Source organism: Streptosporangium sp. NPDC053982 (assembly GCF_055585205.1).
Genome location: NZ_JBVJKQ010000016.1, coordinates 112,902 through 170,572, shown reverse-complemented (window position 1 = coordinate 170,572; position 57,671 = coordinate 112,902). Strand labels below are relative to the sequence as shown.

The window sequence follows — 57,671 nt, the reverse complement described above, 5'->3', positions numbered from 1 at the left end:
GTCCAGGTCCGCGCGGCGAACTCGGAGCCGCCGCTCCACCGGCAGCGCACAGGGCCGTCGGGGGCGGGCCGCCACTCCTCGCCGGCCGCGCCGAGCACCTCACGCAGCGGCGCGGGGAAGCGCCCGGTACGGATCTGCGCCCGCGGGTCCACGACCCCGGAGAACGGCCCGACCACCAGCACTCCCCCGCCCCGCGCGTACGCGGTCAGCGCGGCGGCGTCCTCGTCGGCGACCAGGAACAGGTTCGGCACCACGACCAGCGCGTACGCCGACAGGTCCGCGCCCGGCGGCACCACGTCCACGGCGACCCCGCGCTCCCAGAACGGCACGTAGTAGCTCAGCAACTGGTCCACGGCGTCGATCCGGTCGCTGGGCAGGCCGCGCTCCTCCAGCGCCCACCAGCTTTCCCAGCCGAAGACCATCGCCACCCGCGCGGGCACCGGCGTGCCCGCCACGGAGGCGAGCCGGCGCAGTTCCCGCCCGTGGGCGCGCACCTCGGCGTGCAACCGGGTGTCCGCCCCCGCGTGCGGCACCATCGCCGAGTGGAAGCGCTCCGCGCCGAAGCGGGAGGCCCGCCACTGGAAGTAGCACAGGCCGTCCGCGCCGCGCGCCAGCGCCTGCAGCGACTCCAGGCGCAGCCGTCCGGGCGGCTTGGGCAGGTTGTGCGGCCGCCAGTTGACGGCTCCGGTGGCCTGCTCCATCAGCAGCCACGGCCGGCCTCCCGCCAGGCCGCGCATGAGGTCGTGCGTCAGCGCCGCCCGCGCGGGGGAGAGCGGGTCGTCCGGGTCGGGGTACCAGTCGTTGGAGACGACGTCCTCCTCCCGCGCCCAGGCCCAGGAGTCGACCGGCTTGAACAGGCCCATGAAGTTCGTCGTCACCGGCGTGCCCGGGGTGCGCTCGCGCAGCACGTCGCGCTCGGCGCGGAAGTGGTCGAGCAGCGCGTCGGAGCAGAAGCGCCGCCAGTCCAGCAGCTGGGCGGGGTTGTGGAGGTAGGGGGCGCGGCGCGGGGTGACGATCTCGGCCCAGTCGGAGTAGCGCTGGCTCCAGAACGTGGTGCCCCACGCCTCGTTCAGAGTGGCCAGGTCTCCGTAGCGGGCCTGGAGCCAGGTCCTGAACGCGGCCGCGGACTCGTCGCAGTGGCAGATCTGGCCGTACTCGTTGCCGACGTGCCACAGGGCCAGCGCCGGATGGCTCGCGTAGCGGTCGGCGAGGTCGGTGACCAGGGCCAGGGCGCGCTCGCGGTAGATCGGCGAGGACGGGCAGAACTGGTTGCGGGAGCCGTACCAGAGGCGGTGGCCCGACTCGTCGACCGGCAGCGTCTGCGGCCAGCGGTGGCCCAGCCACGGCGGGGGCGAGGCGGTCGGGGTGGCCAGGTCCACCCCGATGCCGTTCGCGGCCATGAGGTCGAGGACCTTGTCGAGCCAGGCGAAATCGCGCGCGTCCGGCTCAGGCTCGATCCGCGCCCAGCTGAACACGCCGACCGTGACCAGGTTGACCCCGGCCGCCCGCATCAGCTCGGCGTCCTCGGCCCACACGTGCTCCGGCCACTGCTCGGGGTTGTAGTCCCCGCCGAACAGCAGGCCGCGGCCCTCGGTGAGCGTGTGCATGCCCGGTTCCATGTCAGACCTCCGCACGCGGCGGCGCGGAGCTGTCCCCGGCCACCAGCCGGCAGGGCACCAGCCGCTGCCGCGGCGGGCCGTCACCCCGCAACCGGTCGATGAGCATCTGCGCCCCGAGCCGTCCCAGCTCGGCGCTGGGCGGCTCCAGCACCGTCAGCCTGGGATGGAACATCTCCGCCACGCGCTCCGAGGAGAGCACCAGCATCAGCGTCAGGTCATCGGGGATCCGCCATCCGCGCCGGGCCACAGCGGCGATCACGCCGACGGCCGCGTGGTCGTCCATCACGGCCAGGGCCGTCACGTCGGGATGCGCGGCGAGGAGGCGCTCGAACGCCTCGCCGCCCTCCTCGGCGGAGCCGGCGCGGTGGTCGTCCACGTAGGCGATGCCGGCCTCCCGGGCGGCCGCCGCGAACTCCTCGCCGGCCCGGATGGTGGGGCCGTACTGGGCGGCGTACGCGCCGGTCGAATGGTTGAAGAAGGCCAGCTTGCGATGGCCGAGCCCGGCCACGTGCGCCACGGCCTCGCGCGCGGTGGCGGCGAAGTCGATGTCGGCGTAGTCGATCGTGCCCGGGTCGCGGGTGCGCCCCACCATGCTGAACGGCACCCCGGCCTCGGACAGGAAGTCCGGCCGCTCGTCGTCCAGCCGCACCTCCATCAGCAGCACGCCCTCCACCAGCCCCAGACCGGTGATGTGCCGCAGCTCCTCGACCGGGTCGGCGCTCTCGGGCGACAGCAGCAGGTGGTAGCCCAGCTCGCTGGCCGCCTCGGCGGCACCGGTGGCGAACTGCATCTCGGTCACGCCGAGGCCGCCACGCGGAGCGGGGTAGAACAGCGCCAGGATCTTGGTTCGCTTGCTCTGCAGGCCGCGGGCCAGCAGGTTGGGCCGATAGCCGAGATCGACGGCCGCCTGCTCGATGCGCCGCTTGGTCGCCGCCGCGACCGGGCGGGTGCCGTTCAGCGCGGCGGACACGGTGCTGATGGCGACCTGTGCGCGCTCGGCGACATCACGTAGCGAGGTCATAGAACTCCGGCCCTGGACACGATCGGCCCGAACCGGGCCGATACGGTTGTCGAAACGTTTCGCAAAACCTAGGGGGCATTTTGCGTAGATGTCAATGGTGTTAATTCGGATGTCCTAAATGCCCGTCGGCCGAGGTGGCAGGGCCTCAGGACCCGACGCTCCTCAAGGAAGATCGGACAGCGACCGGCCCGGGGCGTCGGGGGGACCGTTCGGGCGCGCGAGCCTGACCATCGACCCCGCCCGCGACCGCCGGCCCCAGGCAGGCCCCGACACGACGAAACCCCCGAACCCGTAGGTTCGGGGGTTTCCCATGTCCTGAGACACCGCGCTGCGGGGCGCGCCACCCAGACCAGGCCACCCGCCGTACGGCCTGGGCTTTCGCGGGTGATCAGCCCCGTCGCCGTACGCGGCCTCCGCGGACGGCGCCCGGGGCTTTCAGCCGGTGGCTCCCCGGACGAGGGCGGCGCGCAGGGGTTCGACCTCCGCCAGCAGCGATCGGCCGCCGTCGGCCTCCTCCCACAGCTCCCAGAGCTCGGAGTCCTCGCCGAGGGCGCGGTCCAGCGCGCGCAGCGCGAGCGGCACGAGGTCGCCGGAGAGCCCGATCCCGCCGCCCTCCCGCAGGAAGTCCGGCGCGTACGCCGAGGTGACCGGCGGACCGCCGCAGCACTCCGCCGCGACGACGGCCGCCGCCGCCACCGCCGCGGATCCCTCGTCCACCTCCAGGTAGTCCGCGGACTCCGCGGCGCCGAGCAACGCCCGCCGGACCACTTCCGCCCGGTCCTCCGGCGCGGCGTCGCCCAGTTCACCGCACCAGTCGGCGGCCGAGTCGTTGTCGAAAGGACCGCTGTCCCAAGCACCCACGCCGTTCCACTCCCATCCGAAGGATCACGTGCTGACGAGGGCATCAACGTACAGACCGGGACCGACATATCCGGCCGGGGCGTCCCGCCGCCCGTCCGGCCCCTGACCGGTCCCATGACCGGTCTCCCCGACGGCGGGCGCGCGATCCCGGGGCCGCCGGCCGGTCCCGTCGACGGCGGGTACGTGATCCCGGGGCCGCGTCACGGATCGGGACGCCGCCCTGTCTATCTTCGAGACGACCGTACGTCGCGGAACGACAGGAGCGAGACCTTGCCCTCAGAAGGCACCACGATCCGGATCCGGGTCCGGATGAACGCCCGTGCCGTGGACGAGCCGCACCGCGTTTCGAGCCCGCTGGAACTGCTGTTCGACCTGACCTTCGTGGTCGCGGTCGCGGCCGCCACCGCGCAGTTCGCGCACGGCATCGCCGGCGGTCACGGCCTGGCCGGGCTGGTGCCGTTCCTCCAGGTGTTCTTCGCGATCTGGTGGGCGTGGATGAACTTCACGTGGTTCGCCTCGTCCTACGACACCGACGACGTCGCCTACCGGCTGCTGACCATGGTGCAGATGGCCGGTGTGCTGGTCCTCGCCGCCGGCGTGCCCGCGGCGGCGGACCACTCCGACTACGGGATCATCACACTGGGCTACTTCGTCATGAGGATCGGGCTCGTCGTCCAGTGGCTGCGGGCCGGCCTGGAGGACCCGGAGGGGCGGCGCACCGCGTTCCGTTACGCCGGCGGCATCGCCTTCCTTCAGGTGGGCTGGCTGGCCAGGCTCGCCCTCATCGAGACGGGGGTCCTGTCCTCCCCCTTCGGCCTGCCGTCCTTCGTCCTCCTGGTCGCCTTCGAGCTCGCGGTGCCGTGGTGGGCGGAGCGGATCAGGGCCACCAGCTGGCACCCGCACCACATCGCCGAGCGCTACGGCCTGTTCACGATCATCCTGCTCGGGGAGAGCGTCCTGGCCGCGAGCCGGGGGGTCGGAGGAGCGCTTGAGACGGGCGGGGCCGGCGGTCGCCTCGTCGTGATCGCCGGCGCCGGCCTCGTCCTGCTGTTCGCTCTCTGGTGGCTGTACTTCCTCGCACCGGCGGGGGACGGTCTCAGTGACCGCCGCAGGCGTTCCTACCTGTGGGGATACGGCCACTACGGCATCTTCGCGGCCCTTGCGGCCCTCGGCGCCGGGCTGGAGGTCGCGGTGGAGCGGAGCGGGCACGACGTCGCGGTGTCGCCGCTGGCGCTCGGCTACGCGGTCGCCGTCCCGGTGGGTGTGTACCTCGCCCTGCTGTGGGCGGTGCACGTGCTCGTCAGCGCGGAGCCCCTCCTCCTCACCGGCGCGACCGCGGGATGCGTCGTCGCCGTCCTGGCGCTGCCGCTCGCGGCGCCCTGGATCGGCGTGGCCGCCGTGGTCGGCGCGATCGCGGCCGTCTGCGTTCTGCTGGTCGCCGTCACGATGTGGACGGCCGCCGCCGGGGCCCGCGCCGGAGCGCGGTGAGGCGACCGTCCTCCGCCGCGGGTCATCCGACGGAGATTCTCTGAGCGAGGTCATCCGGCGTGGGTTCTCCGCCGTACCAGGGCGAACAGGCGGCAAAGGTTCGGCTCGCCGCCGCTGACGTGCCGGTGATCCGGGAAGAATTCCGCGGCGGCCGTCACAAACCCGGAGGCTGCCCGGTCCTGGCTGGCGACCGGGTGGCGACGACGCGGCCCGGCGGACGGAGAGGGAACGCGATGAAGATCGTGGTAATCGGCGGAACCGGCCTGATCGGGTCGAAGCTGGTGAGGAAGCTGAGCGAGCACGGCCACGAGGCGGTTGCGGCGGCGCCGAGCACCGGCGTCGACACGCTGACCGGTGAGGGGCTGGCCGAGGTGATGGCGGGCGCGCAGGTGGTGGTCGACGTGTCGAACTCGCCGTCGTTCGAGAGGGAGGCGGTGATGAGGTTCTTCGAGACCTCCACCGGCAACCTCCTCGCGGCGGAGGCGGCGGCGGGCGTGGGTCACCACGTCGCGGTGTCGATCGTGGGCACGGAGCGCATGCCCGACAACGGCTACTTCGCGGCGAAGATCGCCCAGGAGCGGCTGATCGAGAAGTCGGGGATCCCGTTCTCGCTCGTGCACTCGACCCAGTTCTTCGAGTTCGCCCGCGGCATCGCCGACGAGGCCACGGTGGACGGTCAGGTGCACATCGCGCCCGTGCTCTTCCAGCCCATCGCGGGCGACGACGTCGCCCAGGCTGTCGGCCGGACCGCGGTGGGGTCGCCGCTGAACGGCAGGACCGAGATCGCCGGGCCCGAATCGTTCCGGATGGACGAGTTCTTCCGTCAGGCGCTGGCCGCCTGGGGCGACCCGCGTGAGGTGGTCACCGACCCGCACGCGCGTTACTTCGGCAGCGAGCTGAGCGAGCGGTCACTGGTCCCGGAGGGCGGCGCCACCCTCGGCACGATCGGCTACCGCGACTGGCTCGGCAGCGCCGCCTCCGGCAGATAGGCAGACAGGAGGAACGATGAGCGCTCCGAGCGACCGGAATGACTTTCTGCACGAACTCGAGGCCGAGGTGGAGATCGAGGTGAACCGGGTCGAGTCCAGCCATCCGGAGGCCGCCTTCGGGCTGCCGGTCACCGAGTGGCTGTTCGACCCGATGGACGCCGAACGCGAGGAGACGGGCCTGCGAGGTCTGCTCGGCGCGATCGAGGCCCTGGAGGGCGCGCCCCGGCCCGGCGCCGACGGCCGTACGGCCTAGCGGACGGCACCGGAGGTGGGGATCGGACCCGGTTCCCACCTCCCCCGTCTCCGGCTCCGGCGCTTCTCAGCGCGCGGCGGCGGACGGGGACGCGGGTCCCCGCACCGCCTGTCCGGTGGTCACGGCCGCGGCGCGCGGCGGTCCCGCCGCGCTTCCAGTTCCTCCGGCTCGACCAGGGTCAGCATCGGCTGTCCGGGCGCGCAGAACATCGTCACCACGAACACCGTCTCCTCGTCGGTGAGATGGTTGCCGTCCTGGTAGTGGATCACGTCCCCGCCGGGCTCCCAGAACGTCTCACCGGCCCGGACGACCCGCGCGGGCTCGCCTTCGACCTCGAAGTCGACGGCTCCCTTGATCACGAAGCCGAACGCGGGGCCGGAGTGCCGGTGAGGTGGCAGTCCCGGGCTGTTCGGCGGCGAGGTGACCAGGATCGTCATCACCTCGGCCCCCTCCGGCACGGGCGGCGCCCCCGGCACGGTGCCGACCACGTCGATCTTCGGTGGCGGCCCGCTCCCGTCGGGGTTCTCAAGGTGGTGGGCGCGCTCCTGATCGGTGCTCATCGGGTCTCCTTCGCGCTGGCGGCGGCCGACCGGCCCGGCCGTGTGCGGGCTCGGACAGGACGGCGCCCCGACACGTGACGGTGCCCCGGAAGGAGCACCCGCCGGAAGCCTCGTCGACGCGGTCCGGGTCGCATGTCGCCCCGGGCCACCCTGCCCTCTCATTACCGGCGGCGTCTTCGAAAATATCGCCGTCGCAAACTCATTGACACCAGGAAAGCGCCGTGGTTGCGCCATGAAACTTTCATTGACCGGCAAATCCGCGACAGAACCGTTATTTGTATCGTTCCATCGAATCTCCGCACGTCAGGCTCTTCCTCGCCAGTCTTCGGCGGGACATCCCGGCGACCTCTTCCACGGTTCCGCGCGCCGCCCGGATCGAGCGGAACGGATTTCCGGCACCCACCCTTGCCATTCCGGCGGGTACCGCTCTATTCTCGCCGGAAAGCGCTTTCCCCAATAAGAGCCACTCTGGCGGAAACGGCGCCTGCGCGCCCGAGCCCGGATCGACCGGCGGCCTGCCCGGCGACGGGCCGCCGACGTCCACGGCCCGCCGGAACACCCCGATATGCGGCGGCAGCATCCAGCGTTCAGCAACGGAAGGGACATCCATCATGAAACGACCAGTCGCGCTGCGACTCTGTGCGGCACTGGCCACGACGGCCGTCGCGGCCGCGACCGGCACGGTCCTGTCCTCGCCCGGCGCCTCGGCGGCGGCCGGCGGCGCCACCGGCTACGCGACCCAGAACGGCGGGACCACCGGCGGCGCGGGCGGACGGACGGTACGGGCGACCACGGGGACCGCGATCCACCAGGCCCTGTGCAGCCGGGCCGCCAGCAGCACCCCGATCGTCATCGAGGTCGAGGGGACCATCGACCACGGCAACACCGCCAAGGTGTCGGGCGACAGCTGCAACACCGCGGCCGGCGTGATCGAGCTCAAGCAGATCAGCAACGTCACGATCATCGGGGTCGGCGGCGGGGCCGTCTTCGACCAGCTGGGCATCCACATCCGCGACTCCAGCAACATCATCATCCAGAACGTGACGGTCAAGAACGTCAAGAAGTCGGGCTCCCCCACGTCCAACGGCGGCGACGCCATCGGCATGGAGAGCACCGTCCGCAACGTCTGGGTCGACCACGTCACCCTGGAGGCGTCGGGCGGGGAGTCGGAGGGCTTCGACGGCCTCTTCGACATGAAGGACAACACCCAGTACGTGACCCTGTCCTACAGCGTCCTGCGCAACTCCGGCCGCGGCGGCCTCGTCGGGTCCAGCGAGAGCGACCGCTCGAACGGCTTCATCACCTACCACCACAACCTGTACGAGAACATCGACTCCCGGACACCCCTGCTGCGCGGCGGCGTCGCCCACATCTACAACAACCACTACGTGCGTCTCAACGAGTCCGGCATCAACTCCCGGGCCGGGGCCCGCGCCAAGGTGGACAACAACTACTTCAAGGACTCCCGCGACGTCCTGGGCACCTTCTACACCAGCGAGGCCGGCTACTGGCAGGCCGCCGGGAACATCCTGGACAACGTGACGTGGTCGGCCCCCGGCAGCGAGACGAACCCCGCCGGCCCCGGCATGCGGTCCACCACCACCGTCAGCGTCCCCTACTCCTACAGCCTCGACGCGGCGAGCTGCGTGCCCGGCGTCGTGAGCCAGACGGCGGGCGCGAACAAGGGGCTGAAGGTGTCGGACGGCAGCTGCTCGCCGCAGACCCCCGCCCCGACCGCCACGCCCACCTCAGGGCCGACCTCCACCCCCAGCGCCACGCCCACCACCGGGCCGACCCAGCCCGGCGGCACCAACCTCAGCCTCGGAGCCGGCTCCGACGGATCCAGCAAGGCGAGCGGGACGAGCTACGGCGACGTGCGGGACGGCGACATGGGCACCTACTGGTCACCGGCCGGCTCCACCGGCTCCATCTCGATCAAGTGGGGCTCCGCCACCGCGGTTTCCAGGATCAACATCAGGGAGGCCGCGGGTTCCACGGGCGCCATCAGGACCTGGAGGGTCCTCAACGGCGACACCGGAGCCGTGCTGACCTCCGGCAGCGGGGCGGGCGTCATCACCTTCCCCCGGACCTCGCTGCGCAAGCTCACCTTCGAGATCACCGGCTCGACCGGAACGCCGAAGGTCGCCGAGTACGAGACCTACGCCTGACGACGGCGCGGGTCCCGCCGTACGCCCGGGTCCGGAGCCACCGGTCCCGGGCGTACGGCGGGCACGGCCCCGATCCGGCATGACGAACGGCTCCGAGCGACCCCGGAGATCACCGGGAGGCTCATCCGCCGGGGTGCGGCAGGGCACGGAGAAAACCCGGTGAGGTGGCAGAACGTCACTCATCGGCATGAGCGGAATCCGGCCCAGAGGCTACGCTGAATTCACGACCAGGCGACGCGACCAGAGGAGTGAAGCCACGGTGAGCGTGGATCTCGAACATGAGCCCATTCATGACCTCGCCCGCCGGGTCATCCGACTGGCCGAGGAGACCCAGCAGGCCGCTCAGGTGCTCGAACGACGTCTGGAAGCGCTGGAACGCCGCGGCGGGGCCGCAGACAGAGCCGAACGCATCCTGAGCATCGCCGCCGACATGCGGGTTCACCTCGGTCAGAACAACCTGTCCACCGATGACCTCTACGACCCGGGCACCGGTCTACCCGCATGATCATTGATTCCAGCGCCGTCATCAACGGCGTCCGTCCTGCGGCATGCGGGGAGCCCGAGCGGGTAGGGAGAATCCGCGGCCGGTCGTGAGCCGCCCGGCGCGGCCCGTCCGCGTCCGGGAGTGGTACGGCGGGCCGCTCGCGATGTCCGGTGGCGGCTGGACCCTAGGGGGACGGGTGGGACACGGATTTCGGGTGTGGGCGCCGGCGCGTGAGCGGGTCGACCTGGTGCTCGGCGAGCGCAGGCTGCCGATGCGGCGCTCCGGGGGCGGCTGGTGGGAGCGCGCCGTCGAGGAGGCCGGGCCGGGCACCGACTACGCCTACTCACTGGACGGCGGACCGCCCCGGCCCGACCCGCGCTCGCCGTACCAGCCGTACGGCCCGCACGGCCCCTCCCGGCTGGTCGACCACGCCGCCTTCCGCTGGACCGACGACCGCTGGCGCGGGACGCCGCTGCCGGGGGCGGTGCTGTACGAGCTGCACGTGGGCACCTTCTCCCCCGCCGGAACCTTCGACGGGGTGATCGAGCGTCTCCCGCACCTGGTGGAGCTGGGCGTCGACGCGATCGAGCTGATGCCGGTGGCGGAGTTCTCCGGCGGCCGGGGCTGGGGGTACGACGGGGTGTCGCTGTTCGCCCCGCACCACGCCTACGGCGGGCCGGACGGCCTCAAACGGCTGGTGGACGCCTGCCACGCCCACGGGCTCGGCGTGGTGATGGACGTCGTCTACAACCACCTGGGGCCCTCGGGCAACTACCTGCCGGAGTTCGGCCCCTACTTCGCCGGCCGCCACACCACAAACTGGGGCGACGCGGTCAACTTCGACGGCCCCGGCAGCGACGAGACGCGCGCGTTCGTCATCGGCAACGCGCTGATGTGGCTGCGCGACTACCACGTGGACGGGCTGCGCCTGGACGCCGTCCACGCCATCGCCGACGACTCGGCCGTGCACGTCCTGGAACGGCTGGCCGAGGAGGTGGAGGCGCTGGCCGCGCACGTGCGCCGGCCGCTGTTCCTCATCGCCGAGAGCGACCTGAACGACCCCCGGTTCGTGCGGGCGCGCGAGGCCGGCGGGTACGGCCTCGACGCGGCGTGGGCCGACGAGTGGCACCACGCCCTGCACTCGGTGCTGACCGGGGAGCGCGGCGGCTACTACTCCGACTTCGGCCCGCTGTCCCTGCTCGCCAAGGGGCTGCGGCAGGCGTGGGTCTACGACGGCACGTGGTCGCCGCACCGCGGCCGGGTGCACGGCAGATCCCCGGCGGGGCTGTCCGGGCACCGGTTCGTGGTGTGCGCGCAGAACCACGACCAGGTGGGCAACAGGGCGCAGGGCGAGCGGAACCCGGCGCTGATGAGCGAGGGCCGGCTGCGGATCGCCGCCGCGCTGCTGCTCACCGCGCCCTTCGTCCCGATGCTCTTCCAGGGTGAGGAGTGGGGCGCGACGACCCCGTTCCAGTACTTCACCGACCACGAGGACCCCGAGCTCGGCCGGGCGGTCAGCGAGGGCCGCCGCCGGGAGTTCGCCGCGTTCGGCTGGGAGCCCGACCAGGTGCCCGACCCGCAGGATCCGGCCACCTTCGAACGGTCCCGGCTGGACTGGAGCGAGCGGGACAAGGAGGCCCAGGGACGGCTGCTCGACTGGCACCGGGAGCTGATCGCGCTGCGGCGGCGCGTACCGGCCCTCACCGACGGCCGGCCGGACCGGGTCCTGGCCGACTGCGACGAGGACGCCGGACTGCTGGTCGTCGAGCGGGGGCCGGTGCTGGTGGCGGTGAACCTCGGGGCGGAGACGCTGACCGTGCCGGCCCGGGGCCGCGGCGGCGTCCTGGCCTCCTCCGACCCGGGTGTCGCGCTGTCAGGGGCGGACCTGACGCTGCCGCCGGACACCGTGGCGATCCTGGAGGGCTGAGACGCCGTCCGCCGCGGTCACCGTCGTGTTCTCACACAGCGGGCCGGCGCCACCGTGACGAGGCCAGGGCCAGGGCCAGGGCGGCGTGACCGCAGAGCACGCCCAGCCCCGCCCACCACGGCAGGGGGAAGTAGCCCTCCGACGGCACGTAGTGGGCGACCACCTGCGGGTAGCGGACGGCGGTCTGCTGTACGGCGAACCCGGCCGCCGGGGTGAGGCGCAGCGACCACCGGGCCGCCTCGTCGGGCAGCAGCGGCAACGCTCCCAGGACGTACGGGAGGATGATCGCCGACATCGCGCCGAGGACCGCCGCCCACGTGCGCCGCAGCAGCGCGCCGAGGGCGAGCGCGAGGACCGCGGTGACCGCGAACAGGACGGCGACGCCGAGGACGACCCGCGACAGGGTGAGCCAGGACACCGGGAGGACGGCGTTGCCGTTGGCGCGCAGGATCTCCGCGCCGACCGGCATCGTGACCCCGGCCGCGACCAGTCCGGCCGAGAAGGCCGCCGCGCCGGCGACGACCGCCCTGGCGGCCAGATCCCGGCCGCCGGATGGCGGGACGCCGCCGCGCGCCGTACGGACCGCGGCGGTGGTGGAGCGTGTCATGCGGGGCTCGGTGGTGACGGAACGCGCCGTGCGGGGAGCCGCGACGGCGAAGCGCGCCGCCACCGCGATGACCACCGCCAGACCGGCGGCCAGCCCGACCAGGGTGTCTTCCATGTCGTGGCCGCCCTCCGCGCCGGCCGGGCCGATGTCCCCGGACCCGGTGACGGTGAACGTGCCGTCCGCCTCGACGAGCCCGGGGGCCCGGTGGTTCCGCTCCCAGTCGGTATGGCCCATCTCGCCGACGGCACCGTGCCGCCATCCGCCGGCCGGCGCGCCGTCGAGGCTGACGTCGTCGAAGACGGCGGTGGCCTGGGTGAAGCGCGTCTCCGTGGTACCGCCGCCCAGGCCGGTGCGCCGTACCGTCAGATCTCCGGGGGAGGTGACGAAGAGCCCGGCCTCCACCGTGCGGGGCGCTCCGGCCAGGCGGGCCGTGCCGACCCTCGTCCACCGGCGGCCGTCGGCGGATTCGTACCCGGTGACGGTGTCACCGGAGCGGACCAGGCGCAGCCAGCGCGGGGAGCGGGGGGAGACGCCTTCCGGGCGGCCGGCCGTGTCGTGGACGTAGTCGTGCTGCATTCGCACGCCGTGGCCCCCGGTGACCATGAGCGCCGCGTAGGTGGAACCCTGCCCGGTGCCGTCCTTGACGATGATCCCGGCCTTCGCCCAGGGCACCAGGCCCGGGACGATCTCGTCGTGGTCCGGGGGCGGATAGGTGATGACGCCCGTCATCGAGGTCACGCGTGCGGTGATGACGCCGTTCTCGCCCAGGGGCCGGTGCACGAAGAAGAACTGGTCGCTCACCGCCCGGCCGTCCGGCCCGGCCGGATCCGTGGGACAGGCGATCTCCACGCCCCCCGCGCCGCAGGAGGCGCGGTCGCCGTACGCGGTGAGCAGGCCGGGCACGATGACGGCCAGCGCCGCCGCGATCATGGCGATCACCCGGCCCCGGCTGCGGAATACGGCCCACTCCCGGCGCACGGCGGACGTGACAGGTGACATGGCGGTGGTTTCGTCGGTTGACGTCATGCGGCCGGTTCTACGGCTCCGCGCCCGACACCGCGCGAACCGCCGCCGTCATGCCGTTGTTATGCGCGACGGGGCATCCTGGTGGTCCGCACGTCACCGGGGAGAGGACCGATGGGCAAGCCGCGAGGTCTCACGCTGAGGGGCCGGACCGTACGGCAGCGCTTCACCGTCATGTACGCCGCGCTGTTCCTGGCCTCCGGGACCGCCCTGCTGACCATGACGAATCTGCTCGCCGTGGGGTGGCGGGCGTCCCGGGCCGCCCCCGGGACGCCCGATCCTCAGTCTGATCTCACGGCCCTCCGGGGGCACGTCGAGCGGCTCCAGGCACAGCTGGCGGACGTCCACGTGACGCAGTCGCGGCAGCTCCTGGCGGGCTCCCTGATCGCGCTGGCGGTGATGGGGGCGGTCTCCGTCCTGCTCGGCGGGATCGTCGCCGGCCGGGTGCTGCGTCCACTGCGTACGATCGCCTCGGCCACCCGGCGGATCTCCGCCGACAACCTGCACGAGCGGCTGGCGGTACCGGGCCCCGCCGACGAGGTCAAGGACCTCGCGGACACCGTCGACGGGCTGCTGGAGCGCCTGGAGGCGTCCTTCGCCGCCCAGCGCCGGTTCGTGGCCGACGCCTCCCACGAGCTGCGCACGCCGCTGGCGACCATGCGGGCGTCGCTGGACGTGGCCGCGGCCAAGCCGTCGGCGACGTCCCAGACGGTCGCGCTGACCGATCGCCTCCGCACCGAGCTCGACCGGATCGACCACCTCCTGGAGGGTTTCCTCCTGCTCGCCCGCGCGCAGCACGGCGCGCTTCCCGGCCGGGCGCCGGTCTCGCTCGCCCGGCTGCTGTCCGAGGCGCTGACCGGCCGCTCCGCGGCCATCGCGGCGAAGGACCTGACCGTCCACGCCGACACGGGGGACGGCGCGTGGACCCGGGGCAGCCCGGTTCTGCTGTCCCGGGTGGCGGAGAACCTGATCGACAACGCGGTGATCCACAACCGGCGCGGCGGCTGGATCCGGGTGGCGACCACGACGGCGGGTTCCTCGGCGCGGCTCGTCGTGGAGACGGGCGGGGCCGTCCTCGACCAGGAACACGTCGCCCGGCTCACCGAGCCCTTCCGGCGGCTCGCCGCGGACCGGACCGGATCGGAGGCCGGTTCCGGCCTCGGCCTGTCGATCGTCGCGGCCGTCGTCGGCGCGTACGGCGGACGTCTGGAGCTGCTCGCCCGGCCGGAAGGCGGCCTGCGGGTCGCCGTCTCGGTGCCGTCCGCGCCCGCGCCGGCGGGTGCCGCCGTATGAGGATCCTGGTCGTCGAGGACGCCCGCGCGCTGGCCGACGTCCTGGCGGAGGGTCTGCGCGACCGGGGCATGGCCGTGGACACGGCCCACGACGGTCTGGCCGCCGCCGCCAAACTCGATCTCAACGCCTACGACGTGGTCGTCCTCGACCGCGACCTGCCCGGCATCCACGGCGACACGCTCTGCCACATGATCACCGAACGCGCCGACCGCCCCATGGTCCTGATGCTCACCGCGGCCGGCTCACCGGGGGACAGGGTCAGCGGCCTGACCCTGGGAGCCGACGACTACCTCGCCAAGCCGTTCCACTTCCCCGAACTCGTCCTGCGGATCCAGGCCCTGGCCCGGCGACGCCCTTCCGCCCGCCCGCGGACGCTGCGCGCGGCCGGCATCGAACTCGACGCCGCACGCCACGTCGCCATCCGCGACGGCCGTCCCCTCGATCTCTCGCCCAAGGAGTTCGCCCTCCTCGAAGCCCTCCTGAGCGTCGCCCCCGCTTTCCTCAGCGCCGAGGCCCTCCTGGAGCGGGTCTGGGATGAGAACGCCGACCCCTTCACCAACACCGTGACCGTCGGCCGTCTGCGCCGCAAGCTGGGTGACCCGTCACCCATCACCACGAGACCCGGCGTGGGCTACCGCATCACCGATCCGGCGGGTTAGCGCGGGCCGGCGCCGCCCGGACCCGGGAGGGGAACGGGGCCGGACGGCACGGCGCGGAATCGGGCGGCGGACCACGGGACCGGGCGCCGGCCGTGCCGTGGGCGGAAGGGTCACCCATCGGTTCCGCCTGTCCGTGCCCTTGCCAAGAATCGGCAGACCGGTCTATTTTCATCCCGTGGGTCAGAAAGGTGAGGAGACGCGCGGACGCCTGCTGGACGCCACCCGGGACCTGATCGAGACCGGGGGCTACTTCGGGACCGGGCTGAACCAGGTGATCGCGGCCAGCGGCACGCCCCGGGGCTCCCTGTACTTCCACTTCCCCGGCGGCAAGGACCAGCTGGTCGGCGAGTCCGTACGGCGGGCGGGCGAGGAGATCGGCCTGGCGCTGCGCGCGCTGGCGGAGTCGTCGTCCGGCACCCGCGGCATGGTCGCCGGGATGCTGGCGTTCCTGGGCGACCGGCTGGAGGAGTCGGGGTGGCGCAAGGGCTGCCCGGTGGCGACGGTGGCGCTGGAGACGGCGGCCACGAGCGACCCGCTCCAGCGGGTCTGCGCCGAGGTCTACGACTCCTGGGAGGAGGGGCTGCGCCGGCGCCTGGCCGCCGAGGGGCATCCCGAGCCCGCCGACACCGCCGTCACCGTCCTCGCCCTGATCGAGGGCGCGCTGCTGCTGGCCAGGGCCCACCGGAGCCGCGACCCGCTGGAGCGCGTCGCCCGCCGGATCGAGGCGCTGCTGTAGCCCGGACACCGTCCCGCGAGGGCCCGCTTCCCGGCGGGCCTTCTTTTCGGTCAAAAAATATGTAGACCGATCTATTTACAAGGAGTGTCATGACCTCTCATCCGCCCGACTCGGTCGTCTTCGGCGCCGCCGGCTTCATCGGACGGTCCCTCGTCGCCGAGCTGCTGCGCCAGGGACGCCGGGTGGCCGCCGCGGTGCGCGGGCCGGGAGACCGGCTGACCTCACGGCTGGCCGGGCAGGGGGTGGACACCGCGGGACTGACCGTCGTCACCTGCGACATCACCGCGCCGGGGCTGGGGATCACCGGCCTTTCCGGGGTCCGCGACGTCTACAACACCGCCGCCCGCTTCGCCTTCGGCATGGACGTGGCGGAGGCGCGGCTCGCCAACGTCACCGGCGCGGTCAACGTGACCGAGTGGGCCGCGGCCCGGACCGGCCTGCGCCGCCTGGTCCACGTCAGCGGCTACCGCGTCAGCGGGGTGGAGCCGGACTACCGGAGGCTGGGCGCGTACGAGGCGTCCAAGGCCGAGGGGGACGCGGCGGTCCGCCGCCGGGCCCGCGAGCTGGACGTCCCCCTGACGATCGTCAACCCCGCCACGGTGATCGGTCCCGGCCAGTTCATCGGCCTGGCCTCGCTGGTCCACGACCTGTGGCGGGGGCGGCTGCCGCTCCTGCCCGGCGGCCCCGGCGTCTTCGTCCCGGTCGTGGACGCCGGCCACCTCGCCCGTTTCATGGCCGCGGTTCCCGAGCACGAGGAGACAGCGGGCAGGGCGTACTGGGTGCTCGACGACGACACGCCCGAGCTGCCGGAGCTGGTCGCGCTGCTCGCCTCCCACCTGGGGGTTCGCGCCCCGCGCCGGTCGATCCCGGTCTGGCTGCTGCGGCGGCTGCCCCGGGCGCTGACCGGGGCCGACCCGGAGACGCTGTCGTTCCTGTCGGGCGACCGCTACGACACGGCCCCGGCGCGGGCCTTCGCCGAGCGGGCGGGGCTGCGCATGCCGCCGGTGGAACAGGCGCTGCGGCGCTGGGCCGACGATCTGGTGGCCGCCCGCTTCGGCGCCGGTACGGCCGGCGCTACCGGCGCGCGGCGCGCGGGGGGCGTTCGAGCAGGAGGACGGTGACGCCGCGCAGCGGCCAGGTCCGGGTCACGGTGAACCGCTCCCTGAGCAGCGCGTCGATCTTGGGGATCATCGCCGGGGCCACGCCGTTCCTGGACGGCAGCGCGGTCCCGGGGCGGACCGCCCGTCCGAAGTCGCTCCGGACGAGCCAGACCCGCTCCCCCGCCGCGTCGCCGGAACGCCTCTCGGGCGGCATGGCCCCGTAACGGGTCAGGCCCTGGCGTGCCCAGGGCACCACGTAGACGGTCCGGTCGCCGACCTCGCGCTGCGCGGCGACGATCCCGGCGGCGACGCGGTAGCTCACCTGGTGCCCCGGCTCGGTGCGCAGCAGGACCTGCTGCCGGGCCCCCAGCGCCACGGCCGCGCAGAGCCCGGCCACCAGTACGGCACGCGGCAGGCGGGCCGCCCCCAGCCCGGCGAGCAGCGCGAAGGCGGGCGCGGCGAACAGGACGTACCGGGAGCTGTACACCGGGGTGACCAGGTGGGACACCGCGACCAGGACCGGCATCGGCAGCACGCCCCACACCACCGCCCCCGCGGCGAAGGCCCGGAGCGCGGGATCACCCGCGGGCGGCCCGGCGGCCTCCCGGTCGCCGTTCCCCCGCCTTCCCCGCAGGAGCAGGACCGCCGCCGAGACCAGCCCGGCCAGGGCGACGGCCCAGCCGAGGAGCACGGCCGGCAGGTCCCCCGGCTCGGGCTGCGGCTGCCAGCCGGTGATCGCGCTGCGGACCAGGACGACGTTCTCCCATCCCGGCGCCTCCAGCCAGTTGACCTGCCCCACCTGCCCGGCCGAGATCGCCGCGACGGCGAGCGTGACCGGCGAGCCCAGCGCCAGCCACCGCAGGCAGCGCCGGGAGACGACCAGGTGGGCCGGGAGGGACAGCACCGCGAAGAGATGCGTGCAGGGCAGCAGCGCGACGGACAGGACATAGCGGCCCCAGCGCCCGGTCTCCAGCGCCCGGTGCAGGCACCAGAAGGAGAAGACCGCGGCGGCGACGGCCAGCGTGTACGGCCTGGCCTCCTGCCCGAAGCGGGAGATCGCCGGCAGCGCGAGCAGGACGGCTCCCGCGACCACTCCGGCGCGGACGCCTCCGAGCCGGCGGCCCAGATCGGCGAGCAGCCCGGTGGCGGCGGCCACCGCCAGCGCGGAGGGCAGCCGCAGCCACCAGTCGGCCGTGCCCGCCCGGGACCAGACGTACATCAGCAGGTAGTACGGCAGGAACACCGCGTCCCGTTCGCGGAGCGTCTCCCACAGCGTGTCCCAGGAGGTCACGGTCTGCGCGGTCGCCAGCTCGTCGGCCCACATCGAGGGGGCCCAGGAACCCGCGACCGTCAGCGCCAGCGCCACCGCCGCGAGGAGCAGCGGCAGCCACACCGGGGAGGCGGCCCGCCCGGCGCGGCCCCGGCGACCCACGCGATCCGCACTGTGCCCGCCGTCCGGACGGACCCGGTCTCCGGGGCGGGCGGGGTGACCCGTTCGGGGCTCGCCGTCCGGGCGAGGCTCCCGGCCGGCTATCCGAGCCACTGCCGGGTGGGCCAGGTCTCAAGCCGCCACGCGCTGTCCCAGAACATCCACTCGTACTCCGTCGCGCGGCGGAACGCCTCGTCCATGGCCTGGCGCGTCTCGGGGCCGGCGGCCCCGGCGAGCCGGTCGGTGATCGCCCTGATCTGCTCGACCGAGGCGGCGAAGGACTCGTCGGAGTAGGTGTCGATCCACGCCCGGTACGGGTGGCCGGCCACGCCCGCCGTACGGGCGAGGAGCGCGGTGCCGACGTCCTGGTACACCCAGAAGCACGGCAGCACCGCGGCGGCGAGCACGGGCAGGGGCTCCGCGAGGGCGGTCGCCTGGAGGAACGACGCGTAGGCCAGGCACGTCGGCGAGGTGGGGACCGCCGCCTCCTCCTCGGCGCTCACCCCGAACTCCTCCAGGTAGGAGGCGTGCAGGCCGCGCTCGACGGCCAGCGCCGTGTGCGCGCTCCGCGCGAAGAACATCGCGTCGCCGGGGTCGGCGGACCGCACCGAGGCCGCCGCCAGCGCCTTGGAGAACGCCGCCAGGTAACGGGCGTCCTGGACCATGTAGAACGCGAAACGCTCCCGGTCGAGGGTGCCGTCGCCGAGGGCGGCGTTGAACGGGTGGTCGTGGATCGCCTTGAGCAGCGTGGCGGTACGCGCCCAGATCTCCTCGCAGAACATCGTGTCCCCTCACTCACCGGGTCTCGGGGAGGGCGGGAGCCCGCGGGAGACCCGCGGGCGCCGCGCGCCGCGGCCGGCCGCGCCCGGGGACACGACCGGCGGTGACGTCCCTCCGCTAGTACTAGCTAGGTCAGGTTCAACGGGTGTGATCTCAGCCCGGCGCACCGGGCACCCCGCGTCGCGGTAAACCGTAACAGAGCCTCAGGAGGCGGGCGGGACGGGAGGGAACGGCATCTCGGCCAGGACGGGGAGCAACGACTCCTCCTCATGGTCGAGGTGCGCGCTCAGCTCCTCCGACAGCCGGTCCAGCTCGGCACGGAAACGGTCCGGGTCGTCGGCGGCGATGCCGTCCAGCAGGACGACCAGCTCGGCCTGGATGCGGGCGACCGTACGGTGCTCCTCGCGGAGCCGGTCGACGACGTCGCGCAGACGGGGGTGCCGGGCGGCGAGCATGGGGAGCATGTGCGCGTCCTCGTGGCCGTGGTGGGCCTCCAGGGACTGGCAGAACGCCAGGCAGTGCTGCCGCAGTTGCAGCCCCAGCCCCGGCGCGGGCGGCTCGCCCGGCCCCCGGTGGGCCGCCCGCGCGGCGAAGTGGGCGTCGGCCTCGGCGCGCACGTGCCGCAGCTGCGAGCGCAGCCAGGCGTGGATCCGCAGGAGCACGGCGGCGAGGTCGGTGACGTCGTGCGGGTCCTCGTCGGGCCCGGAGCGCCGCAGCATGACGACCGGCAGGGACCGCTCGACGCGGGCCTGGTAGTCGGCGTAGCCGGGGGCCGCGCGCACGGCGTGCTCGAACAACCGGTCCCGCTCCTCGCCCTCGGCGGGGACGGCGATCGCCCACTGCGTCTCGGTGCCGATCTCCACCCGCACCATGGGGTGGGCGAGCAGGTTGTGGTACCAGGCGGGGTGGCGGGGCGCGCCGCCGGCGGACGCGACGACCAGCAGCAGGTCGTCGTGGCGGACGTAGGCCAAGGGGACGGTGTGCTCGGCGCCGGACCGCGCGCCGGTGGTGGTCAGCAGGAGGAGGTCGCCACCCTCGAAGGGGCCGCCGACCTTCCCGCCGTTGGCCCGGAACTCCTCGATGATCGACTGGTTGAAGGACATGGGCATGCGGCGTGGGGGCCTTTCTCTCATGAGAACGCGAAGGTCGGGAACGCTGGGGTACTGCTGGGGTGCTGAGGACGCGCGGGTACGCGTGAGGAGACATGCGGAACCGCCCCGGACGACGTACGGGACCACCCCGGACGACATGCGGGACCTCGGCGGTCGCGGCGACGGCGTGCGGTGGAGGCCGGGGACGGCCGGAGTCACAGAGGCCGGAGGCGACCGGCGCACGGCAGGTGGCGCGCGGGGACGTCCGGTACGGCGCGGCGACGCCCGGTACGGCGCGCGGCGACGGTTACGTCAGATGCGGGACGCGGAGTGTGACCTCATGGCGGGATCCCTTCTGGAAGGTGCTCACCCGGCAGCCGACCGGCCCATCGCTCTTGGCCGGCGCCACGTGGCACGCCGACCATTACAACCATTCGGCGGTCGCCTGTCAACGGGACGATCACCTGAGCGGACTCCGGGTTCCCCGTGTCCGGGCGGCGGTCGTACGGCATCGGGCTCCCGGTCCGGCGACCGTGTCCGGGCGCGGCCGCACGGCATCGGGCTCCCGGTCCGGCGGCGGGACGGCCCGGTAGCCTCACCGCGTGACGACGACCAGGAACTCGCACTGCTCCTTCTGCGGCGCGGCCTACGCCCCCGGCCAGCCGTGGCCGCGGACCTGCCCGGCCTGCGGGAACACGAGCTACCTCAACCCGCTGCCGGTGGCGGTGATGCTGCTGCCGGTGGACGACGGACTCCTCGTGGTCCGCCGCGGCGTCGAGCCGCGCCTCGGGAGCCTCGCGCTGCCCGGCGGTTTCATCGACCTGGGCGAGTCGTGGCAGCAGGCGGCCGTCCGGGAGCTGCGGGAGGAGACGGGAGTCGTCGTCGACGCGGCCGATGTCCGGCTGTTCGACGTGCACAGCGCCCCGGACGGCACCGTGCTGGTCTTCGCCCTGGGGCCGCGGATCGGCGCGGCCGGGCTTCCGCCGGTCACACCCACCGCCGAGACCACGGAGTGGCTGGTCGCCGACGGCCCCCGGGAGCTGGCGTTCCCCCTGCACACGCGGGTCATGGCCGAGTACTTCGCCACCGGGTGACGCGCCGCCGGGCGATCCTGGCGGGCGCCGGGTGTGGTCCGGGCAGCCACGGGCGTGAGGCACCATGAAGGGGTGACGTGGAAGGTGGACGAGGGCCCCGGTGTCCCGACCGACGCCCTGCCCGGCACTCCGGGCGAGGCACCGGACGGCGACCGTAACCGCGGGCCGGCCGGTGCCCCGGACGGCGCGGCGAACCCCCGGTTCCGCATGCTCGCCGACCTCGTCGCCGACGGCGACGTGGTGGTGCTGAGCGGGGCCGGCCTGTCGACGGAGTCCGGCATCCCCGACTACCGCGGGGAGACCGGCCGCAGACGCCGGGCCGAGCCGATGACGTACCAGACGTTCGTCGGCAGCGCCGCGGCCCGGAGGCGATACTGGGCGCGCAGCCACCTGGGCTGGCGGCACATCGCCGACGCCCGCCCCAACGCCGGTCACCGGGCGGTCGCCGGTCTGCAGGAGCGCGGGCTGGTCGGCGGGATCATCACCCAGAACGTCGACGGCCTGCACCGCTCCGCCGGAGCGCGGGACGTGATCGAGCTGCACGGCGGCCTCGACCGCGTGCGCTGCCTGTCCTGCGGCCGGCGGACGTCCCGCCACGAGCTCGAACGACGCCTGGAAGAGGCCAACCCCGGCTGGTACGCGCACACCCGGACCGCCGTGATCAACCCCGACGGCGACGCCGTGCTCGACGACGACCTGATCGACGCCTTCCGGATCGTCGACTGCCGTGACTGCGGCGGCGTCCTCAAGCCCGACGTGGTGTTCTTCGGGGAGAACGTCCCCGCTCCCCGCGTCCAGGAGTGCTACGAACTGGTCGAGCGTGCGGGTCTCCTGCTGGTCCTCGGGTCCTCGCTGACCGTGATGTCGGGCTACCGGTTCGTACGGCGCGCCGCCGGGCACGGCATCCCCGTCGCGATCGTCAACCAGGGTCCGACCCGGGGCGACGGCGACGCCCTCCTGACGCTCGACGCGCCGCTCGGCCCCACCCTCACCGCTCTGGCCGCCGGGCTGGGCCCGGCACGGTGACACCCGGCCCGGCGTGTCCAAGCCCGGGCCGCCGTGTCCAAGCCCGGGTCGCCGTGTCCAAGCCCGGGTCGCCGTGTCTAGGCCCGGGTCGCCGCGCGGCGGCCGGCCGTACTCTCCCGGACCACGAGCCGGTGGGCCGCCACGATCCTGCGCGCCGGCCGCGGCTCCTCGGGCGCCGCGCCGCGCGCCGGTCGCCGCAGCCGGTCGGCCAGGCAGGACAGGGCCTGTCTGGCGATCTCCGGCTTGTCGGGGGCGATGGTGGTGAGGGACGGGGTGGCGTACCGGCCGTCCTCGATGTCGTCGAACCCGCAGACCGCGAGATCCCCCGGTACGGCCAGGCCGTGCTCCAGCGCCTCCCGCAGCGCGCCCAGCGCGAGCTGGTCGCTGAAGCAGAACACCGCGTCCGGGGCGTGCCCCTCCTCCAGCAGCCACCGCATCGCCCGCGCGCCGTCGGCGCGGTGCAGGGCGGTCACCGGCACCTCCAGCGCGGGGTCGCGGGGGATCCCGGCGGCGTCCAGCGCCTGCCGGTAGCCGGTCACCCGCTGCTCCGCCGTGCCGTTGGCCAGGTGCGGCTGCACGCCGACGGCCGCGATCCGGCGGCGGCCCAGTTCGATCAGGTGCCGGGTGGCGTCGGCGGCGGCCGCGACGGAGTCCACGCTCACGTGGTCGATCAGCCCTGCGGCGTCCTGCTCGCCGAGCAGGACCAGCGGCACGGCGTCGGCGCGCCGCCGCAGGTCGGCCGGGGACAGGCTCCAGGGGCTCATGATCAGTCCGTCGACGATCTGCCCCTGCATGTCGTCGAGCAGCCGCCGCTCGCGGTCGGGGTCGCCGTCGGTCTGGTCCACGAGCAGCGTCCAGGAGTGCTCCTGGGCCTCCTGGACCAGCAGGGACGCCAGCTCGCCGAAGTACGGCGAGTCGATCTCGGGGATGACCAGTCCGATCAGTCCCGACCGGCCGGCGCGCAGCTGACGCGCCGCCGCGTTGGGGCGGTACTGCAGCTCCTCCAGCGCCTGCCGCACCCGGCGGCGGGTCTCCGGGGCGACCAGCGGGAAGTCGTTGACCACGTTCGACACCGTGCGCACGGACACCCCGGCCCGCGCCGCCACGTCCTTCAGGCTCGCACCCACGGCTCCGCCTCCCCTCCCGCTCACCGGCCGCGCCCGCGCCGCCGTGTCCGGCCCGGTCCGGAACGGGCCGGTCCCGCTCCCGCGCGGCGCCGTCCCGGCGGTCCACCGCCGCGCCGCTCCCGTCGCCGCACGGCGCCGCTCCACCGCCGCGCACTTCCGGTACGGCGGGCCGCGACCGGACGACCTTGATCCAGCTAATCACTCTTGCAACGTTGCAAACAACGGGAGAGGATGATCCGGAACCGGCCGAGGAGGAGGACCATGGCGGAGACGACGAACCCCGTGCCCGCGCGGGATCGGGAATCGGCGGCGGACCGGCGGCCGGAGGCCGTCCCGGAGGGATGGCGGAACGCCGGGGTGAGCGAGGCCGACGTCGCGACCGCGCTCGGCGACCTCCACCGCGACGGGATCACCGCCCGCGCGGGCGCATTCACCGCCGAGTGGGCCGACCGGATGCGGGAGGACATCGACACGGCGTTCCGCGAGGCGCTCGCCCGTCCGGGCGGCGCGGTGGGACGCGGCCCCAACCGCTACTACGTCGAGATCCACCCCGAGCAGATGCGCGGCTTCGTCGACCTGGTCACCCACCCGTGGGTCACCGCGGTCTGCGAGGCGGTGCTCGGCCCCCGGTACGAGATCGTCGAGCTGGGCTTCGACGTGCCCCTGCCCGGGGCGGTCGGCCAGCCCTGGCACCGCGACTTCCCGATGCCCGAGGAGACCAGGGCGCACCGGCGGCTCACCTCGCTGGCGTTCAACCTGACCGCCGTGGACACCGAACCGGACATGGGGCCGTTCGAGATCGCCCCGGGTACGCAGTGGGACCACGGCGAATCGTTCGAGCACGGCATGTTCCCGCCCCGTGACGCCTATCCCCGCTACAAGGAACGCGCGGTGCGGAAACATCCGCGGCGCGGCGACGTCTCGGCCCGCTCGGCGCTGACCGTCCACCGGGGCACGGCCAACCACTCGGCCAGGGACCGCCCGGTGCTCGTCCTGGGCGTCGACGCCCCCGGCGCGGGCAACGCCGAGCGCCACGACATGGCGGTCACCCGCGGCTACCGGGACGCCCTGCCCGCCCTGGTGCGCGACCATCTGCCCTGCCCCGTGGTGGACGAGCTGCGGCCGATCGTCCAGAAGCACACGATCGAGGGCCTGGTGATGGGCGAGGCCTGAACGCGGCCCCGGCCGGATCCGGCCCCGCCCGCGGAGCCGTACGGCGGCGGCGACCGCGTAGGCCCCACGGCCGCCGGATCCGGCGCCCCCGCCGGCCGTGTCCCGGGAGCCGCATTCCGGTGGCCTCGTCCTGGGGGCGCGTTCCGGGGGCCGCATTCCGGGGGCCGCATTCCGGGGGCCGCGTTCCAGGGGCCGCATTCCAGGAGCCGCATTCCAGGAGCAGCGTCCCGGTGGCCGGTCACGACCCCGGGCGTCTCCGGAGGAACCGGAGCAGGCCCGCCCCGGCGAGATACGCCAGGAGCATCGGGACGGGCAGGCGGGCCGGGAGCGTCACGGCGGCGCCGAGCAGTCCCCCGGCCGCCAGCGCCGCGCCGGCGACCGCCGCGACGGCGCGCGGGACCCCGCTCGCGGGCCCGTCCGCGCCGGGGACCGGCCCGGCGCGCCGTTCGACCCGGCCGAACACCGCGACGAGGACCGCCAGGACCACGAGCAGGCACGCGATCCAGGGCAGGCGGAGCAGCAGCCACGACGCCGAACCGGCGGGCGGCTGCGGCATCAGGCCCGCCGGGTAGAGCGCGACGGCCGCGACCACGACGGCGGTCAGGTGCCAGAGGAAGACGGTCATGATCACGGAGTTGACCCCCACCACGACCGCCCACGGGCGGGCGCGCCGGAGCCGGCGGTCGGCGGGACCGTGCAGGAGCAGGGCGAGCCCGGTCTGCGCGGTCGCCAGGGCCAGCAGGGCGAGGGTCGGCGGAGAGGTGTTCTGCAGCCGCTCGCCGGGGACCGCCACCATGCTGACCGGGTACGGCCCCACCGTGGTGAGCAGCACCAGGACCGCGAGCCCCCCGGCCGCCATCGGCAGGGCCACCGTACGGCGGGCCGGCAGCGCCCCCTCCCGCCAGGCGATGCCGAGCTGGTGGATCGCCAGCCAGGCGAAGACGAAGCCGGCCTGGCCGAGCAGCGGCGGGCCGGACCGGAGGCGGACGGCGTCGCCCAGCCCGACCAGCGCGGCGAGCACGACCGGCACGGCGAGCCCCGCCCGGCGGTGCAGCGCGAGCATCACCGGCGTCAGGAGGACCACCGCGAGGTAGGCGACGAGGAACCACAGCGGCATGACGGCGAGCCACACGCCCGTGGCGACCGTCCCCTCTCCGGCCCCGAGGAGGACGGCGAGGAGCGCCACGGCGCTCAGCGTGAGGAGGAACACCGTGGTGGGGCGGATCAGCCGGTCGGTGCGGCCGAGGAACCAGCCCGTGGCGGTGCCGCCCCGCCGCCGGTAGGAGTCGAGAGAGGCGGCGTTCACGAAGCCGCCCACCAGGAAGAACACCGGCATGACCTGGAACGCCCAGGTCAGCGGACGGGTCCAGGGGACGGCCGCCAGGACGGTGTCGCCGCCGAACCCGCCGTGGTAGGTCACCACGACGGCCAGCCAGTGGCCGAGCACCACCGCGAGGATCGCGACGGCGCGCAGCAGGTCGAGGTGGCGGTCGCGGTGCGGCGGCGTCCGCTCCGCGGCCAGTCGGATCGCCCGGACGACGGCCCGGGGGCCGCGCAGCAGCGCAACGCACACGGCCGGTCCTCCCGTCAGGTCGCCATCGGATCGCCGTCAGGTCACCCGGGAGCCTGGAGTGTGTAGCAGTAGTTGGACTTGTTCTTGAACCGGTGGAACGCGTCCGGTTTCCGGTATCGCCATCGGCAGCCCTCGTCGAGCCGGTCGCCGGTCAGGTACATGGTCCCGCCCTTCCTTTTGACGCAGTAGGCGCCCGGGCGGGGGGTCTCCCGGTACTCCACCCATTCCCAGCCCAGCTTGACGCAGTACTGCGTGAAGTGGCCGGGGCCGAGTTCGGCGTAACGGCGCTCGGGCGGCCGGGACAGCGACGGCTTCGGCGACTTCGGCGATTCCGATTCCGGCGGGGAGGGCGGGACGGTGGTCTCGGGCGGCCTCGGCTGGTCCCGGCCGCCCGGTGTGCGGGTGGCCGTGGGGTGATCACTCACCCGGGGCCGGGGGGCACGCGTCGGCGGGGGCGGTGAGGTCCGTGGGGACCTCTCCGGGGCGGTCGCGGAAGTCGCCGTGCTGTGGAACTCCTCGGCGGGAGAACCCGTACCGAGGTCGGCGGGCGCCTCCGGCGTGACCTCCGCGGCCGCGGCCCGTGAGGTCCGGACCGCGCCGGAACCCGCTCCGGCGGAGTCTCCGCGGGGCAGCAGTACGACGCCCGCGGCCCCGGCCGCCGCCGCCGCGGCCACCGCCGCGACGGCGACGGCCACGCGTGGCGCGCGCCGTCCTCCCCGCGTGGCCGGGGGCCGTGTGCCCGCCGTCCCCGCCGTCCCCGCCGTGCCCGCCGTCCCGCCGGACGCGGGCCCGCCGTACGGCGGGCCCGCCGGAACCGGCCCGCCCGGGACCGGGAGACCGCCGGAGGCCGTCCCGTACCCTCCAGGCCCCCGGCGCCCTCCCTGCCCTCCCGGTTCTCCGTGTCCTGCGTGCGCTTCGTGTCCTCCGCGTCCTCCGCGTCCTCCGCGCACGAGGCGGGCGAGGATCTGCTGGGCCGTCGGCCGCCGCGCCGGATCCTTGGCGAGGCATTCGCGGAGGAGATCGAGCAGGGGCTGCTCGATCCCGTCCAGGACGGGCTCCTCGTTCAGGATCCGGTTGATGATCACGGGGATGGAGTCGTTGCCGAACGGCGGGCGGCCGATGGCGGCGAAGGCCATGGTGGAGGCCCAGGCGAACACGTCCAGGGGCAGACCCGGCTCGCTCGCGTCGAGTTGCTCGGGCGCCATGTAAGCGGGCGTTCCCACGATCCCGCTGGTCATCGTGCCGGTCGCGGCGAGGGAACGGGCGATGCCGAAGTCGATGACCCGCGGGCCGTCCGGGCCGAGGAGAACGTTCTGCGGTTTGAAGTCCCGGTGGACGACGCCCGCGTCGTGCAGGGCGACCAGCGCGGTGGCCGTGCCGACGGCGAGGCGTTCGAGGGCGCTGCCCGAGCGCGGTCCCTCGGTGACGACCACGTGCTGCAGCGACGGGCCCGGGACGTACTCGCTGACGAGGTAGGGGCGCATGCCGTACAGGCCGAAGTCCAGGACCTGCGCCGTGCAGAACCGGGCGACCCGCTTGGCGAGCTCCGCCTCGCGTACGAGGTCGTCGTGCACGGAGGGTTCCCCGCCCACCCGGGCGTGGTAGAGCTTGACCGCCACGCGGAGGCCGGAGCCCGTCCCCGGGGGATCCGCGGGCTCCGCGAGCTCCGCGAGGTAGACGGCGCCCTGCCCGCCTTCGCCGATCCTGCCTATGACGCGGTAGGGGCCGAGCACCGTGGGATCGCCCGGCTCCGGGGGATGGACATCCGACATCTGCCTCCGGCACCTTTCCGTCGACCGGCGAACGTACGAATCGTAAAACCCCCGGCGGGAAGGAACAGCTCTCCCGCCGGGGCGGGCTTCACCCGCTGCGGCCGTGTTCGCCGGTCATGGCGGGTTTTACGGATATGACGGCGACGCGATGTCCGGCGTGGCTTCGAGGGCCCGGCCCGGTGGACGCGGCCCCGGCGAACCGGCCCGGTCCCCCTTCCGGCCTTCCGGCCTTCCGGCCTTCCGACGCGACGCGGACAGCGCAACGCGGACGACACGACACGGACGGCACCGCATGGACGGCGCGCCACGGCGCGGGCGACCCGCCGGGCGACATATACCTTATTGGGCCCATTTACCCTGAACACCTTAAGTGCTATATAAGAAATATGCCGGAAAAGCAATTGAGAACGCCCCCGAACATCAGATCAACCGCCGTTCCGCAATACTCCCCCGAGTTTCTCTTCTCTGGCCGCACGGCCAGAATTCCCCCTCTGCGCGGATGAAGAAATGACATCCGGATCACACAAGAATGTCAGAGCAATCATTTGGGGCAGGGGGTGCCCAGAAAAGAAGGAGAAACCGATGGAACTGAACGGCAACCAGCTCCTCAACCGCAAGATCGACGTCTGCTTCGGGCACGGCGACCAGAACGGCGACGGCATCCTGGAGCCGGCCGACGCCCTGGCCCTGGCGGCGCGCATCATCGCCTACCTGGGCGAGCCCTTCAATTCCCCCAAGGCGCAGGCGCTGCTGGACGCCTTCGAGAACTTCTGGAAGCACGTCTCCGCCCGCATGGACACCAACCAGGACGGCAAGGTCACTCCCCTGGAGTGGCGCACCGGGATGATCGGCGCGTTCGCCGGTGACTCCAAGGCGTTCGACGAGGGGTTCCGCCCCCTGGCCGAGGCCCTGTGGAGCATCTGCGACCGGGACGACGACGGGACGGTCGGCCCCAACGAGTTCGCTGCCTTCCAGCGAGCCTTCGGCACGTCGCCGGCCAACAGCAGGATCGCCTTCGACAAGCTCGACACGAACAAGAGCGGCACGCTCTCGGTGGAGGAGCTGCTGGCCGCCTGGCAGGAGTACTACACCAGCCCCGACCCACAGGCCGCCGGCAACTGGCTCTTCGGTGACATCTGGGGCGACGAGGCCTAGAACGGCCCGCGCGTGAAGCTCTGACCGGACCGGGACGGGTCCCCGGCGCGGCGCGCCCGCGCCGGGGACCGCTCCCGCGTTTCCGTCGGATCTCCGCCCATGAGCGAACGCGAGCTTGGAGAACCCAGTGACTCCTCCGCTTCCTGAAGAAAGCGGCTTCTCGCTTCCCTCTGACGAGGTAGGCGACGGACAAGCCCTGCCCGTTTCGAACACAGAAATCATATCAAGGAAGCAAATTCCCCGCCGGGTGAACCCAGCAGCCCCCTCACCAGGTCCGACGGAAAGCCGATGTGAGCCGATCGCGGTAATTGGGATGGGGTGTCGTTTCCCGTCCGGCATAGACTCCCCCGACTCGCTGTGGCGATTTCTCATCGAACGCGGTGACGCGTCGGGAACGGTTCCAGACGGCCGATGGTCCCCTTATTTCAACATAAGTCCGGAAAATTCCGCTGTGCTGCGGACGACCACCGCCCGCGGCTCCTTCATTCCCGACATCGCGGGGTTCGACGCGGAGTTCTTCGGGATATCCCCGCGCGAGGCCCGGCTGATGGACCCGCAGCAGCGGATGACACTGGAGGTCGCCTGGGAGGCCCTGGAGCACGCCGGCATCCCGCCGCACTCCCTCGCCGGCTCCGACACGGGCGTCTTCACCGGCGTCAGCGCCGACGACTACGGCCGGCGGCTGCTTTCCGACCTGCCCCGGATCGAGGCGTGGACCGGCATCGGCGCCTCCCCCTGCGGGGTGGCCAACCGCGTCTCCCACGCCCTCGACCTGCGCGGTCCCAGTGTGGCCGTGGACACCGCCTGCTCGGCCTCGCTGGTGGCGATCCACCAGGCGTGCCAGAGCCTGCGGCTCGGCGAGATCCCGCTGGCGCTGGCCGGCGGCGTGATGCTGATGGCCGGCCCCGAGCTGAGCGTGGTGCTCGACGCCGCCGGCGCCATCTCCCCGGACGGGCGGTCGAGGGCCTTCGACGCCGCGGCCACGGGTTACGGGCGCGGCGAGGGCTGCGGCGTCGTCGTCCTCAAACTCCTGCGCGACGCCGTCGCCGACCGCGACCGGGTGCTCGCGCTGATCATCGGGAGCGCGGTGCTGCAGGAGGGCAGGACCCCGGGCATCATGGCCCCCAGCCGCGAGGCCCAGGAGCACCTGCTGCGCCGGACGTACCGGACGGCGGGCGTCGACCCGGCCGGCGTCGGCTACGTCGAGGCCCACGGCACCGGGACCCGCGTGGGCGACCCGGTGGAGGCCGGCGCCCTGGCGTCGGTGCTGGGCGCCGGGCGTCCCGCCGGCCGCCCCTGCCTCATCGGCTCGCTCAAGCCCAACATCGGCCACCTGGAGGCGGCGGCGGGCGTGGCGGGGCTGATCAAGGCCGTGCTGTGCCTGGGACACGGGCTCATCCCGCCGACGCCGACCACCGCCGGGCCCACCCCGGCGATCCCCTGGGAGAGCTCCGGTCTGCGGCTGGTCACCGAGGCGACCCGGTGGCCGGAAGCCGGGCGTCCCCGGCGGGCCGGGGTCTCCGGCTTCGGGTACGGCGGCACGATCGCCCACCTCGTCCTCCAGGAGGCCCCGCCCGTCCCGGGTTCCGCACCCGGCCGATCCGGCCCTGCCGCCACGTCGGTCCCCGCCCCGGGTCTCCCGGCCGCGCCACCACCCCTCAGAGATCTCCCGGCCTCCACGTCGATCCCCGCCCCGGATCTCCCGGCCGCGCCACCACGTCCCATGGACCTCCTCCCGGCCTCCGCCGGTTCCCCGGACGACACGGACGACGCGGACGACGGGGTGGTCCGGCCGTACCCGCTGTCCGGCGCCACCGGAGAGGCCCTGCGGGCCAACGCCGCCCGGCTGGCCGCCTGGCTGTCGGAACACGAGGACCCGCCGCTCGCCGCGGTGGCCTCCACCCTCGCCCGCCGCCGCACCCACCTGGCCCGTCGCGCCGTCGTCGTCGCGGCCGGGCGGGCCGAGCTGGTCGAGCGGCTGCGTTCCCTGGCGTCGGGTGACCCGGCCGCCCCGGCCGACCGCACCCCGCCCGAAACCGTACGGCCCAGCCCGAAACCCGCACGACCCGGCCCCGTGGCCGGCCGCACCCCGCCCGAACCCGTACGGCCCGCCCCGGAACCCGCACGACCCGGCCCGCGCGCGGACGTCCGGCAGGTGCGGCGCGACCCGGTGTGGGTGTTCTCCGGGCACGGGGCGCAGTGGGCGGGGATGGGCGCGGACCTGCTCGCCGACGAACCGGCCTTCGCCGCCACGCTGGACCGCCTGGAGCCGGTGTACCGCGAGGAGCTCGGTTTCTCCCCCGCCGACGCGCTGCGCGCCGCCGACCTGGGCGGGACGGACCGGATCCAGGCGCTGACCTACGCACTGCAGACCGGACTGGCCGCCGTCTGGCGTTCGTACGGCGTACGGCCCGGCGCCGTCATCGGGCACTCCGTCGGCGAGATCGCGGCCGCGGTGGCCGCCGGGGTCCTGACCGAGTCCGACGGCGCGCGCCTGGCCTGCCGCCGTTCCCGGCTGCTGCGCCGGGTCGCGGGGGCCGGGGCGATGGTGATGGTCGGCCTGTCCCGCGAGGAGACGGCCGCCCTGCTCACCGGCGACGGGAGCCGGGGCGGGAACGGGGACGGGGAGCTGTGTCCGGCGGTGTGGGCCTCGCCGTACTCCACCGTCGTCGCCGGTGACCGGGAGGCGGTGGAGCGGGCGGCCCGCCGCTGGCGCGCCCGGGGGATCGCCGTCCGCGAGGTCGCCTCCGACGTGGCCTTCCACAGCCGCCACATGGACCCCCTGGTCGCCGACCTCGCCGCCGCGGTCAAGGACCTTCCGGCGGGCCCCGCCCCGGTCCCCCTCTACACGACCGCCCTGGCCGACCCGAGGGACCCGGCCGAGCGCGACGCGGCGTACTGGGCGCGAAACCTCCGCGACCCCGTCCGTTTCGCCGCGGCGGTGGGCGCCGCCGTGGAGGACGGCCACCGGACCTTCCTGGAGGTCTCGGCGCACCCGGTCGTGAGTCACTCGATCGGTGAGGTCCTCGCCGCGGCCGGGGCGACGGACGCCCTCGTCACGCACAGCCTGCGGCGTGGCCGGCCCGGACGGCGCGTCCTCCTCGGCGGCCTGGCCGACCTGCACTGCGACGGCGTGCCCGTCGACTGGCCGGTGCTCTGCCCGGGTGACGACCTGGTGGATCTGCCGCGATACGCCTGGCGGCACCGGACGCACTGGGCGGCCCCTCCGCCCGCGACGGCCGGCGGACCGGGCCACGACCCGGACCGCCACACGCTGCTGGGCGGACGGGAGACGGTGCACGGCGCCTCCCCGGCGCAGGTGTGGCGCACCCGGCTCCGGTACGGCAACCGTCCCTACCCCGGGGAGCACCCCGTGCGGGGGACCGAGGTGGTGCCGGCGGCCGTGCTGCTCAACACGCTGTTCGCGGCGGCCGGGGAGGTGTTCGGGGGGACGCCGGACCTGGCCGGGGTGTCGTTGCGGGTGCCCCTGTCCCCCGCCGTTCCCCGGGAGGTCCAGGTGGTCTGCCAGGACGGGACGTTGAGGTTGTCCTCCCGGCTGCTCCGTGACGCCCCCGCCGGACCGCCGCCGTCCACCGGCGCGGACGGGACCGGCCGGGGCGCGGACGGGTCCCGTCAAGGAGCGGACGGGCCGGGCGGACGCGGGGAGACGGCCGACGAGTGGCTCACCCACACGACGGCGGCCGTCGTCCCGCCGGGCGGCGAGGCCCTCGGGCCGTCGTCCCCGCCCGTCCGCCGGAAGGCATGCGGTGGGAAGACGCCCGGCGGGAAAGTGCTCGGTGGGAAGACGCCCGGCGGGAAGGCGCTCGACCCGGGTCTCGTGGTCGGCCGGCTCGCCTCGGTCGGGGTGGCGTCGATGGGCTTCCCCTGGCGGATCGAGGAACTGCGCCGGGCCGGCGGCACGCTCATCGCGACGGTCACCGTCGTCCCCGAGAAGCCGGGCACCCCTGAGAAGCCGGACGCACCCGGAAAGCCGGATATTTCCGAGAAGCCGGGTGTATCCGAGAAACCGGGACACGCCGGGGACACCCGCGTCGCGGCGGTCACCGACGGCGCGCGCACCGACGCGGTCACCGCCGCTCCCGGAGAGAGCCCGGACTCCCCTGCCTGGGCCGGTGTCCTGGACGCCGCGTTCTCCGTCGCCTCGGTGGCCCTTCCCGGCCCGGTGCGCCTGCGGATGCCCGCCCACGTGGACCACGCGGCTCTGACCGGCGAGCCGCCGTCCCGCGCGGTGATCGAGGTACGGCCGACCGGCACCGGCCGCACACCCGATGGGCAGCCGTCCGGCAGCAGCGTCACACCCGCCGCCGATACGGGCACCGGGTCCGGCAACGGCATCACGCTCGCCACCGACACCGACACCGACACCGACACCGACACCGATGGCGCGGCCGTCGGCGGCACGGGCACCGGATCCGGCGCCGCCGTGGACGTCGAGATCCTCGACGGGCGGGGCGTCCCCGTCGCCCGGCTGCTCGGGCTGCGGTTCGGCGAGCCGGACGCCGGCCCGTACCCCGGTTCCCACGGCGATGGTTCCCACCGTGACACGGAGGACGCGAAGGACACGGACGGCACGGACGGCACCGGCGGCACCGGCGGCACGGCGGGCCTCGTCCATGAAGTGGCCTGGCACCCCCTTGAGGTCACCGAGCGGCGTCTTCCGCGCACCGTCCTCCTGACCGGCGCCGACCCCGCCCTCCGCGAGGCGCTGGACGCCTTCCTGTCCGGCGCCGGATCGTCCCTGGAGGTCGCCGCCGGCCCGGACGACCTCGTACGGCGCGCCGGGCGGCTCTCCGCCGCCGACGCGGTGCTCCTCGCTCCTCGCCTGTCGCCGTCCGCGGCGCCGTACGACCTGGACGCGGTCCCGTCGCCGTACCGTCCCGGCCGGTCCGCGCCGCCGGGCGATCCCGATCCGTCCGCGTGGCCGGACGGCGCCGGTCGGTCCGCGCCGCCGGGCGGCGCCGATCCGTTCGCGTCACCGGACGGCGTCCGTCGGTCCGCGTGGCCGGACGGGCTCGATCCGGCGGAGGCGGCGGCGCGTCATGCGATCCTCCTCACCGGGACGGCGCGGCTGCTGGCCGCGACCGTGCCCGTCGGCGGCCCGCGCCTGTGGTGCGTCACCCGGGGCGCGCGCGAGGCGCGGGACGAGGCGGCGCTGGCGCAGACGTCCCTGTGGGGCCTGGGCAGGGTGGTCGCGGGCGAGTACCCCGACCTGTGGGGCGGCCTCGCCGACCTGCCCCCGCGCCCCGGAAGGGACGACGTCGCGGCCCTCGCACGGCTGCTGGGCGGCCGGTGGGACGAGGACGTCATCGGCGTCGACCGCGGCGCGGCCTCCACCACGCGGCTCGTCCCCGCCGCTCCGGCCGGCGCGGCCTCCGGCGTCCGGTGCCGGGCGGACGCCACCTACGTCGTCACCGGCGGGACGGGGGCGCTCGGGCTGCGGGTGGCCCGCCGGCTGGCCGAGCGGGGCGCCAGGCGGCTGGTCCTCATCGGCCGCACCCCCCTGCCTCCGCGCGCGCGGTGGAACGGCGACGGCCATCCCGCCGTCGCGGTGGTCCGCTCACTGGAGGCGACGGGAGTGACGGTCCGGACGATCGCCGCCGACGTCGCCGACCACGACCGGATGGCCGGCCTCCTCGCGCCCGACGCCCTCGGCATGCCTGCCGTACGGGGGGTCGTGCACGCCGCCGGGGTCGTCGACGACCGGTTGCTGCGCGACCTCGACGGCCCGGCGATCCGGGCGGCGATGCGGCCGAAGGTCGCCGGGGCGCTGATCCTGCACGATCTCTACCCGCCCGGCGGCCTGGACTTCCTGGTGCTGTTCTCCTCCGCCGGGCAGTTGCTGCGGTTGCCGGGGCAGGGCGCGTACGCGGCGGCGAACGCCTTCCTCGACGGCCTCGCACGGCACCGGCGGTGCCGGGGGGACCGCGACACCGTCTCGGTGGCGTGGACGAGCTGGCACGGGCTCGGCATGTCCGTGTCGTCCGCGGTCACCGACGCCGAGCTGCGCGTCCGGGGGACCGCGGGCATCACGGCCGAGGAGGCGCTGCGGGCGTGGGACCGCGCGGACCCGCGCGCGGCGGGGAACCTGGCGGTGCTGCGCGTCCTGCCCGGCGGGGCGCGCGCCGGGCGTCCCCGCGTCCTGGCGGCGATCCCCGACGCCACCGCGTCCGGTGCCACCGGCCCCGCCGGCGAGGCGGCGACCGGCACCGGCACCGGAGACGGGGCCGGAAGCGGGACCGGAGGGGGAGCCCGGGTCTCCTGGAGGGACCTCGACGGCCCCGAGCTGCGCGCGTTCCTGCTGGCGGAGACGGGACGGGCCGCCGCCGAGACCCTGCGCGCCGAGCCCGGCGCGCTGGACCCGCACCGGCCGCTCGCCGAGATGGGCGTCGACTCCCTCCTGGCGACGCTGCTGCGGTCCAGGCTCCAGGAGCGTCTGGGGCTCACCCTGCCGGCCACGCTGCTGTGGAACCGGCCCGCGATCTCCGACATCGCCGACTACCTGGCCGAACTGCGCGCGGCCGGCTCTTCCCTCCCCTGAGACAGGTTCTAGGAGCACATCATGATCACCGGCCCCGACGTCCGCCTCTTCGCGGACGACCCGATGGAGTTCTTCGGCGGTTCACGCCACGCCATGCACGCCCTGCCCCCGCACGACCTCGCCGCCCTCCAGCTCGCGGCGCTGCGGCTGCGCTTCGCCGAGCTGCGCGACCGGCTGCCGGTGCTCCGCGCGATGGCCGACGAGCAGGGCATCGACGGGATCACCCGGCTCGACGACGCGGCCCCGCTGCTGTTCCCGCACACGATCTACAAGTCGTACCCGGCGGCGCTGCTGCTGGAGGGCAGGTTCGACCGGCTGACGACCTGGCTGTCGCGGCTCGTCACCGTCGACCTGTCCGGCCTCGACGTCTCCGGGTGCGACTCCATCGACGGATGGCTCGGCCTGCTGGACGACCGGACCGAGCTGCGCCTGGCCCACTCCTCCGGCACCTCGGGCACGATGTCGTTCATCCCGCACACGCGCGAGCAGTACACCGGGCTCTACGACATCGTGCGGCTGGAGGTCCTCCCCGGCTCGGAGCGGCGCGAGGAGCGCCTCGACGTCGTCTGGCCCGGGTTCCGCACCGGCCGCAGCGGCATCGACCGGCACGCCGCCGCCATGGCGGAGCGGATCGCGGGGTCGCCGGACCGGTTCCACAGCGCCCACCCGGGGCCGCTCAGCGCCGACGTGATGTTCCTCGCCGCCCGGCTGCGGGCCGCGGCCGCCCGGGGCGAGGCGGGACGCGTGGAGATCCCGGCGGCGCTCCGGGAGCGCCGCGCGGAGTTCGAGGAGGCGCAGCGGGCCGCCGCGGCCGGGATGGGCCGGTACGTCGAGGAGCTGGCCGGGCGTCTCGCGGGCCGGCGGGTCGTCTCGCTCGGCCTCTGGGCCACCTACCACGAGATGGCCGCGGCGGGCCTCGCCCGCGGCATCGAGGGCGTCTTCGCGCCGGACTCGGTGATCTTCCCCGGCGGCGGCGCGAAGGGCACGGCCCTGCCCGCGGACTGGGCAGGGGACGTCGAGCGGTTCGCCGGGGTGCCGGCCCTGCGGTACTGCTACGCGATGGCGGAGGTCATCGCGCTCAACCTGATCTGCCCGCGCGGCCGCTACCACATCGAGCCGTGGGTGATCCTGTACGTCCTGGATCCGGACACCGGTGCCCCACTGCCCCGCGAGGGGACGCGGACCGGCCGGGCCGCGTTCTTCGACCTGCTGGCCGACGTCTGCTGGGGCGGCTTCGTCTCCGGCGACGAGGTCACCGTCGACTGGTCGCCGTGCGGCTGCGGGCGCACCACCCCCCACCTGTCCATGGACATCGGCCGCTACAGCGACCGGCGGGGGGACGACAAGATCACCTGCGCGGCGACCCCGGAGGCTCTCAACGACGCGCTGGACTTCCTCAACGGGGCGCTGCTCTGATGGGCGCGCCGACGATCCCGGCGTTCGTCCGGGGCGAGACGGTCTGGGACGACCCGGTCGGCTTCGGCGGGACCGGTGAGGCGTGCGCGTTCCGCGCGCCCGACCCGGTGACCCTGCTGGACCGGCTGCCGCTGACCGACCCGCTGCGCATGCGCGACCTGGCCGGGGTCACCACCTCCGACGTCGTCGACTACCTCGCCGAACTGGGGCCGCGGCTCCGCCTTTCGGTGAACGGTTTCCTGCGGGAGGCCCTGGAGCACTCGGCGGCGTGGTCCGACATGACGCCGCCGGTCCTCCTCGCCTGCTACGAGCAGCTCCCGTCGCTGTTCACACCCGAGGCCGTCCGGGCCGTCGCCGAGGGCACGGTCGGCTCCCGGTTCCTGGACGGCTGGCAGGAGGTGGCCTCGCCCGGCGGCGGGACCGCGGCGGTGCGGGCCGTGGGGGCCCGCGCGGTGCACGTCATCGCGGGCAACAGCCCGATCATCGCGGCCGTCACGATCATCAGGAACGCCCTCGTGCGCGGCGACGCCGTGATCAAGACCCCGGCGAACGACCCGCTCACCGCGGTGGCCATCGCCCGGACGATGGCGGAGACGGCGCCCGGCCACCCGCTCACCCGGCACCTGGCCGTCGCCTACTGGAAGGGCGGCAGCGCCGCCGTCGAGGACCGCCTCTACCAGCCGGGGAACATCGACAAGATCGTGGCGTGGGGCGGGCTCGCGTCCGTCCGGCACGTCACCCGCTACATCCAGCCCGGCGTGGAGCTGGTCACCCTCGACCCGAAGCTCAGCGCCACGATCGTCGGCGCGGAGGCGTTCGCCGACGAGGCGAGCATGGCCGAGACCGCCCGGCTGGCCGCCGTGGACGTCGGCGCGCTGAACCAGCTCGGCTGCTTCAACGCCCGCGTCGTCCACGTCGTCACCGGCCTCGACGCCGCGGGCCTGGAACGCGCCGAGCGCTGGGGAGAGCTGCTCCACCGGGAGATCCTGCGGCTGCCCGCCGCGGTGAGCACCCCGGCGCGGTGGTTCGACCCGGAGCTGCGGGCGTCGCTGCGGGCGCTGCGGACCAGCCCCGACTGGTACCGCGTCATCGGCGGCCGCGACGACGAGGGGGCGGTGGTCGTCTCCCGGGTGGCCGAGCCGGTCGACTTCCACACCGCGCTGTCGGGCCGGGTGGCCAACGTCGTGCCGGTGGCCTCGCCGCGGGACGCGCTGAAGGCCATGAACGCCTACACCCAGACGGTCGGCGTCTACCCCGAGTCGCTCAAGCGGCGGCTGCGCGACCTCCTCCCGTTGTACGGCGTGCAGCGCCTGGTCTCGCTCGGCTACGCCACCCGGTTCCGGCCGGACGTGCCCCAGGACGCCATGGAGCCGGTCCGCCGCATGGTCAAGTGGATCGTCGACGAGACCTGCTCCCCCGGCGACGTCCACCCCCTCGGTCACCTGGACCTTCGGGCGGAGCCCTGGGGGCGGTCGTGACGGGCGCGCGCGGCGTCCGGGGCGCGGGAGACGGCCCGGTGAACGGGGCCGCGGTGACCGGGACTCCGGCCGGCGGCGGGACGGCTGCCGGGGACACGGCGAACGAGGCTCCGGCGAACGGCGGGACGGTGGAGGACCCGCGGCGGACCGTCGAGCGGCTGGCCGCCGACTTCGACCACCACGACCCCGAACTCACGCCCGACCTGGCGCTCATGGTCCACCGGGAGATCCGGGAGACGACGCCGGTCGCCTACTCCCGCGCCCACGGCGGGATGTGGATCCTGTCCCGCTACGACGACGTCCGCGCCGCACTCCGGGACCACGAGACGTTCAGCTCGGCCTCCGGGGTCTTCTTCCCGCGCGCCGAGGGCACCCCGCCGTTCGCGCCCCTGGAGTACGACCCGCCCGAGCACACCCGTTTCCGCGCCTTGATGAAGCCGCCGCTGCTGCTGCCCGAGGCCCGTCGGCTGGCGCCGGAGATCGCGGACCTGGTCGCCCGCGCCGTACGGCCCGTCGTCGAGCGGGGCGGCGGAGACCTGGTGCGTGAGCTGGCCGTGCCGCTGCCGCTGGCGGTGGTGTCGCTCGCCGTCGGCTTCTCGGCGGACGCCCGCGACCGCATCCGCGACCTGACCAGCAACACCTGGGCGCGGATGCCGAGGGACGGCGACGCGGGCGGCTTCTGGCCGGCGTTCGCCGAGCTGTTCCAGTCGGAGATCCGCCGGGCCCGCGCCCGGCCCGGCGGCGACCACCTGTCCGTCCTGGTCCGCGAGGAGATCGACGGCCGCCCGGTCACCGACGCCGAGCTGCACGTCATGCTGGTCGCCTACGCCATCGCCGGCCACGAGACCTCCATGAACACCCTGGCGCACCTGCTGCGGCACCTGGCGGAGCGCCCCGATCTGCAGGACCGGCTGCGCGCCGAGCCGTACCTGATGCCCGCGGCGGTGGAGGAGGCGCTGCGGCTGTGGACGCCGGTCGACCACGGCACCCGGCTGACCACGAGGGACGTCGTGGTCGGCGGGGTCGTCATCCCGCGCGGGTCACGGGTCGTCCTGCTGGCCGGCGCGGCCAACCGCGACCCGCGGGCCTTCCCCGGGCCGGAGGAGTTCCGGCTGGACCGGACGCCGAACCGGCACCTGACCTTCGGGCACGGCATCCACTTCTGCGTCGGCGCCCACCTGGCCCGCGTGGAGTTCCTCGCCGTCCTGCGCGAGCTCGCCCGGCACCCGGACTACGAGCTCGCGGGCGAGACCCGCCGCTACTACGAGAACGGCCGGCACATCTGCCTGGACCGGCTGCCGGTACGGTTCCGCACCGCCCAAACCGCCCGGCCGAACGGACGACCCGGGCGTCCTGCGACGTGCCAAGACGTTTAGGGACGTCCAGGGACGCTCAAAGATGGACTGGGACGCCCCAGGACGTCGCACATAGTGATCTGGGACGCCCCGGGACGTCTCAAGGTGTCCTCGGACGTCCCGGGGCGTTCTGTGACGGCGAGCGGGGAGCCTCGGCGGCTACGACACGTCCACCCAGTCGAGGGTGCGGTTCACCGCCTTCTTCCAGCCGGTGTAGCCCTCGGCCCGCTGCTCGTCGGACCACCGCGGCTCCCAGCGCCGGTCCTCGTTCCAGTTCTGCTTCAGCTCCTCGGTGGACTTCCAGAAGCCGACGGCGAGCCCGGCGGCGTAGGCGGCGCCCAGGGCGGTGGTCTCGGCGACGACCGGCTTGGAGACGGGCACGCCCAGCACGTCGGCCTGGATCTGCATGCACAGGTCGTTGGCGGTGACGCCGCCGTCGACCCGCAGCACGTCCAGGGTGACGCCGGAGTCCTGCCGCATCGCCTCGACCACGTCGCGGCTCTGGTAGCAGATCGCCTCCAGGGTGGCGCGGGCCAGGTGGGCGTTGGTGTTGTAGCGCGACAGGCCCACGATCGCGCCCCGGGCGTCGGAGCGCCAGTAGGGGGCGAACAGGCCGGAGAACGCCGGCACGAAGTAGATGCCGCCGTTGTCGGCCACCTGGCGGGCCAGCGCCTCGCTCTGTGCGGCCCCGGAGATGATGCCGAGCTGGTCGCGCAGCCACTGCACCGCCGAGCCGGTCACCGCGATCGACCCCTCCAGCGCGTACACCGGCCGCTCGTCGCCGAACCGGTAGCAGACGGTGGTCAGCAGGCCGCTCTTGGAGCGGACCGGCTCGTGGCCGGTGTTGAGCAGCAGGAAGTTGCCGGTGCCGTAGGTGTTCTTGGCCTCACCCGGGGCGAAGCAGACCTGCCCGACCGTCGCGGCCTGCTGGTCGCCCAGGTCACCGGAGAGCGGGACCTCCCCGCCGAACGGGCCGTCGGGCCGGGTCGTGCCGTACAGGCCCGGATGCGAGGAGGGGAGGATCTTCGGCAGCATGGCGCGGGGGATGCCGAAGAACGACAGCAGCTCGTCGTCCCACTCCAGCGTCTCGAGGTCCATCAGCATGGTGCGGCTGGCGTTGGTGGGATCGGTGACGTGGACCCCGCCGTCGACACCGCCGGTGAGATGCCACAGCAGCCAGGTGTCGGTGTTGCCGAAGATCGCCTCGCCGTCCTCGGCGGCCTGCCGGACCCCGTCGACGTTCTCCAGGATCCACTGGATCTTCCCGCCGGAGAAGTAGGTGGCCGGCGGCAGGCCCGCCTTACGGCGGATGACGTCGCCGCGGCCGTCGCGGTCCAGGGCCGAGGCGATGCGGTCGGTGCGGGTGTCCTGCCAGACGATCGCGTTGTGGTACGGCCGGCCGGTGCGCCGGTTCCACACCACCGCGGTCTCGCGCTGGTTGGTGATCCCGAGGGCGGCCAGGTCGGACGCGGACAGGTTCGCCCTGTTGAGAGCCGTCTGGACCACCGAGCGGGTGCGTTCCCAGATCTCCACGGGGTCGTGCTCGACCCAGCCGGCCCGGGGCAGGATCTGCTCGTGTTCGAGCTGGTGGCGGGCGATCTCGTTGCCGCCGTGGTCGAAGATCATGAATCGGGTGCTCGTCGTTCCCTGGTCGACTGCTCCGACGAAGTCAGGCATGAGGGTCGTGTCTCCTTCGGCACTCGGTCGGTCCGCCGTGGCCTCTCCCGGTCCGGCGGCTTACGGGGCGGCCTGCGCGCGGTCTCCCGGCCGTTCTCGTGTACGGTCCCCGGACGGACATGTCAGACGGACACGTCAGACGGGCTCGCTGCCGGCCCGCGCCCGGCCCGCCTCGGGCTCGTCGGCCGGCACCGGCACCCGGCCCGCCTCGGGCTCCTCGCCGGGCGGCAGGAACCGGGCCACCATGATCTGGTAGAGGCCCGCGCCGAGCAACCCTCCGATCAGCGGGCCCACGATCGGCACCCAGAAGTAGAGATGCCCGTGCTGATCCTGCCAGGCGGTCTCGTAGCCGGTGAGGAAGGACGCCAGGCGCGGCCCGAAGTCGCGGGCGGGGTTGATGGCGTAGCCGGCGTTCGTGCCCCAGGCCATGCCGATCGCCACCACGATCAGGCCCACCACGAAGGGCGCGAGGTTCGCCGCGGGCGCGGAGTTGCGCAGGTCGGAGACGGCGAGCACGAGCAGGAGCAGGATCGCGGTCCCGATCACCTGGTCACGCAGCGCACCCCAGGTGTCCACGGGCAGGGTGCCGTTGCCGGGCAGCGTGGAGAAGACGCCCTGCGTCTTGATCGTCAGTCCCGGGTCGGCGGCGTGCAGCACCTCGGTGTGGTTCCACCGCACGATCAGCGCGGCGACGAACGCGCCCGCGGTCTGCGCCAGCGAGTAGGGAAGCACCTTGCGCCAGGGAAAACCCTTGAACGCGGCGAGCGCGACGGTGACGGCGGGGTTGAGGTGCGCCCCGCTGATCCGGCCCGCCACGTAGACGCCGAGGGTGACGCCCAGGCCCCAGGCCCAGGCGATGCTGTCGTGATCGCCGATCCCGCCCGCGACGACCTGGGCGACGACCGCCGTTCCGAACAGGATAAGGACCAGGGTTCCCGCGAACTCGGCGGCCAGCTCGCCGAGCATGCCCCGGGCTCTCACAGATTCCGTCACTTCTCCTCCTCATCGTGCCGTGCTGCGGCGCGGGCCGTACCCGGCTCGATGCGGCTACCGGGGGGCCGGCGGACAGCCATGGAGGAAGGCCACCGAAATCCGGCGACCCTCGCACAATTCGGACGTTAAGGTCATGATGATCAACGGTCAACCGAAACAACAGAGAAATGTTCCGGTATTTCGGCCCGTCTCCGCCATGGCGGTACCGCCGATCGTGACGCGCGCACCGGGCCGTCACGCCCCCGGTGAACCGGGACGCGGCCCTTGCCGTACCCGGCCGGACGTGTAACGGTCGAAGAAGGTCCGATCGCGAGTATCAGGGGGATACGTTTCGCATGGAGAAAAGGATGCCGTTCGAGCGGGAGAACCTACTCGACCTGGCCGAGACGTACCGGGAGCTGCGCACGACCGAGCCGGTGGCGCGGGTCCGCACCTACGTGGGCGACCCCGCGTGGCTGGTCTCCGGTTATGAGGAGGCCAGGCAGGCCCTCTCCGACCCGCGCCTGGGCCGCTCGTCCCCGGATCCGGAGCGCTCCTCCCGGATCTCGGACTCGGTGCTGTTCGGCGGCCCGCGCGATGACATCGAGACCGAGAAGTCCCGGCACCAGCGGATGCGCCGGATGCTCACCCCGGCCTTCTCCGCGCGCCGGATGAGCGCCATGCGGCCGCGCGTCCAGGAGCTCGTCGACGACCTCCTCGACCGCCTGGCCGAGATGCCGAAGCCGGCCGACCTGCACGAGGCGCTCTCCGTCCCGCTGCCCATCCTGGTGATCTGCGAGCTGCTCGGCGTGCCGTACGGGGACCGCGACCACTTCAGGAGGCTGGCCGACGAGATGGGGATGCTGGGCGACCCCGTACGGGCCCAGGCGGCGATCGACGCCATGACCGACTACACCGGGAAGATCCTCGCCGAGAAGCGGGCGCACCCGGCCGAGGACGTCTTCTCCGACCTGGCCACCATGGACGCCTCCGACGACGAGGCCGCCAAGCTCGCGGGAGGGCTGCTGTTCGCGGGCCACGAGACCACGGTCAGCCGGATCGACTACGGCGTGCTCCTGCTGCTGTCCAACCCTGAGCAGCGGGACGCCCTGGTCGCCGACCCGTCGCTGGCGGACGCGGCGGTGGAGGAGATCCTGCGCCTGGCCGCGCCGAGCGACCACGGCCTGCCCCGCTACGCCCAGGAGCCGGTCACCGTCGGCGGCGTGGCCCTCGAACCCGGCGAGGCGGTGGTCGTCTCCATCCAGTCGGCCAACCGCGACGAACGGGCCTTCCCGGACCCCGACCGGTTCGACCTGCGCCGCCCCACCGGGGAACCGCACGTCGGGTTCGGCTACGGCTCGCACTTCTGCATCGGGGCGAGCCTGGCCCGGGTGGAGCTGCGGGCGGCGTTCGGCACGCTGTTCCGGCGCTTCCCCGACCTGGCCCTGGCGGTGCCCATGGAGGAGATCCAGGCGCGCCCGAACGCCCTGACCGGCGGGCTCATCAGCCTGCCCGTCACCTGGTAGCCCGGCCGCCCCGAAAAGGGAGCGACCCGGACCGGGGACGGCTCAGGGCAGGGGCATGAAGGAGTCGCGGGCGTGGTCGGCGACGGCGGCGCCGACCACGGTCGCCTCGATCGGCAGCACGTCCATACAAAGGCGGATCGCGTCCACGAGCATCGGGCTGGGAACCCGCATGGACAGCGTGCAGTGCGGCACCCAGCGACCGGGCCGGTAGACGTCGAAGCCGCCGATCCCGGCCCGGCCGAGCCGCTCGTGCACCGCCGCGTGGTGGGCGAGCAGCTCCGGCGTCGGGATCGGGCCGAGCCAGAGCACCCGGCCCAGGAACTGCCCGACGAAGTCGAAGCGCAGCCCGAACGGCACCGCCACCCGCATGTCCCGCAGCGCCGCGACGACCCCGGGGCCATCGAGCCGGGGAGCGCCGATGAGCGAGACGTGGGGACGGTGCCGGCCGCTGAGCAGGTCGCGCATCGACGGCACCTCCGCCCGCGCCAGCGCGTCCCACAGCGTCCTGATGCGTTTCTCCGCGGCGGGATCGAGATAGAGCTCCAGGGCGGCGACCATGAGGGAAGGGTAGAGCCTTTCCCACCGGCCCCCACCCTGCCGGGTCACCGACGAGTCCGACCGCTTATACCCCGAGTGTATATACTTGGCGTATAGTCGCTCGGCATGAGTCAGATGAACGATCACCGGATCCAGGCCGAGCCCCGTGAACCGCGCAGGCCTCGGCGGCGAGGCCGACTGGCCGCCGTCGCCGGGCTCGTCGCCGTCATGGCCGCCACCGGCCTCGGCCAGGCCGGGCCCGCCTTCGCCGCCGGCGCCGCCGAGCCGTACCTGCCCGCGCCCACCGGCTCACGACCGGTCGGCACCACGTCCCTGTACCTCAAGGACACCTCGCGCCCGGATCCCTGGGTGCCCGGCGTCGAGGCCCGCGAGCTCATGGTCTCGCTGTGGTATCCGGCCAAGGCTCCGGGCCGTCATCGGGCGCGGTACATGACGCCCAAGGAGTCCGAACTGCTGCTCAAGGACGGGGACATCACCAGCGTCCCGGCCGACACGCTGAGCAGGGTGCGCACCAACGCCTTCACCGACGCCCGCCCCGCGGGAGGCGCGCACAGCCTGCCCCTCATCGTGCTCTCCCCCGGGCACGGCAAGCCCAGATCCGAGCTCACGGCCCTGGCCGAGGAGCTGGCGAGCCGGGGATACGCGGTGGCCGCCATCGACCACACCTACGAGAACGTCGCCCAGACCTTTCCCGACGGGCGGGTCACGACCTGCGTCACGTGTGAGATGAAGAAGGACCCGACCGTGTGGGAGAAGCTGGAGAGGGGCCGGGCCGCCGACGTCTCCTTCGTGCTCGACGAGCTGACCGGCGCGCACCCGAGGTGGAAGGGTGCGCGTCTGATCGACACCTCCAGGATCGCCATGTCCGGTCAGTCCGCCGGCGGCGCGAGCACGCTCGCGGCCATGGCCGCCGACCCCCGGCTGCGTGCCGGCGTCGACGTGGACGGCATCGTGGAGACCGCCCTCCCCGAGGCCGGGCTGTCCCGGCCGTTCCTCCTGCTGGGCAAACCCGCCACGTACACGCCGGGCCGGCTCGGCGGCGTCAACTGGGAGGACGTCTGGGCGGGGCTGCACGGCTGGAAGCGCTGGCTGCTCGTGACCGGGGCCGCGCACACATCCTTCACCGACCTCGGTGTGCTGGTGGACCAGCTCGGCATCGAGGACGGCGCCGACATCCCCGGCGCCCGCGCCATGGCCATCACCCGCAGGTACATCGCGGCCTTCTTCGACCAGCACCTGCGCGGGAAGCCGCAGCCCTTGCTGAACGGGCCGTCGGCGGACCACCCGGAGGTCGAGTTCTGCGCCCCGGAGAAGAAGACCTGCGCGTAGCGTCATCCCCCGGCCCGTTCGGCACGTCCGGCCGGCTGCGCGCCTGAGCGAACGCCGGGTGAGCGACCGCCCCTGGATCCCTTGGCCCGGCGGGGGACGTTCGCCTACATCCTCACCGTCAGAGCAGGAAGCCGGTCGCCCCGTAGGTGACCTCGGCCAGGACGGCCTGGCCACCGGTGTTGGGGTGGAAGTAGTCCCAGGTGCTCAGCTGCGACAGCGTGAAGGGGTAGGAGAAGACGGCGCCCCCGTCGTGCCGGCAGTTGACCTGCTCGGAGCAGACGCGCGTCAGGACGTCGTTGAAGTCGACGACGCGCTGCCGTACCCGGTCGCGCCGGTCGGCGTCGGCCTGGGCGGTGGACAGGGGGTTGGCCAGCATCGACTTGCAGATGCCGAAGGCCGACCACGCCGTCCGGGCGGACGAGCTGCCCTTGCCCGCCTCCCACAGCCGCTTGAGGTCGGGGATCGTGGCGACGAAGATCGACGCGTTGGGCAGGCCGGTGACGAGGGTCTGCATCGCCGTACGGAACCTCGCCTCGAAGTCGGCGACCGACGTCATCGTGGACTCCGACGACGTGCAGGCGTCGTTGGCCCCGATGAGGATCGTCACGTAGCCGGCGTTCTGGGAGACGGCCTTCTGGGCCTGCCCGGCCATGTCGGCGACCTTGGCTCCCGTCTTGGCGTCGTTGTAGGCGACGAGGGACGGGTTGGCGGCGCGCAGGCGCAGGTGGTGACTGTTGACGGACGTGCTGGATCCGGTGGACCAGGATCTGGCCGTGCAGTCGAGGTAGTAGCCGCAGGCGTTGAAACCGCGGGTGATGGAGTCGCCCATCGAGGCCATGACGTCGGGGACCTGGGCGGCCTGCGAGGTGTTCGCGAGGGCCAGGGCCGGGACGAACGCGAACATCACGGCCGTGAGGAGGGTGAGGGCGCGACGGAGGGTGTTCATCTGCTCTCCTGGGGGGTGCTCCCCTGTCGGGGGTCGTGCTCAGAATGTCAGGCCGTCCTCCCGCTTTGACAAGTGGATCTGACGGATCAGTTACCTTTTCTTGACTTTCACCTCCGCGTCGCCGTGAGACCTCCGCACCGCGATGGGGTCGGGCGGGCGCGGGAGGACCGGGCGGAACGCCGCGCCCCGCCCGGCCGGCGTCCGCTCCCGGGAGACCCAAGACACGCCCAAGCACGTTTCCGGAGTTATTGAGATTCCGGGGGCAACGCGGTGACCTGCGGCGGAGGAGAATGGGAACGGTCGTCCGGGAGCGAACGGGGCGCGAGCGCCCACACGCCGAGAGGACACGGCAATGATCACCATCGACACTCCCCTCTGGGCCGCCCGGCTGCGCGCGAGACGGCGGGCCAGCCTGTGGAGCCGGAGAGAGCTCGGGGAACGGGTCGCCGAGGCCGCGGGCGACGCCGGTCGCGACCGGCTGCCCCTCCCGGACGGGCCGGGCGGGCGGCCCGGGACGGCGGGGACGGCCGGGACGACGGGCATGGCCCGGATGGTCGCCTCCTGGGAGGCCGGGGAGCGGCCGGACGAGATGTGCGCGGAATGGCTGTGCCGGGCGTTCGGCGCCGGCGAGACCGGCGAGCAGGGCCTGTTCGGCGGGGAGGCGGCCGGTACGACGCTCTGGCACCACCTGACGGGCGTGCCGCTGATGCCCGAGCGGTTCTCACCCGACGACGAGGAACGGACCGGCCGGGCGATCGAGGACCCGGCGCGGGCCGACGACCGTACGGTCGCCTACTTCGAGGCCGTTCTCGACGCCTACACCCGCACGGACACGCGCCCCGCGACCCTGGCCGGCGTCCTGGCCCCGGTCTTCGGCACGATCCAGGGGTTGCGCCGCGACGCCCGTCCGGCCGTCCGCCGCTCCCTGCTGCGGCTCAGCTCCCAGGACGCCGACCTGATCAGCCGGATGTGCTGCGAGGCCGGTGATCCGGAGGCGGCGCTGGCCTGGTCGGACCGCGCCCTGCGCGCCGCGCGGGAGGCCGGTGACGAGCGGCTGGTGGCCTATGCGCTCGCCCACCGGGCCGGGCTGGCGGAGTCCCTCGGCGACCCCGGAGAGGTGATCGGCCTCGCCGCCGCCGTGTGCGAGCACGTCGCGCCGGCCGAGCCGCCGGCCGCGACGGCCCGCGGGCACGAGGCGCGGGGGCACGCCATGGCGGGCGAGGGGGACATGTGCCACCGCTGCCTGGAGGAGTGCGCGGAGGCGGCGGCCATGGGAAAGCCGGAGGAACGGGAATCCCCGGGGACGCCGGCGACGGCCGGGGTGGCCGGGGCGGAGCTGGCCGCCGACTGCCTCATCGATCTGCACCGTCCCGCCGACGCGATCGAGATGCTGGAGCGGGAGCTGCCCGGCGCCCCGGCCGGGTACATGACGGCGTACGCCATGGCGCGCCTGGCCCACGCCTACGCCGACGCGCACGAGGACGAGCGGTCGGCCGCGACGGCCCGTGCGGCGCTCGCGCTGTCCCGGCGGACCGGCGCGGCCCGCGCGATGCGGGAGCTGCTCCTGATCCACGGTGACGCGCCCCGCTGGATGTTCGCGGACTGACATCCGGATCCTCCGGACGCCCGCGGACCGGACACCGCGCCCCGGCGCGGCGGACGGACCACTGCCGCTCCGCCCGCCGCGCCGGCCCCGAAGACGCTCCGCGGCCGGGATCTCAGGCAGGGTCCCCCGGGCCCCTCGGGTCCCCCGGCCCCCGGACGCGGAGGATACCGGCACGGGCGGCGGCGAGGGCGGCGTCGGCCGCCCGGTCCGCGATCGCCTCGTCCACCGGCTCGCCGCTGACGAACAACCGGTAGTACAGCGGTGCGACGGCGATCCGCACCACCTCGGCGGGGTCGGTGCCGACCGGCAGCTCGCCGCGCCCGACCGCCCGGGTGACGAGGACGGCCGACTGCTCGTGGCGGCCGGCGAAGAAGGCGTGCAGCGCCCGCGCCGTGGCCGTGTTGCGCATGGCGGCCGCGATGAACGCGGTCGAGACGGGGCCCAGCTCCGGATCGGCGAACCCGGCCGCCACCAGGCGGTTGAGGGCCCGCAGGTCGCCCTGGATCGAGCCGGTGTCGGGGACCGGCCAGGGCTCGCCGCCCGCGATGTCGAGGGCGTCGGCGGCGAGCCCCTCCACCCCGCCCCACCGCCGGTAGACCGTCGTCTTGTGGACGCCGGCGCGCGCGGCGACGCCCTCCACGGTCAGCCCGTCGAACCCCTTCTCGCCCAGCTCGGCGAGGGTCGCCTGCCGTACGGCCTCGCGCACTCTTGCGCTGCGCCCGCCCGGCCGGGCCGTCCCACCGGAATCCACGGTCCCTCCCTTTATCCGTTTGCCCGTTCCGCGCCGCGTCGGGCATACTCCAGATTAACGCAACTAGTTGCATTAAGACTCGCCACCGCGACCAGGGAGCGCAGCAGCCATGGGCATCTCACCGGACACCGCGACGACCCGTTCATCCCGTCCTCCGGAGGAAAACCCTGTCCACCCAGCTCTCCCTTCGCGACGTTTCCAAGGCGTACGGCGACCGGCCGGTTCTTGACCATGTCTCCTTCACCGTCCGGCCCGGCGAGCGCGCCGGGCTCGTCGGGGAGAACGGTTCTGGCAAGTCCACCCTGCTGCGGCTGATCGCGGGCGCCGAGTCCCCCGACGACGGTGAGATCACCGTCGTCGCCGACGGCGGGATCGGCCACCTCACCCAGACCCTCGACCTGCCGGACGACCACACCGTCCAGGACGCCGTCGACGCCGCGCTCGCCGACCTGCGGGACCTGGAGCGGCGGATGCGCGAGCTGGCCGCCGACCTCACCGAGGACCGGCTGGCCGAGTACGGTGACCTGCTCGACGCCTACGAGGCGCGCGGCGGCTACGAGGCCGACGCCCGGGTGGACAAGTCCCTGCACGGCCTCGGCCTCGGCCCCGTCGGGCGTGACCGGCGGCTGGGCGGCCTGTCCGGCGGCGAGCGGGCCCGCCTCGCCCTGGCCTGCCTGCTGGCGGCCTCCCCGGAGGTCCTGCTGCTCGACGAGCCGACCAACCACCTCGACGCCGCCGCCACGCACTGGCTGGAGGAGCGGCTGCGGTCCCACCGGGGCACGGTCGTCGCCGTGTCGCACGACCGTCTCTTCCTCGACCGGGTGGCCACCGCGATCCTGGAGGTCGAGGACGGCGGGGTGACCCGCTTCGGGAACGGATACACCGGGTTCCTGGCCGAACAGGCCGCGGCCCGGCGCCGCTGGGAGCAGGCGTACGCCGACTGGTGCGAGGAGGTACGGCGGACCGAGGAGTTCGCGTCCGTCACCGCCCACCGCGTCGCCCACGGCCGCGCCATGAAGGACAACAACAAGCCGGCCTACGACCGCGACGCCGGGCGGGTGCAGAGCTCGATCGCCGGCCGGGTCCGCCAGGGCGCCGAGCGCCTGCGGCGGCTCCACGAGAACGCGGTGCCCAGACCGCCCGAGCCCCTGCGCTTCGGGGGCGTCCCCACCCCGGGCGCGACGACGGGTGCGACGGACGGTGCCGGTCCCGTCGCCGACGTGGCGGGCGACGGGGCGACGGGTGCGGCGGGCGACGCGATCGCCGAGCTGCGGGCCGTACGGGTGGCCGACCGGCTCCACGTCGGCTCCCTGACCGTCGAGCCGGGACGGCGGCTGCTGGTCCACGGCCCGAACGGTGCGGGCAAGTCCACGCTCCTGCGGGTGCTGGCCGGCGTCACCGAACCCGACGAGGGCACCGTACGGCGCCGCGGCCGGATCGGCCACCTGCCGCAGGAGTCGTCCTTCGACAGGCCGGAGCGCCCGCTCCTCGCCGCTTTCGCCGAGGGACGGCCCGGCCACCCCGAGGAGCACCGGGCGAGGCTGCTGTCGATGGGGTTGTTCCGGCCCGAGCAGCTGCCGACACCGGTCGGGGCGCTCTCGGTCGGCCAGCGGCGCCGGCTCGGCCTGGCGCGCCTGCTGACGGAGGAGGCGGACCTGCTGCTGCTGGACGAGCCCACCAACCACCTGTCACTCAGGCTCGTCGAGGAGCTGGAGGAGGCGCTCGCCGCCTATCCCGGCGCCCTCGTCCTGGTCTCCCACGACCGGGCGCTGCGCGGCCGGTTCACCGGTGAGGAGATCGAGCTCCGCGACGGCCACCTCCGTTGACCTCCGCGGCCCGCCGCTTCCCCGAGCCCATCCCCGTGGCCTCCGCGGCCCGTCCCTTCCCCGAGCCCACTTCCGGGACCTCCGCGGGCCGCCCTTCCCCGAGTCCACCCTCGAACGAGAGGAACCCCCATGTCATCCGCCCCGACCTTCTCCGTGACGGAGATCCGCGTGTCCGGCCCGGACGCCGGGCCGTACGGCATCACCGCCGGGCCCGACGGCGCACTGTGGTTCACCCTGGTCCACCAGGGCCGGATCGGCCGGATCACCCCCGGCGGCGAGCTCACCTCCCACCCGCTCGACCCGGCGACGGGCGGGCCGACGACCATCACCGCCGGCCCTGACGGCGCGCTGTGGTTCACCGAGTACCGCGGTCACCGGATCGGGCGCCTCACCACCGATGGGGAGGCCACCGCGTTCCCGCTGCCCACCCCGGAGGCGGGGCCGTTCGGGATCGCGGCGGGACCCGACGACGCGATGTGGTTCACCGAGACCGGCGCCGACCGGGTCGGCCGCGTCACGACGGACGGGAAGATCACCGAGTTCCCGCTGCCGGAACGCGGAACCTTCCCGTCGGCCATCGCCGCCGGACCCGACGACGCGATGTGGTTCACGATGAACCAGGCGGACGCGATCGGCAGGATCGGCATGGACGGCGACGTCACCGTCCACCGGCTGCCGGCCGGGGGCTCGGCCCCGGTGGGCATCACCGCCGGGACGGACGGCGCGATGTGGTTCGTGGAGATCGGAGCGGGTCATATCGGGCGGATCACCACGGACGGGCGGATCGAGGAGTTCCCGCTCCCCGACCGTTCCGCCCGCCCGCACGCCATCGTCGCCGGACCGGACGGAGACTGCTGGTTCACCGAGTGGGGCGCCGATCGCGTCGGCAGGATCACCCCCGGCGGGCGGATCGACGAGTACGGCCTGCCGACCCCGTCGTCGGAGCCGCACGGCATCGCGGCCGGGCCGGACGGCGCGCTGTGGGTGGCGTTGGAGATCGGTGCGCTGGCCCGCCTCTCCCCGGAGCCCGCGGGCTGACCACCCGGCCGGCCGGATCGCCCGGTCCCCCACGGCGTATGGAGGGACAGGGAATTCAGTCCCGAAGCGCGGGTATGGACAGCGAATGAGCATCAACGACGAACTTCACGAGGTCGAAGAGGAAATCGCGCGACTGCGTTCCGAGGCGGCCGACCTTCGCGAGCAGGTGAACGACCTCGGCCCGACCGACGCGGTCGAGCGGTCGACGCTGATCACCATGGCCGAGCAGCAGGAGTCCCTGGCCGAGGACCTGGAGGTCAGACGCGAAGGGCTGAACCGGAAGCTCGGCGAGGCGGGCCAGACGGAGACGCGGGAGTCCTGAACCGGCGCGGCACGTATCTCCACGGGCGCGGCGCGTCTCTCCGGGGCGTGGCACGGCACATCGCACGACGGTCGGTTACATGACACCTCGAAGGGTAACCATAAGAACGAACCGTCATCGGGGGGACGAAATGATCAAAATGCTGCACAAGATGGGCGTGAAGTCCGGCGCGATGTACACGGCCGGCCTCGCGTCCATCGGCCTGTCGTTCGCGGTCTGGTACATGTCGCTCTCGCAAGAGAAGGCCGGACTGGACCGGGCGGACCGCTGGGGCATCTTCATCGGCGAGTGGGCGCCCACCTTCTTCGCGATGGGTGTCGCGCTGCGGATCGAGGAGACCCACCAGGGCATGGAGCAGGGCCGGGGGCACGGCATGGAGATGACCGAGGAGACCTACGCCGAAGGCATCATGCCCTCGCGCGCCGGGGTCTAGATTCCTCCCGGATCCCCGCACGGGGATCCGCACGGAGGTTCACGGCGACGACCGCGAGCGGGCCGCGCCCGGAGTGCGGCCCGCTCTCGGCCATGACCGTCCGCCCGGCCGGGCGCCACGCGAACCACCGCCCTGCCGGGGATCTCGGACCGCCCGGGGTCCGCGAGGGCGGATCGCCGCCCGGCCCGCCCTCACGGGCCCCGGGCTCACGACCGCTCGACCACCGCCGGATGCCGGGGATCGTCGGCGCGTACGACGACGTCGGCGTTCTTCACCGGTCCGGCCTCGTCCTCGTAGCGCGCGTAGGCGGGCAGCGTCCACCGCAGTGCGGGGTCGGTCCGCCGGGCCAGCGCGCCCGGCGACAGCCACAGGTGTACGGTCAGGTCGAACGGCAGGCCCCGGCCCAGCAGCAGCTCGCCGTCCAGCAGCAGCACCCCGCCCGGCGGCACGGTGACGTACGGCGCGCGGGTGGCCCGGTCGGTGACGCTGTCCCACAGCGTGGGGACGACCCGCCCCGAGGAGCCGGGACCGAGCGGGCCGAGGACCTCGCGGACCAGGCCCTTCAGGTCGAGCCAGTCGTCGTAGTAGGCGTCCGGGTCGGTACGGCCGTGCTCCAGGCGCAGTGAGGCCGGGCGCAGGAAGTCTCGCGCCGAGACCCTCATCACCTCCCGGCCGCGCAGGCGGAGCGGGCCGACCAGCGCGTCCGCGAGATCCTCCGGCCGCGCGGCGGGGGCTCCGTCGAGCGCCACCCGGGTCCAGGCGCCGGGGGGAGCCGCGGAGATCCGGTCGGCGAGCTCCTCCACCAGCAGCGACGGGGTGATGGGCCGTATCCTCACCGGGACATCCTCTCCCAGGCATCCGCCCGGAAACTCCCGCTTCACCCGGAAACTCCTGTGCACCCACCGGGACACTCCGCCACCGGGGCGAAATCTGCACCCCGCGGGACGCTCCGCCATCGGGGCGAAACCGCGCCCACCCCCCGAGGCCCGGCCAACCGCCATCATCCAGTCAAAGTCGGACATGATCCCGCTCAAAAATCAGCACGTCCGGGTTGTCGATCGGTCACTCGCGGTAACGATCCTGATGGATCGTACCGGCTCGGCCGTGACTGGGCGCCGGTCTCCCTGGCGGCGCCGCCCTCTGGCGGGGGCGGCGACGGGAGGCCGACGTGACCTTCGTGTCTCACCGTCACCGCGCTCGCGGCCGGCTACTCATGGAGACCGCGAGTCAGGAGAACTTCAATGATCAAGCGTAGCAAGCCGACCAAGAACGGGCAGATCAAGCTCACCTTCAGCGTGCCGGCCGACCATGCCGCAGGCGGCGTCTCGCTGGTCGGCGACTTCAACGGCTGGGATCCCTACGCCCACCCGATGCAGCGCAGGAACGGCACCTACCAGGTGAGCCTCACCGTGCCCTCGGAGCGGCCCATCCGCTTCCGCTACCTCGCCGACGGCGGCGTGTGGTTCGACGACGCCGACGCCGACCACTGCGACGAGCACGGCTGTCAGCTGAACCCGAGGGGCCACGAGGACTCCTCCACGGCCCCTTCCCCGGCCTGACGCCCGGCGCCCGGCCGCACCCGGCACCACCCGGGGCGGGCCCCGGCCGTACGCACCGGCCGTCCACCGGGACGGCCTACGCCTCGCGCTCCGGACCGCGGCGGAGACGGTTCAGCAGGACGGCGAGCACCGTGCCGTACACCACGTGGCCGGCGGCCATCACCGCCGGCCGACCGGGCCGGTCGCCGGAGGCCGGAGGCAGGATGCCGAAGCCCGGCACCCAGCCCTGGTAGCTGACGAGCCATATGGCCAGGCCGTAGCCGACGCCCAGCGTGACCGGCACGCGCCGTTCCCGGCGGAGCAGCGCGAGCAGGGAACCGCAGGCGGCGCCGAACCCGAAGTGCGCGACCGTGCCGAGCGCCCTCTCCCCCGGCTTGGGACGGTGCCGGTGGCCCGGCAGGACGGCGCGGGCGATCCGCTTGGGAGGCTGGTCGGGCATCAGCCCCGCCCGTTGCCCGGCGAGCGTCACCACGCTCATCATCACCGTCGCGCCCGCCCCGGCGACCGCGCCGCGTACGAGACTCCTCATCGTCACCTGATCTCTCCCGTCTGCTTCCCGTCTCCGCCGAGCGCCTGTTCCCCGTCCCCGCCGGACGCCCGCCTCCCGTCCCCGCCGGACGTCCTCTCCCCGTCTCCGCCGAGCGCGGCGAGGGTGTCGCGGGCGAGCTGGAGCTCCTCGCGCGGCTGGACCACCAGGACCGGTACGGCCGCGCCCGGCGCGCTCACCGCCCCGTCCTCCTCCACGGCGGCGCGGACCGGCGGTTCGACGCCCAGCAGGCCGAGCCGGGCGCAGACCGCCTCGCGGACCTCCGGCTGGTCCCAGCCGATCTCCCCGGTGAACACCAGCGCGTCCAGCCGGTCCAGGCTCGTCGCGACGGCGCCGATCTCCCTGGCCACCCGATGGGCGAACACCTCGAGGGCCAGCGCGGAGGCGGGGTCGGCGGCCTTCACCAGCTCCCGCGTGTCGCCGGACCTGCCTCCCGACAGCCCGAGCAGCCCGGAACGGTGCTCCAGGCCGTCGCGCAGCTCCTCCAGGGTCAGCCGGGAGTCCGACAGCAGCCACAGCAGCATGCCGGGATCGACGCTGCCCGACCGCTTGCTCATCGGGACGCCCTCCAGCGGCGTGAAGCCCATCGAGGTGTCCAGGCTGCGGCCCTCGCGGACCGCGCACACCGAGGAACCGCCGCCGAGGTGGGCGAGGACGAGCCGCAGCGTCCCGGCGGGCCGCTCCAGCAGCTCCGCCGCCCGGCCCAGCGCCCAGGAGTAGGACAGGCCGTGGAAGCCGTAGCGGTGCAGGCCGTACTTCTCGCGCCACTCGGCGGGCAGCGGGTAGGTCGCGGCGCTCTCCGGCAGGCCGGAGTGGAAGGCGGTGTCGGGGCAGAGCACGTGCGGGACGCCGGGCAGCAGCCTGCGGCACGCCTCGACGAGCGCCAGCGCGGGCGGCACGTGCAGCGGGGCGAGGTCGGCGTACCCGCGCACCGCGGCCACCACGCCGTCGTCGGCCACCGTCGGACGCCGCACGGCCTCACCGCCGTGCACCAGGCGGTGCCCGACGGCCGTGATCTCGCAGTCACCGGCGGCGTCCAGGAAGTCCGCCACGGTCCGCTCGACCTCCGCCGGGTCCGGGCTCCGCTCGCTGTGCTCGACGCGCAGCACCTCGCCGTCGCGGACGAGGTGGAGCTGGAGGCTCGACGAGCCGGCGTTGACGGTGAGCACCGCCCGGTCTGTGGTGGCCATGGTCTCCGGGTGCCCGGCCCCGACTCGGGCAAACGCCGGCCCGGGGCGCGGCGGGTCGGGCGCCGAGAGCATTGAACTGTGCCCGGCCTGGGCGTACGGTGGTCGCAACGGTCAACCGTCCCCGCCCGCTCCGTGCGGAGCCGTCAGGCGTGGTGAGAGAACGCCGGGTCCGCCCGGCGGGAAGGCGCCTCGCTGATATGGTTCCCGTGATCGAAACGGGCAGGGATGTCCGTCGCCCACCTCGACCGGGGGAAGCGAGCAACCGCTCTCTCCAGAGGGCGGAGGAGTCGCGAGGGCACTGCCTCCAACAGCTGTGGACAGCGGGGCACATTGATGAACCGGCTCTCCATCGCCGTGAACGACCGGCCGCGGTTCACCGTGGTCTCACTGGCCGGCGATCTCGACAAACTGTCCGCCTCCGCCCTGGAGGAGACCCTCTCCACGCTACTGGCGCGAGGTCGGGTCCACATCATCGTCGACGTGCGTGAGCTGAGGTTCTGCGACTCCACCGGCGTCTGGGCGCTGCTCAGCGGCCTGCGCCGCGTCTACGAGCGCAACGGCTGGCTACGACTGGCCGGGGTGCACGGCTTCCTGGGCCGCCTGCTCGACCTCACCCGGCTCAGGGACGCCTTCCCCATCGACGCGAGCGTGGACGAGTCCGTCCTGCGGGCCTTCGAAGGAAGCGTCCCACTGCCCCTCTGACCCGGGCCTTCCCCCGGGACGATCGGATCTTCCGTGAGATGCCGGGAGACCGCCGGTTCCGCCCGATCCGCGATGATCCTCCGTCCCGGCTTCCCCGTGCGGGCGCCCCGTACGGCCCGTTCGCCGTTCCCGGAGCCCCGCCCGGGACGCCCGCCGGATGGTGACCGGAAAGCGGATTCGGAGGCTCCTTACCGACGAGGCCACGTTTAACCGTCCCTTTGCGGGAAGACGCCTGTTGCACAAGTGAACCGAGGAGGCGTGGATGCCCAAGCACCTTTCGGGCCGCATCCCGGCCGTGGCCCTTCTGGTCGCGGCCCTCAGCGCCTGCGGCGGGGTCGGAGCGAACAACGGCGGCGGAGGCGGGACGGGCAGCGGAGCGGGGTCGTCGCTGACCACGATGGGATTCGGTTTCCCCGACGAGATCGCCACCGTCCGGGTCGACGCGTTCAAGAAGGCGTATCCCGACGTGAAGGTCGCTATCAACGAGGGTCAGTTCGACGAGCAGGCGTTCCTGTCTGCGGTGGCGAGCGGCAACCCGCCGGACGTCGTCTACCTCGCCCGCGAGCGCATCGGCAGCTACGCCGCACGCGGGGCCATCCAGCCGCTGGACGACTGCGTCTCCCGCGAGAAGATCGCCACCGGTGACTTCTACCCGGCGGCGCAGCAGCAGTCGAAGTACGACGGCAAGTGGTACGCCGTCCCCGAGTTCTACAACTCGGTCGTCCTGCTGGTGAACAACAAGGCGGCCAAGGACGCCGGGGGCGACCCGGCGGACATCGACACCTCCGACTGGGACGCGCTGGCCGGGCTCGCGAAGAAGATGAACCGCGTCCGGGGCGGCAAGATCGAACGGTTCGGCTTCTACCCCAAGCT

General features: G+C 73.8%; 47 protein-coding genes and 1 riboswitch (2 of these 48 cut by a window edge). Of the genes, 28 read left to right on the top strand and 19 right to left on the bottom strand.

Features of this window, described 5'->3' with window-relative positions; all coding sequences use genetic code 11:
• From ACZ6W9_RS28550 to ACZ6W9_RS28540, 3 genes are all read right to left on the bottom strand, one after another.
• On the bottom strand, positions 1–1,607 hold the 5' portion of the coding sequence (locus tag ACZ6W9_RS28550) for a beta-galactosidase (RefSeq protein WP_470120496.1). Its footprint begins 406 nt before the window's first position; 1,607 of the gene's 2,013 nt are visible here — the first part of the coding sequence; its start codon is at positions 1,605–1,607; its stop codon lies off the left edge, out of view.
• 13 nt (positions 1,608–1,620) lie between these two features.
• Positions 1,621–2,640, bottom strand: coding sequence for a LacI family DNA-binding transcriptional regulator (locus ACZ6W9_RS28545; protein WP_389966108.1), 1,020 nt, complete (start codon positions 2,638–2,640; stop codon positions 1,621–1,623).
• A gap of 435 nt (positions 2,641–3,075) precedes the next feature.
• Positions 3,076–3,501: a DUF4259 domain-containing protein gene (locus ACZ6W9_RS28540; protein ID WP_389966111.1), complete on the bottom strand. Its 426-nt coding sequence runs from the start codon at positions 3,499–3,501 to the stop codon at positions 3,076–3,078.
• Positions 3,502–3,771: 270 nt separating this feature from the next.
• Here ACZ6W9_RS28540 and ACZ6W9_RS28535 point away from each other — a divergent pair, with 270 nt between their 5' ends.
• From ACZ6W9_RS28535 to ACZ6W9_RS28525, 3 genes are all read left to right on the top strand, one after another.
• Positions 3,772–4,989, top strand: coding sequence for a low temperature requirement protein A (locus ACZ6W9_RS28535; RefSeq protein WP_389966114.1), 1,218 nt, complete (start codon positions 3,772–3,774; stop codon positions 4,987–4,989).
• 233 nt (positions 4,990–5,222) lie between these two features.
• A complete protein-coding gene (locus tag ACZ6W9_RS28530; protein ID WP_389966117.1) occupies positions 5,223–5,978 on the top strand; it encodes an SDR family oxidoreductase in 756 nt (251 codons plus the stop codon).
• Between the two features lie 16 nt (positions 5,979–5,994).
• Positions 5,995–6,231 (top strand): hypothetical protein, encoded by a 237-nt coding sequence (locus ACZ6W9_RS28525; protein WP_389966120.1) that lies wholly within the window; start codon positions 5,995–5,997, stop codon positions 6,229–6,231.
• A gap of 119 nt (positions 6,232–6,350) precedes the next feature.
• Here ACZ6W9_RS28525 and ACZ6W9_RS28520 read toward each other — a convergent pair whose 3' ends face one another.
• The gene (locus tag ACZ6W9_RS28520) at positions 6,351–6,791 is read right to left on the bottom strand and encodes a cupin domain-containing protein (RefSeq protein WP_389966123.1); all 441 of its coding nucleotides are present in this window, start codon (positions 6,789–6,791) and stop codon (positions 6,351–6,353) included.
• A gap of 611 nt (positions 6,792–7,402) precedes the next feature.
• On the opposite strand from ACZ6W9_RS28520, the gene ACZ6W9_RS28515 reads away from it, so the two are divergent.
• The 3 genes from ACZ6W9_RS28515 to treZ all read left to right on the top strand — a co-directional run bounded on the left by ACZ6W9_RS28515 (position 7,403) and on the right by treZ (position 11,370).
• On the top strand, positions 7,403–8,959 hold the full coding sequence (locus tag ACZ6W9_RS28515) for a pectate lyase family protein (RefSeq protein ID WP_470120492.1): 1,557 nt from the start codon (positions 7,403–7,405) through the stop codon (positions 8,957–8,959).
• 259 nt (positions 8,960–9,218) lie between these two features.
• Complete coding sequence (locus tag ACZ6W9_RS28510; protein ID WP_389966129.1) at positions 9,219–9,464, top strand: hypothetical protein; 246 nt, start codon at positions 9,219–9,221, stop codon at positions 9,462–9,464.
• Between the two features lie 175 nt (positions 9,465–9,639).
• Positions 9,640–11,370, top strand: a complete 1,731-nt coding sequence (gene treZ, locus ACZ6W9_RS28505; protein WP_470120490.1) for a malto-oligosyltrehalose trehalohydrolase — start codon at positions 9,640–9,642, stop codon at positions 11,368–11,370.
• Between the two features lie 31 nt (positions 11,371–11,401).
• Here the strand turns inward: treZ and ACZ6W9_RS28500 are convergent, their stop codons facing one another.
• Positions 11,402–13,003 (bottom strand): DUF1349 domain-containing protein, encoded by a 1,602-nt coding sequence (locus tag ACZ6W9_RS28500; protein ID WP_470120488.1) that lies wholly within the window; start codon positions 13,001–13,003, stop codon positions 11,402–11,404.
• Positions 13,004–13,114: 111 nt separating this feature from the next.
• On the opposite strand from ACZ6W9_RS28500, the gene ACZ6W9_RS28495 reads away from it, so the two are divergent.
• The 4 genes from ACZ6W9_RS28495 (at position 13,115) to ACZ6W9_RS28480 (ending at position 16,809) form a co-directional block, all read left to right on the top strand.
• Positions 13,115–14,293 carry a sensor histidine kinase gene (locus ACZ6W9_RS28495; protein ID WP_470120486.1) on the top strand — a complete coding sequence of 393 codons (1,179 nt, stop codon included), beginning with the start codon at positions 13,115–13,117 and terminating at the stop codon, positions 14,291–14,293.
• A complete protein-coding gene (locus ACZ6W9_RS28490) occupies positions 14,290–14,952 on the top strand; it encodes a response regulator transcription factor (protein WP_470120484.1) in 663 nt (220 codons plus the stop codon). Before ACZ6W9_RS28495 ends, ACZ6W9_RS28490 begins: the two co-directional genes overlap by 4 nt.
• Before the next feature lie 175 nt (positions 14,953–15,127).
• Entirely contained in the window at positions 15,128–15,688 is a 561-nt protein-coding gene (locus tag ACZ6W9_RS28485) for a TetR/AcrR family transcriptional regulator (RefSeq protein ID WP_362930201.1), read from the top strand.
• Between the two features lie 89 nt (positions 15,689–15,777).
• Positions 15,778–16,809, top strand: a complete 1,032-nt coding sequence (locus ACZ6W9_RS28480) for an NAD-dependent epimerase/dehydratase family protein (protein ID WP_470120481.1) — start codon at positions 15,778–15,780, stop codon at positions 16,807–16,809.
• On the opposite strand, the gene ACZ6W9_RS28475 is transcribed toward ACZ6W9_RS28480, so the two are convergent.
• The 3 genes from ACZ6W9_RS28475 to ACZ6W9_RS28465 form a co-directional block, all read right to left on the bottom strand.
• The gene (locus ACZ6W9_RS28475) at positions 16,763–18,220 is read right to left on the bottom strand and encodes a glycosyltransferase family 39 protein (RefSeq protein ID WP_470120479.1); all 1,458 of its coding nucleotides are present in this window, start codon (positions 18,218–18,220) and stop codon (positions 16,763–16,765) included. The two genes, ACZ6W9_RS28480 and ACZ6W9_RS28475, sit on opposite strands and share 47 nt — an antisense overlap.
• 98 nt (positions 18,221–18,318) lie before the next feature.
• Entirely contained in the window at positions 18,319–18,999 is a 681-nt protein-coding gene (locus tag ACZ6W9_RS28470) for a TenA family protein (RefSeq protein ID WP_389966151.1), read from the bottom strand.
• Between the two features lie 90 nt (positions 19,000–19,089).
• Positions 19,090–19,185, bottom strand: a riboswitch (TPP riboswitch).
• A gap of 15 nt (positions 19,186–19,200) precedes the next feature.
• On the bottom strand, positions 19,201–20,106 hold the full coding sequence (locus tag ACZ6W9_RS28465; protein WP_389966154.1) for a nitroreductase/quinone reductase family protein: 906 nt from the start codon (positions 20,104–20,106) through the stop codon (positions 19,201–19,203).
• 584 nt (positions 20,107–20,690) lie between these two features.
• Here ACZ6W9_RS28465 and ACZ6W9_RS28460 point away from each other — a divergent pair.
• Positions 20,691–21,182 carry an NUDIX domain-containing protein gene (locus ACZ6W9_RS28460; RefSeq protein ID WP_389966157.1) on the top strand — a complete coding sequence of 164 codons (492 nt, stop codon included), beginning with the start codon at positions 20,691–20,693 and terminating at the stop codon, positions 21,180–21,182.
• 207 nt (positions 21,183–21,389) lie between these two features.
• Complete coding sequence (locus ACZ6W9_RS28455; RefSeq protein ID WP_362930330.1) at positions 21,390–22,208, top strand: NAD-dependent protein deacetylase; 819 nt, start codon at positions 21,390–21,392, stop codon at positions 22,206–22,208.
• A 77-nt stretch (positions 22,209–22,285) separates the two neighbouring features.
• Here ACZ6W9_RS28455 and ACZ6W9_RS28450 read toward each other — a convergent pair whose 3' ends face one another.
• Entirely contained in the window at positions 22,286–23,335 is a 1,050-nt protein-coding gene (locus ACZ6W9_RS28450) for a LacI family DNA-binding transcriptional regulator (protein WP_389966160.1), read from the bottom strand.
• Positions 23,336–23,596: 261 nt separating this feature from the next.
• Here ACZ6W9_RS28450 and ACZ6W9_RS28445 point away from each other — a divergent pair, with 261 nt between their 5' ends.
• On the top strand, positions 23,597–24,508 hold the full coding sequence (locus tag ACZ6W9_RS28445) for a phytanoyl-CoA dioxygenase family protein (protein WP_470120476.1): 912 nt from the start codon (positions 23,597–23,599) through the stop codon (positions 24,506–24,508).
• 238 nt (positions 24,509–24,746) lie between these two features.
• Here ACZ6W9_RS28445 and ACZ6W9_RS28440 read toward each other — a convergent pair whose 3' ends face one another.
• Both ACZ6W9_RS28440 and ACZ6W9_RS28435 read right to left on the bottom strand, forming a co-directional pair.
• The gene (locus ACZ6W9_RS28440; RefSeq protein WP_389966166.1) at positions 24,747–26,081 is read right to left on the bottom strand and encodes an acyltransferase family protein; all 1,335 of its coding nucleotides are present in this window, start codon (positions 26,079–26,081) and stop codon (positions 24,747–24,749) included.
• Positions 26,082–26,122: 41 nt separating this feature from the next.
• Entirely contained in the window at positions 26,123–27,853 is a 1,731-nt protein-coding gene (locus ACZ6W9_RS28435) for a serine/threonine-protein kinase (RefSeq protein ID WP_470120474.1), read from the bottom strand.
• A gap of 582 nt (positions 27,854–28,435) precedes the next feature.
• Here ACZ6W9_RS28435 and ACZ6W9_RS28430 point away from each other — a divergent pair.
• The 5 genes from ACZ6W9_RS28430 to ACZ6W9_RS28410 all read left to right on the top strand — a co-directional run bounded on the left by ACZ6W9_RS28430 (position 28,436) and on the right by ACZ6W9_RS28410 (position 39,837).
• Complete coding sequence (locus ACZ6W9_RS28430; RefSeq protein ID WP_362930181.1) at positions 28,436–29,008, top strand: EF-hand domain-containing protein; 573 nt, start codon at positions 28,436–28,438, stop codon at positions 29,006–29,008.
• Between the two features lie 127 nt (positions 29,009–29,135).
• Entirely contained in the window at positions 29,136–35,567 is a 6,432-nt protein-coding gene (locus ACZ6W9_RS28425) for a type I polyketide synthase (RefSeq protein ID WP_470120472.1), read from the top strand.
• A gap of 21 nt (positions 35,568–35,588) precedes the next feature.
• Positions 35,589–36,983 carry a hypothetical protein gene (locus tag ACZ6W9_RS28420; RefSeq protein WP_470120470.1) on the top strand — a complete coding sequence of 465 codons (1,395 nt, stop codon included), beginning with the start codon at positions 35,589–35,591 and terminating at the stop codon, positions 36,981–36,983.
• On the top strand, positions 36,983–38,461 hold the full coding sequence (locus ACZ6W9_RS28415; protein WP_389966179.1) for an acyl-CoA reductase: 1,479 nt from the start codon (positions 36,983–36,985) through the stop codon (positions 38,459–38,461). Before ACZ6W9_RS28420 ends, ACZ6W9_RS28415 begins: the two co-directional genes overlap by 1 nt.
• A gap of 53 nt (positions 38,462–38,514) precedes the next feature.
• On the top strand, positions 38,515–39,837 hold the full coding sequence (locus ACZ6W9_RS28410) for a cytochrome P450 (RefSeq protein ID WP_470120468.1): 1,323 nt from the start codon (positions 38,515–38,517) through the stop codon (positions 39,835–39,837).
• A gap of 138 nt (positions 39,838–39,975) precedes the next feature.
• Here the strand turns inward: ACZ6W9_RS28410 and glpK are convergent, their stop codons facing one another.
• Together glpK and ACZ6W9_RS28400 are read right to left on the bottom strand one after the other, a co-directional pair.
• Positions 39,976–41,493, bottom strand: a complete 1,518-nt coding sequence (glpK, locus tag ACZ6W9_RS28405; protein ID WP_389966185.1) for a glycerol kinase GlpK — start codon at positions 41,491–41,493, stop codon at positions 39,976–39,978.
• A gap of 135 nt (positions 41,494–41,628) precedes the next feature.
• Entirely contained in the window at positions 41,629–42,486 is an 858-nt protein-coding gene (locus ACZ6W9_RS28400) for an MIP/aquaporin family protein (RefSeq protein ID WP_389966188.1), read from the bottom strand.
• 347 nt (positions 42,487–42,833) lie between these two features.
• Here ACZ6W9_RS28400 and ACZ6W9_RS28395 point away from each other — a divergent pair, with 347 nt between their 5' ends.
• Positions 42,834–43,991: a cytochrome P450 gene (locus ACZ6W9_RS28395; protein ID WP_470120467.1), complete on the top strand. Its 1,158-nt coding sequence runs from the start codon at positions 42,834–42,836 to the stop codon at positions 43,989–43,991.
• A gap of 42 nt (positions 43,992–44,033) precedes the next feature.
• On the opposite strand, the gene ACZ6W9_RS28390 is transcribed toward ACZ6W9_RS28395, so the two are convergent.
• Entirely contained in the window at positions 44,034–44,549 is a 516-nt protein-coding gene (locus ACZ6W9_RS28390; protein ID WP_470120465.1) for a 2'-5' RNA ligase family protein, read from the bottom strand.
• Positions 44,550–44,654: 105 nt separating this feature from the next.
• Between ACZ6W9_RS28390 and ACZ6W9_RS28385 the strand changes: the two genes are divergently transcribed.
• The gene (locus ACZ6W9_RS28385) at positions 44,655–45,878 is read left to right on the top strand and encodes an alpha/beta hydrolase family protein (protein WP_470120463.1); all 1,224 of its coding nucleotides are present in this window, start codon (positions 44,655–44,657) and stop codon (positions 45,876–45,878) included.
• A 118-nt stretch (positions 45,879–45,996) separates the two neighbouring features.
• Here the strand turns inward: ACZ6W9_RS28385 and ACZ6W9_RS28380 are convergent, their stop codons facing one another.
• Positions 45,997–46,824: an SGNH/GDSL hydrolase family protein gene (locus ACZ6W9_RS28380; RefSeq protein WP_470120461.1), complete on the bottom strand. Its 828-nt coding sequence runs from the start codon at positions 46,822–46,824 to the stop codon at positions 45,997–45,999.
• A gap of 352 nt (positions 46,825–47,176) precedes the next feature.
• Between ACZ6W9_RS28380 and ACZ6W9_RS28375 the strand changes: the two genes are divergently transcribed.
• Positions 47,177–48,430 (top strand): hypothetical protein, encoded by a 1,254-nt coding sequence (locus ACZ6W9_RS28375; protein ID WP_470120459.1) that lies wholly within the window; start codon positions 47,177–47,179, stop codon positions 48,428–48,430.
• A 112-nt stretch (positions 48,431–48,542) separates the two neighbouring features.
• Here the strand turns inward: ACZ6W9_RS28375 and ACZ6W9_RS28370 are convergent, their stop codons facing one another.
• Complete coding sequence (locus tag ACZ6W9_RS28370) at positions 48,543–49,181, bottom strand: TetR/AcrR family transcriptional regulator (RefSeq protein WP_389966201.1); 639 nt, start codon at positions 49,179–49,181, stop codon at positions 48,543–48,545.
• A 167-nt stretch (positions 49,182–49,348) separates the two neighbouring features.
• Here ACZ6W9_RS28370 and ACZ6W9_RS28365 point away from each other — a divergent pair, with 167 nt between their 5' ends.
• The 4 genes from ACZ6W9_RS28365 (at position 49,349) to ACZ6W9_RS28350 (ending at position 52,800) form a co-directional block, all read left to right on the top strand.
• Complete coding sequence (locus tag ACZ6W9_RS28365; protein ID WP_470120551.1) at positions 49,349–51,007, top strand: ABC-F family ATP-binding cassette domain-containing protein; 1,659 nt, start codon at positions 49,349–49,351, stop codon at positions 51,005–51,007.
• A 129-nt stretch (positions 51,008–51,136) separates the two neighbouring features.
• Entirely contained in the window at positions 51,137–52,045 is a 909-nt protein-coding gene (locus tag ACZ6W9_RS28360; protein ID WP_389966204.1) for a Vgb family protein, read from the top strand.
• 85 nt (positions 52,046–52,130) lie between these two features.
• Complete coding sequence (locus tag ACZ6W9_RS28355) at positions 52,131–52,367, top strand: hypothetical protein (protein WP_389966207.1); 237 nt, start codon at positions 52,131–52,133, stop codon at positions 52,365–52,367.
• Positions 52,368–52,497: 130 nt separating this feature from the next.
• Positions 52,498–52,800, top strand: coding sequence for a hypothetical protein (locus ACZ6W9_RS28350; RefSeq protein ID WP_470120456.1), 303 nt, complete (start codon positions 52,498–52,500; stop codon positions 52,798–52,800).
• Positions 52,801–53,006: 206 nt separating this feature from the next.
• Here the strand turns inward: ACZ6W9_RS28350 and ACZ6W9_RS28345 are convergent, their stop codons facing one another.
• On the bottom strand, positions 53,007–53,636 hold the full coding sequence (locus tag ACZ6W9_RS28345; RefSeq protein WP_470120455.1) for a nucleoside/nucleotide kinase family protein: 630 nt from the start codon (positions 53,634–53,636) through the stop codon (positions 53,007–53,009).
• A 405-nt stretch (positions 53,637–54,041) separates the two neighbouring features.
• Here ACZ6W9_RS28345 and ACZ6W9_RS28340 point away from each other — a divergent pair, with 405 nt between their 5' ends.
• Positions 54,042–54,359: an isoamylase early set domain-containing protein gene (locus tag ACZ6W9_RS28340; RefSeq protein WP_362930145.1), complete on the top strand. Its 318-nt coding sequence runs from the start codon at positions 54,042–54,044 to the stop codon at positions 54,357–54,359.
• A 76-nt stretch (positions 54,360–54,435) separates the two neighbouring features.
• Here the strand turns inward: ACZ6W9_RS28340 and ACZ6W9_RS28335 are convergent, their stop codons facing one another.
• Together ACZ6W9_RS28335 and ACZ6W9_RS28330 are read right to left on the bottom strand one after the other, a co-directional pair.
• Positions 54,436–54,888 (bottom strand): DUF6789 family protein, encoded by a 453-nt coding sequence (locus ACZ6W9_RS28335; RefSeq protein WP_389966513.1) that lies wholly within the window; start codon positions 54,886–54,888, stop codon positions 54,436–54,438.
• Positions 54,889–54,890: 2 nt separating this feature from the next.
• Complete coding sequence (locus ACZ6W9_RS28330; RefSeq protein ID WP_389966213.1) at positions 54,891–56,096, bottom strand: acetate/propionate family kinase; 1,206 nt, start codon at positions 56,094–56,096, stop codon at positions 54,891–54,893.
• 333 nt (positions 56,097–56,429) lie between these two features.
• Between ACZ6W9_RS28330 and ACZ6W9_RS28325 the strand changes: the two genes are divergently transcribed.
• A complete protein-coding gene (locus ACZ6W9_RS28325) occupies positions 56,430–56,798 on the top strand; it encodes an STAS domain-containing protein (RefSeq protein WP_389966216.1) in 369 nt (122 codons plus the stop codon).
• A gap of 262 nt (positions 56,799–57,060) precedes the next feature.
• Positions 57,061–57,671, top strand: partial view of an extracellular solute-binding protein gene (locus ACZ6W9_RS28320; RefSeq protein WP_470120452.1) — the beginning only. Its footprint extends 748 nt past the window's final position; 611 of the gene's 1,359 nt are visible here — the first part of the coding sequence; its start codon is at positions 57,061–57,063; its stop codon lies off the right edge, out of view.

Bases quoted from the DNA above. Each gene is read 5' to 3' on its own strand.
- ACZ6W9_RS28340 (WP_362930145.1), top strand. From the start codon at position 54,042: ATGATCAAGCGTAGCAAGCCGACCAAGAACGGGCAGATCAAGCTCACC.
- ACZ6W9_RS28465 (WP_389966154.1), bottom strand. From the start codon at position 20,106: ATGCCCATGTCCTTCAACCAGTCGATCATCGAGGAGTTCCGGGCCAAC.
- ACZ6W9_RS28470 (WP_389966151.1), bottom strand. From the start codon at position 18,999: ATGTTCTGCGAGGAGATCTGGGCGCGTACCGCCACGCTGCTCAAGGCG.
- ACZ6W9_RS28325 (WP_389966216.1), top strand. From the start codon at position 56,430: ATGAACCGGCTCTCCATCGCCGTGAACGACCGGCCGCGGTTCACCGTG.
- ACZ6W9_RS28375 (WP_470120459.1), top strand. From the start codon at position 47,177: ATGATCACCATCGACACTCCCCTCTGGGCCGCCCGGCTGCGCGCGAGA.
- ACZ6W9_RS28395 (WP_470120467.1), top strand. From the start codon at position 42,834: ATGCCGTTCGAGCGGGAGAACCTACTCGACCTGGCCGAGACGTACCGG.
- ACZ6W9_RS28330 (WP_389966213.1), bottom strand. From the start codon at position 56,096: ATGGCCACCACAGACCGGGCGGTGCTCACCGTCAACGCCGGCTCGTCG.
- ACZ6W9_RS28380 (WP_470120461.1), bottom strand. From the start codon at position 46,824: ATGAACACCCTCCGTCGCGCCCTCACCCTCCTCACGGCCGTGATGTTC.
- ACZ6W9_RS28420 (WP_470120470.1), top strand. From the start codon at position 35,589: ATGATCACCGGCCCCGACGTCCGCCTCTTCGCGGACGACCCGATGGAG.
- ACZ6W9_RS28415 (WP_389966179.1), top strand. From the start codon at position 36,983: ATGGGCGCGCCGACGATCCCGGCGTTCGTCCGGGGCGAGACGGTCTGG.
- ACZ6W9_RS28480 (WP_470120481.1), top strand. From the start codon at position 15,778: ATGACCTCTCATCCGCCCGACTCGGTCGTCTTCGGCGCCGCCGGCTTC.
- ACZ6W9_RS28360 (WP_389966204.1), top strand. From the start codon at position 51,137: ATGTCATCCGCCCCGACCTTCTCCGTGACGGAGATCCGCGTGTCCGGC.
- ACZ6W9_RS28530 (WP_389966117.1), top strand. From the start codon at position 5,223: ATGAAGATCGTGGTAATCGGCGGAACCGGCCTGATCGGGTCGAAGCTG.
- ACZ6W9_RS28350 (WP_470120456.1), top strand. From the start codon at position 52,498: ATGATCAAAATGCTGCACAAGATGGGCGTGAAGTCCGGCGCGATGTAC.
- ACZ6W9_RS28515 (WP_470120492.1), top strand. From the start codon at position 7,403: ATGAAACGACCAGTCGCGCTGCGACTCTGTGCGGCACTGGCCACGACG.
- ACZ6W9_RS28520 (WP_389966123.1), bottom strand. From the start codon at position 6,791: ATGAGCACCGATCAGGAGCGCGCCCACCACCTTGAGAACCCCGACGGG.
- glpK (WP_389966185.1), bottom strand. From the start codon at position 41,493: ATGCCTGACTTCGTCGGAGCAGTCGACCAGGGAACGACGAGCACCCGA.
- ACZ6W9_RS28355 (WP_389966207.1), top strand. From the start codon at position 52,131: ATGAGCATCAACGACGAACTTCACGAGGTCGAAGAGGAAATCGCGCGA.
- ACZ6W9_RS28385 (WP_470120463.1), top strand. From the start codon at position 44,655: ATGAGTCAGATGAACGATCACCGGATCCAGGCCGAGCCCCGTGAACCG.
- ACZ6W9_RS28490 (WP_470120484.1), top strand. From the start codon at position 14,290: ATGAGGATCCTGGTCGTCGAGGACGCCCGCGCGCTGGCCGACGTCCTG.
- ACZ6W9_RS28495 (WP_470120486.1), top strand. From the start codon at position 13,115: ATGGGCAAGCCGCGAGGTCTCACGCTGAGGGGCCGGACCGTACGGCAG.
- ACZ6W9_RS28525 (WP_389966120.1), top strand. From the start codon at position 5,995: ATGAGCGCTCCGAGCGACCGGAATGACTTTCTGCACGAACTCGAGGCC.
- ACZ6W9_RS28390 (WP_470120465.1), bottom strand. From the start codon at position 44,549: ATGGTCGCCGCCCTGGAGCTCTATCTCGATCCCGCCGCGGAGAAACGC.
- ACZ6W9_RS28455 (WP_362930330.1), top strand. From the start codon at position 21,390: ATGCTCGCCGACCTCGTCGCCGACGGCGACGTGGTGGTGCTGAGCGGG.
- ACZ6W9_RS28430 (WP_362930181.1), top strand. From the start codon at position 28,436: ATGGAACTGAACGGCAACCAGCTCCTCAACCGCAAGATCGACGTCTGC.
- ACZ6W9_RS28335 (WP_389966513.1), bottom strand. From the start codon at position 54,888: ATGAGGAGTCTCGTACGCGGCGCGGTCGCCGGGGCGGGCGCGACGGTG.
- ACZ6W9_RS28445 (WP_470120476.1), top strand. From the start codon at position 23,597: ATGGCGGAGACGACGAACCCCGTGCCCGCGCGGGATCGGGAATCGGCG.
- ACZ6W9_RS28545 (WP_389966108.1), bottom strand. From the start codon at position 2,640: ATGACCTCGCTACGTGATGTCGCCGAGCGCGCACAGGTCGCCATCAGC.
- ACZ6W9_RS28435 (WP_470120474.1), bottom strand. From the start codon at position 27,853: ATGTCGGATGTCCATCCCCCGGAGCCGGGCGATCCCACGGTGCTCGGC.
- ACZ6W9_RS28500 (WP_470120488.1), bottom strand. From the start codon at position 13,003: ATGACGTCAACCGACGAAACCACCGCCATGTCACCTGTCACGTCCGCC.